At 45.3% G+C, this 57671-nt stretch carries 57 protein-coding genes (2 of these 57 running past the window's edge); 24 read left to right on the forward strand and 33 right to left on the reverse strand.

Annotated elements, in window-relative coordinates:
- The 8 genes from K7R10_RS08120 to K7R10_RS08155 form a co-directional block, all read right to left on the reverse strand.
- Positions 1-802: the beginning of a BatD family protein gene (locus K7R10_RS08120; RefSeq protein ID WP_224484181.1), read on the reverse strand. The gene continues 980 nt to the left of window position 1, outside the view; the window shows 802 of its 1782 coding nt (coding positions 1-802); it begins with the start codon at positions 800-802; its stop codon lies off the left edge, out of view.
- Positions 803-815: 13 nt separating this feature from the next.
- Positions 816-1715 (reverse strand): tetratricopeptide repeat protein, encoded by a 900-nt coding sequence (locus tag K7R10_RS08125; protein ID WP_224484182.1) that lies wholly within the window; start codon positions 1713-1715, stop codon positions 816-818.
- Entirely contained in the window at positions 1696-2739 is a 1044-nt protein-coding gene (locus K7R10_RS08130) for a vWA domain-containing protein (protein ID WP_224484183.1), read from the reverse strand. The genes K7R10_RS08125 and K7R10_RS08130 overlap by 20 nt, the downstream gene beginning before the upstream one ends.
- A gap of 1 nt (position 2740) precedes the next feature.
- Positions 2741-3742, reverse strand: a complete 1002-nt coding sequence (locus K7R10_RS08135; RefSeq protein WP_224484184.1) for a vWA domain-containing protein — start codon at positions 3740-3742, stop codon at positions 2741-2743.
- Entirely contained in the window at positions 3735-5351 is a 1617-nt protein-coding gene (locus K7R10_RS08140) for a hypothetical protein (protein ID WP_224484185.1), read from the reverse strand. Before K7R10_RS08140 ends, K7R10_RS08135 begins: the two co-directional genes overlap by 8 nt.
- 37 nt (positions 5352-5388) lie before the next feature.
- Positions 5389-6255, reverse strand: a complete 867-nt coding sequence (locus K7R10_RS08145; RefSeq protein ID WP_224484186.1) for a DUF58 domain-containing protein — start codon at positions 6253-6255, stop codon at positions 5389-5391.
- 56 nt (positions 6256-6311) lie between these two features.
- Positions 6312-7313, reverse strand: a complete 1002-nt coding sequence (locus K7R10_RS08150; RefSeq protein ID WP_224484187.1) for an AAA family ATPase — start codon at positions 7311-7313, stop codon at positions 6312-6314.
- A 152-nt stretch (positions 7314-7465) separates the two neighbouring features.
- Positions 7466-8551: a DUF4382 domain-containing protein gene (locus K7R10_RS08155; RefSeq protein ID WP_224484188.1), complete on the reverse strand. Its 1086-nt coding sequence runs from the start codon at positions 8549-8551 to the stop codon at positions 7466-7468.
- A gap of 283 nt (positions 8552-8834) precedes the next feature.
- On the opposite strand from K7R10_RS08155, the gene K7R10_RS08160 reads away from it, so the two are divergent.
- Genes K7R10_RS08160 through K7R10_RS08170 form a run of 3 tightly spaced genes read left to right on the forward strand, consistent with a single transcriptional unit; the run spans position 8835 to position 11668 of the window.
- Complete coding sequence (locus K7R10_RS08160) at positions 8835-9698, forward strand: aldo/keto reductase (RefSeq protein ID WP_224484189.1); 864 nt, start codon at positions 8835-8837, stop codon at positions 9696-9698.
- A 13-nt stretch (positions 9699-9711) separates the two neighbouring features.
- On the forward strand, positions 9712-10473 hold the full coding sequence (locus K7R10_RS08165) for an SDR family NAD(P)-dependent oxidoreductase (RefSeq protein ID WP_224484190.1): 762 nt from the start codon (positions 9712-9714) through the stop codon (positions 10471-10473).
- Positions 10474-10531: 58 nt separating this feature from the next.
- Positions 10532-11668 carry an ATP-binding protein gene (locus K7R10_RS08170; protein ID WP_224484191.1) on the forward strand — a complete coding sequence of 379 codons (1137 nt, stop codon included), beginning with the start codon at positions 10532-10534 and terminating at the stop codon, positions 11666-11668.
- Here K7R10_RS08170 and K7R10_RS08175 read toward each other — a convergent pair.
- Positions 11665-12612, reverse strand: a complete 948-nt coding sequence (locus tag K7R10_RS08175; protein WP_224484192.1) for a carbohydrate kinase family protein — start codon at positions 12610-12612, stop codon at positions 11665-11667. The genes K7R10_RS08170 and K7R10_RS08175 overlap by 4 nt on opposite strands.
- Before the next feature lie 86 nt (positions 12613-12698).
- Between K7R10_RS08175 and K7R10_RS08180 the strand changes: the two genes are divergently transcribed.
- Positions 12699-13442, forward strand: coding sequence for a metallophosphoesterase (locus K7R10_RS08180; protein WP_224484193.1), 744 nt, complete (start codon positions 12699-12701; stop codon positions 13440-13442).
- Between the two features lie 52 nt (positions 13443-13494).
- Here the strand turns inward: K7R10_RS08180 and K7R10_RS08185 are convergent, their stop codons facing one another.
- From K7R10_RS08185 to K7R10_RS08205, 5 genes are all read right to left on the reverse strand, one after another.
- Positions 13495-14019 carry a helix-hairpin-helix domain-containing protein gene (locus K7R10_RS08185; protein ID WP_224484194.1) on the reverse strand — a complete coding sequence of 175 codons (525 nt, stop codon included), beginning with the start codon at positions 14017-14019 and terminating at the stop codon, positions 13495-13497.
- Between the two features lie 12 nt (positions 14020-14031).
- Positions 14032-14934 carry an OmpA family protein gene (locus K7R10_RS08190; protein ID WP_224484195.1) on the reverse strand — a complete coding sequence of 301 codons (903 nt, stop codon included), beginning with the start codon at positions 14932-14934 and terminating at the stop codon, positions 14032-14034.
- A gap of 208 nt (positions 14935-15142) precedes the next feature.
- Positions 15143-16696: an L-piperidine-6-carboxylate dehydrogenase gene (amaB, locus tag K7R10_RS08195; protein ID WP_224484196.1), complete on the reverse strand. Its 1554-nt coding sequence runs from the start codon at positions 16694-16696 to the stop codon at positions 15143-15145.
- Between the two features lie 94 nt (positions 16697-16790).
- Entirely contained in the window at positions 16791-17333 is a 543-nt protein-coding gene (locus K7R10_RS08200; RefSeq protein ID WP_224484197.1) for a 3-hydroxyanthranilate 3,4-dioxygenase, read from the reverse strand.
- 117 nt (positions 17334-17450) lie between these two features.
- Positions 17451-17912: a CAP domain-containing protein gene (locus K7R10_RS08205; RefSeq protein WP_224484198.1), complete on the reverse strand. Its 462-nt coding sequence runs from the start codon at positions 17910-17912 to the stop codon at positions 17451-17453.
- A 186-nt stretch (positions 17913-18098) separates the two neighbouring features.
- Between K7R10_RS08205 and K7R10_RS08210 the strand changes: the two genes are divergently transcribed.
- From K7R10_RS08210 to K7R10_RS08220, 3 genes are all read left to right on the forward strand, one after another.
- Positions 18099-19172, forward strand: coding sequence for an isoaspartyl peptidase/L-asparaginase family protein (locus K7R10_RS08210; protein WP_224484199.1), 1074 nt, complete (start codon positions 18099-18101; stop codon positions 19170-19172).
- Between the two features lie 119 nt (positions 19173-19291).
- The gene (glpK, locus tag K7R10_RS08215; RefSeq protein WP_224484200.1) at positions 19292-20779 is read left to right on the forward strand and encodes a glycerol kinase GlpK; all 1488 of its coding nucleotides are present in this window, start codon (positions 19292-19294) and stop codon (positions 20777-20779) included.
- 9 nt (positions 20780-20788) lie between these two features.
- Positions 20789-22453: a glycerol-3-phosphate dehydrogenase/oxidase gene (locus K7R10_RS08220; protein WP_224484201.1), complete on the forward strand. Its 1665-nt coding sequence runs from the start codon at positions 20789-20791 to the stop codon at positions 22451-22453.
- A 2-nt stretch (positions 22454-22455) separates the two neighbouring features.
- Here the strand turns inward: K7R10_RS08220 and K7R10_RS08225 are convergent, their stop codons facing one another.
- Entirely contained in the window at positions 22456-23457 is a 1002-nt protein-coding gene (locus K7R10_RS08225) for an NAD(P)H-dependent glycerol-3-phosphate dehydrogenase (protein WP_224484202.1), read from the reverse strand.
- Between the two features lie 506 nt (positions 23458-23963).
- On the opposite strand from K7R10_RS08225, the gene lysM reads away from it, so the two are divergent.
- Entirely contained in the window at positions 23964-24452 is a 489-nt protein-coding gene (gene lysM, locus K7R10_RS08230) for a peptidoglycan-binding protein LysM (RefSeq protein WP_224484203.1), read from the forward strand.
- Positions 24453-24474: 22 nt separating this feature from the next.
- On the opposite strand, the gene nadD is transcribed toward lysM, so the two are convergent.
- The 4 genes from nadD to K7R10_RS08250 form a co-directional block, all read right to left on the reverse strand.
- Positions 24475-25062: a nicotinate (nicotinamide) nucleotide adenylyltransferase gene (gene nadD, locus K7R10_RS08235; protein ID WP_224484204.1), complete on the reverse strand. Its 588-nt coding sequence runs from the start codon at positions 25060-25062 to the stop codon at positions 24475-24477.
- Complete coding sequence (gmk, locus tag K7R10_RS08240) at positions 25059-25676, reverse strand: guanylate kinase (RefSeq protein ID WP_224484205.1); 618 nt, start codon at positions 25674-25676, stop codon at positions 25059-25061. The genes nadD and gmk overlap by 4 nt, the downstream gene beginning before the upstream one ends.
- Positions 25677-25681: 5 nt before the next feature.
- Complete coding sequence (locus K7R10_RS08245; protein WP_224484206.1) at positions 25682-26554, reverse strand: YicC/YloC family endoribonuclease; 873 nt, start codon at positions 26552-26554, stop codon at positions 25682-25684.
- A gap of 101 nt (positions 26555-26655) precedes the next feature.
- A complete protein-coding gene (locus K7R10_RS08250) occupies positions 26656-27015 on the reverse strand; it encodes a toxin-antitoxin system YwqK family antitoxin (protein ID WP_224484207.1) in 360 nt (119 codons plus the stop codon).
- A 319-nt stretch (positions 27016-27334) separates the two neighbouring features.
- On the opposite strand from K7R10_RS08250, the gene aspS reads away from it, so the two are divergent.
- The 4 genes from aspS to K7R10_RS08270 all read left to right on the forward strand — a co-directional run bounded on the left by aspS (position 27335) and on the right by K7R10_RS08270 (position 31523).
- Entirely contained in the window at positions 27335-29098 is a 1764-nt protein-coding gene (gene aspS / locus K7R10_RS08255) for an aspartate--tRNA ligase (RefSeq protein ID WP_224484208.1), read from the forward strand.
- Between the two features lie 81 nt (positions 29099-29179).
- Positions 29180-30976 carry a chloride channel protein gene (locus K7R10_RS08260; RefSeq protein WP_224484209.1) on the forward strand — a complete coding sequence of 599 codons (1797 nt, stop codon included), beginning with the start codon at positions 29180-29182 and terminating at the stop codon, positions 30974-30976.
- Between the two features lie 3 nt (positions 30977-30979).
- Positions 30980-31225 (forward strand): hypothetical protein, encoded by a 246-nt coding sequence (locus tag K7R10_RS08265; protein WP_224484210.1) that lies wholly within the window; start codon positions 30980-30982, stop codon positions 31223-31225.
- A 103-nt stretch (positions 31226-31328) separates the two neighbouring features.
- Positions 31329-31523 carry a cold-shock protein gene (locus K7R10_RS08270; protein ID WP_224484211.1) on the forward strand — a complete coding sequence of 65 codons (195 nt, stop codon included), beginning with the start codon at positions 31329-31331 and terminating at the stop codon, positions 31521-31523.
- Between the two features lie 54 nt (positions 31524-31577).
- Here the strand turns inward: K7R10_RS08270 and K7R10_RS08275 are convergent, their stop codons facing one another.
- On the reverse strand, positions 31578-32027 hold the full coding sequence (locus tag K7R10_RS08275; protein ID WP_224484212.1) for a nucleoside deaminase: 450 nt from the start codon (positions 32025-32027) through the stop codon (positions 31578-31580).
- An 86-nt stretch (positions 32028-32113) separates the two neighbouring features.
- Between K7R10_RS08275 and K7R10_RS08280 the strand changes: the two genes are divergently transcribed.
- Together K7R10_RS08280 and K7R10_RS08285 are read left to right on the forward strand one after the other, a co-directional pair.
- Complete coding sequence (locus K7R10_RS08280) at positions 32114-33892, forward strand: 1-deoxy-D-xylulose-5-phosphate synthase (protein WP_224484213.1); 1779 nt, start codon at positions 32114-32116, stop codon at positions 33890-33892.
- Positions 33893-33930: 38 nt separating this feature from the next.
- Entirely contained in the window at positions 33931-34953 is a 1023-nt protein-coding gene (locus K7R10_RS08285) for a DUF3078 domain-containing protein (protein ID WP_224484214.1), read from the forward strand.
- On the opposite strand, the gene K7R10_RS08290 is transcribed toward K7R10_RS08285, so the two are convergent.
- Positions 34950-36293: a deoxyguanosinetriphosphate triphosphohydrolase gene (locus K7R10_RS08290; protein WP_224484215.1), complete on the reverse strand. Its 1344-nt coding sequence runs from the start codon at positions 36291-36293 to the stop codon at positions 34950-34952. The two genes, K7R10_RS08285 and K7R10_RS08290, sit on opposite strands and share 4 nt — an antisense overlap.
- Positions 36294-36646: 353 nt before the next feature.
- On the opposite strand from K7R10_RS08290, the gene K7R10_RS08295 reads away from it, so the two are divergent.
- From K7R10_RS08295 to K7R10_RS08305, 3 genes are read left to right on the forward strand one after another with little or no spacing between them, the layout of a single operon-like run.
- Positions 36647-37846: a porin gene (locus tag K7R10_RS08295; protein ID WP_224484216.1), complete on the forward strand. Its 1200-nt coding sequence runs from the start codon at positions 36647-36649 to the stop codon at positions 37844-37846.
- A gap of 54 nt (positions 37847-37900) precedes the next feature.
- Positions 37901-40174, forward strand: coding sequence for an inorganic phosphate transporter (locus K7R10_RS08300; RefSeq protein WP_224484217.1), 2274 nt, complete (start codon positions 37901-37903; stop codon positions 40172-40174).
- Between the two features lie 54 nt (positions 40175-40228).
- Entirely contained in the window at positions 40229-40945 is a 717-nt protein-coding gene (locus tag K7R10_RS08305) for a DUF6503 family protein (RefSeq protein ID WP_224484218.1), read from the forward strand.
- A 54-nt stretch (positions 40946-40999) separates the two neighbouring features.
- Here K7R10_RS08305 and K7R10_RS08310 read toward each other — a convergent pair whose 3' ends face one another.
- From K7R10_RS08310 to K7R10_RS08320, 3 genes are all read right to left on the reverse strand, one after another.
- The gene (locus tag K7R10_RS08310) at positions 41000-43426 is read right to left on the reverse strand and encodes a ribonucleoside-diphosphate reductase subunit alpha (RefSeq protein ID WP_224484219.1); all 2427 of its coding nucleotides are present in this window, start codon (positions 43424-43426) and stop codon (positions 41000-41002) included.
- Positions 43427-43517: 91 nt separating this feature from the next.
- A complete protein-coding gene (locus K7R10_RS08315) occupies positions 43518-44498 on the reverse strand; it encodes a ribonucleotide-diphosphate reductase subunit beta (RefSeq protein WP_224484220.1) in 981 nt (326 codons plus the stop codon).
- 362 nt (positions 44499-44860) lie between these two features.
- Positions 44861-45439, reverse strand: coding sequence for a DUF3109 family protein (locus K7R10_RS08320; protein ID WP_224484221.1), 579 nt, complete (start codon positions 45437-45439; stop codon positions 44861-44863).
- A gap of 125 nt (positions 45440-45564) precedes the next feature.
- Here K7R10_RS08320 and K7R10_RS08325 point away from each other — a divergent pair, with 125 nt between their 5' ends.
- The 3 genes from K7R10_RS08325 to K7R10_RS08335 all read left to right on the forward strand — a co-directional run bounded on the left by K7R10_RS08325 (position 45565) and on the right by K7R10_RS08335 (position 47012).
- Positions 45565-46137, forward strand: a complete 573-nt coding sequence (locus K7R10_RS08325; protein WP_224484222.1) for a MarC family protein — start codon at positions 45565-45567, stop codon at positions 46135-46137.
- A gap of 69 nt (positions 46138-46206) precedes the next feature.
- Positions 46207-46410, forward strand: a complete 204-nt coding sequence (locus K7R10_RS08330) for a hypothetical protein (protein WP_224484223.1) — start codon at positions 46207-46209, stop codon at positions 46408-46410.
- On the forward strand, positions 46407-47012 hold the full coding sequence (locus K7R10_RS08335) for an FAD-dependent oxidoreductase (protein ID WP_224484224.1): 606 nt from the start codon (positions 46407-46409) through the stop codon (positions 47010-47012). The genes K7R10_RS08330 and K7R10_RS08335 overlap by 4 nt, the downstream gene beginning before the upstream one ends.
- Before the next feature lie 27 nt (positions 47013-47039).
- Here the strand turns inward: K7R10_RS08335 and K7R10_RS08340 are convergent, their stop codons facing one another.
- The 4 genes from K7R10_RS08340 to K7R10_RS08355 form a co-directional block, all read right to left on the reverse strand.
- Positions 47040-48644: a S41 family peptidase gene (locus tag K7R10_RS08340; RefSeq protein ID WP_224484225.1), complete on the reverse strand. Its 1605-nt coding sequence runs from the start codon at positions 48642-48644 to the stop codon at positions 47040-47042.
- Positions 48645-48650: 6 nt separating this feature from the next.
- A complete protein-coding gene (locus tag K7R10_RS08345) occupies positions 48651-49082 on the reverse strand; it encodes a deoxycytidylate deaminase (RefSeq protein WP_224484226.1) in 432 nt (143 codons plus the stop codon).
- A 93-nt stretch (positions 49083-49175) separates the two neighbouring features.
- Positions 49176-49763, reverse strand: coding sequence for a HupE/UreJ family protein (locus K7R10_RS08350; RefSeq protein WP_224484227.1), 588 nt, complete (start codon positions 49761-49763; stop codon positions 49176-49178).
- A gap of 91 nt (positions 49764-49854) precedes the next feature.
- Complete coding sequence (locus K7R10_RS08355; RefSeq protein ID WP_224484228.1) at positions 49855-50583, reverse strand: TerB family tellurite resistance protein; 729 nt, start codon at positions 50581-50583, stop codon at positions 49855-49857.
- A gap of 205 nt (positions 50584-50788) precedes the next feature.
- Here K7R10_RS08355 and K7R10_RS08360 point away from each other — a divergent pair, with 205 nt between their 5' ends.
- The 4 genes from K7R10_RS08360 to K7R10_RS08375 all read left to right on the forward strand — a co-directional run bounded on the left by K7R10_RS08360 (position 50789) and on the right by K7R10_RS08375 (position 53132).
- Complete coding sequence (locus tag K7R10_RS08360; protein WP_224484229.1) at positions 50789-51199, forward strand: BrxA/BrxB family bacilliredoxin; 411 nt, start codon at positions 50789-50791, stop codon at positions 51197-51199.
- Between the two features lie 79 nt (positions 51200-51278).
- Positions 51279-51710, forward strand: coding sequence for an arsenate reductase/protein-tyrosine-phosphatase family protein (locus tag K7R10_RS08365; RefSeq protein ID WP_224484230.1), 432 nt, complete (start codon positions 51279-51281; stop codon positions 51708-51710).
- A gap of 19 nt (positions 51711-51729) precedes the next feature.
- Positions 51730-52479: a lysophospholipid acyltransferase family protein gene (locus tag K7R10_RS08370; RefSeq protein ID WP_224484231.1), complete on the forward strand. Its 750-nt coding sequence runs from the start codon at positions 51730-51732 to the stop codon at positions 52477-52479.
- Positions 52476-53132, forward strand: a complete 657-nt coding sequence (locus K7R10_RS08375; protein ID WP_224484232.1) for an HD domain-containing protein — start codon at positions 52476-52478, stop codon at positions 53130-53132. The genes K7R10_RS08370 and K7R10_RS08375 overlap by 4 nt, the downstream gene beginning before the upstream one ends.
- 1 nt (position 53133) lies before the next feature.
- Here K7R10_RS08375 and K7R10_RS08380 read toward each other — a convergent pair whose 3' ends face one another.
- From K7R10_RS08380 to K7R10_RS08400, 5 genes are all read right to left on the reverse strand, one after another.
- On the reverse strand, positions 53134-53670 hold the full coding sequence (locus tag K7R10_RS08380; protein WP_224484233.1) for a DUF4269 domain-containing protein: 537 nt from the start codon (positions 53668-53670) through the stop codon (positions 53134-53136).
- Between the two features lie 5 nt (positions 53671-53675).
- The gene (locus tag K7R10_RS08385) at positions 53676-54452 is read right to left on the reverse strand and encodes an enoyl-CoA hydratase/isomerase family protein (RefSeq protein ID WP_224484234.1); all 777 of its coding nucleotides are present in this window, start codon (positions 54450-54452) and stop codon (positions 53676-53678) included.
- 22 nt (positions 54453-54474) lie between these two features.
- The gene (locus tag K7R10_RS08390; protein WP_224484323.1) at positions 54475-55893 is read right to left on the reverse strand and encodes a sensor histidine kinase; all 1419 of its coding nucleotides are present in this window, start codon (positions 55891-55893) and stop codon (positions 54475-54477) included.
- A gap of 98 nt (positions 55894-55991) precedes the next feature.
- Positions 55992-56543 carry a CopD family protein gene (locus K7R10_RS08395; RefSeq protein WP_224484235.1) on the reverse strand — a complete coding sequence of 184 codons (552 nt, stop codon included), beginning with the start codon at positions 56541-56543 and terminating at the stop codon, positions 55992-55994.
- Positions 56543-57671, reverse strand: the end of a protein-coding gene (locus K7R10_RS08400) for a VPS10 domain-containing protein (RefSeq protein ID WP_370631307.1). The gene runs 1988 nt beyond the window's last position; 1129 of the gene's 3117 nt are visible here — the last part of the coding sequence; its start codon lies beyond the right edge, outside the window — the gene reads right to left on this strand; it ends in the stop codon at positions 56543-56545. Before K7R10_RS08400 ends, K7R10_RS08395 begins: the two co-directional genes overlap by 1 nt.

A 57671-nucleotide genomic window follows, 5' to 3' on the forward strand; every position in this document is an offset into this window, starting at 1 on the left:
TACCCGCTGCAATGGTTTTGTGAACCGGTTTGGTCACACGGTTTCCGAAAAAGCCCGGGCGATTGGTAGGCACCTCAACGGTAACATCAAGTGTGAGCGGCTCTATGGTAAGTTCGCCCGTCTTCTGCGGGTACAGCACCACTTTTTTGAGCACCACATAGCGATATTGTTCGCCTTTGTACAATCCTGTCTGGGCGTGCCACCTCTTCACCTCAATATCCTGAGACCAGAAGTTATTATATCTCGGATTATCAATGGGAATAAAGTTTGAAACACTGATGTCCGGACTCACATACAGCTTATATACCACGCTGATGGCTTCGTTGAGATAAGGGTTGGCATTTGAAACCTCTGCAACAAGGTGAAGGCTTTCTTCCGCCACATCATCTGCCGTACGGTCAACATTAGGATCATCTACCGCCGCGGTCACCTCGATCTGTACCGGTGTGGTCTTATAGGTTTCGCCATCTATCTCAATCTCTGCCTGCTTGATGGTAAAAGACCCCCTGGAGAGCGGACTAAGAATATAGGTATAGGTTTTGGAAAAGCTTTTCTTACCATTGACCCATGAACGGCTTACGGCCTGGTTCGGCCCCATCAAAACTCTGAAACCATCAAAGTCGGGGGGCACGAAATTATCGCCGTCTTTGTTCATATTGAAATCAACCCGAAGACGTTCGTTCACTCCCAGCCGGTCTTTACTTACTTTGGCTGTAAACACCACCGCTTCATCATCCTGTGCCAGCACAGAAAGCGAAGTAAACAAAAATAATATGGTTACAGTTAAAAAGCGCATCATCATATAATCCGGTAAATTACCAGTCTTTTTCCTTTTTTACGGGTTTGCCTTTAATTTTTTTCGCATTGATCTTCTCCTGGACCTTCTTTTCCTCATTGTTCATAGCCTCCAGTATATTTCTGATCTGCTGAGGCGACAACTCGCTTTTGCGTTCCTGAGAACCCTCCTGAGGCTGAGGCTGCTTATCTTTATTTTGCTGCTGCTGATTCTTTTTTTGTTCAGACTGATCACCCTGCTGTTCTTCCTGATCGCCTTCCTGGTTATCTTCCTGCTTGTCTCCCTGCTGATCCTGGTTCTTGTCTTTCTGATCCTGCTGATCATCATTTTGATCCTGCTGGTCTTTGTTATGGTCGTCCTTCTGATCCTGATCTTTGTTGTTCTGTTGCTGATCATTCTCGAGCATTTTCTTCGCCAGGGCAAGATTGTAACGGGTCTCCTCATCTTCGGGATTGTTGCGTAGAGCCTCCTTGTAGGCTTCCACTGCTTTGGCATATTCCTCATTTTTCATGAAGACATTCCCAAGATTATGGTAGGCTTTATGTCGACCGCTTTTATCTTCAAAAGATTCACCCGCTTCTTTAAAGCGCATAAACGCTTCAGACATGCTGCTGTTATTATAATAAGCGTTACCCATATTATACCGGGCTTCGGCATTCTCACCATATTTATCTATGGCTTTTCGATAAGCCATCTCTGCCTCCGTAAAATCTCCCTCCTGTAATTCCTTATTCCCTTCCCAGGTAAAATTACGGGAAGCACGAACAGCAGATCGTTCGATGGTTTCGATCTTTTCTTCAGAAGCCTCCTGTGAAAACAGGGGCCCAACCGGGGCGAAAAGCAAGAAAAGAATCGCTCCGGTCAATAAACGCCCGTAAACTGTCTGTAAATAAGTATTTTCAGCTCTCTTCCTTTTCATTGAATAAGTTTAGTTTTTTCAACCATGCTGTACGCCGCTCCAGCAGGAATATGTCTATAATAAGCAAAAGCAATGCCAGAGCGATAAACCACTGGAACTGATCTTTAAAATCTGCGAATTGCTTCGATTCGAATTCCTTCTTGTCAAGACCTGCCAATATTTCAGTCACGGTCTCTTTAACGGTTTCCGTATTGTCTCCGTCGATATAAACCCCGTTACCATTAGCCGCGATGGCCTTGAGGGTTTCTTCATCAAGTCTGGTGATCACCACGTCTCCCTTATTATCTTTCTTGTACGATTCGATCACTCCGTTTCGCCTCAGGGGAATTCTACCGCCCTTGCCGGTACCTACCCCTATTGTAAATATTTTGATTCCGTCTTCAACGGCAGCCTCCACGGCCTCCACAGCCCTCTGCGAATGATCTTCGCCGTCTGAAATCAGAAACAGCACCCGGTTGGTCTGATCCTGATCATCATAAAAGGTCTGGGCCAGTTCAATGGCCTGGTCGATCGCTGTACCCTGAGACGACATCATGTCGGTATTCATTCCCTGCAGAAACATCTTGGCCGCCGAGTAATCGGTTGTGATGGGCAGCTGCGGATATGCCTGTCCGGCATAGGCAATAATACCCACCCTGTCGCTGGCCAGGCTGTTAATTATTTCTGAAACGATACGCTTTGCCTTTTCCAGTCTGTTTGGAGCGATGTCTTCTGCGAGCATGCTTTTAGACACATCAATGGCAAAGACCACATCGACACCCTCGCGCTTCACCGTTTCCATTTTGGTGCCGACCTTTGGGTTGGCCAGACCTACTACAAGGCTGGCCAAAGCCAGGCATACGATCAAAAGCTTCAGCACCGGTTTGAAAAGTGATCTCTCCGGGCTGAGTTTGTTCAACAGCTCTGCACTGGCGAACTGCTTTTGCCTTCTCCTCTTCCAAAACTGGTAAATGAGAAAAAGCAGAACAACCGCCGGTATCACCAGCAGTCCGTAAAAATATATGTCATTATCGATCTGATACATCTTATACAAAGCTTCGGAAGAGTGTATAGCGCAAAGTAACTTCCAGCAACAGGAATATCCCGGCTAAAAGCGCCAGAGGTCTGAACTTTTCTTCCACATTATAGTACTTAAACTCTTCTATTTCTGTTTTCTCCAGTTTATTGATCTCATCATAGATCTGTGACAGCTTTTCATTATTGGTCGCTCTGAAGTATTTCCCTCCGGTTTGATCGGCAATGGTTTGCAAGAGCTCCTCATCGATCTCCACTTCGCGGTAATCGTAAATGAAACTCCCATCGAGATCATAAGCTACAGGAGTTTCGGCCTTTCCATTGGTCCCAATACCGATGGTATAGGTTTTTATTCCGAATTCTATGGCCAGTTCGGCTGCTGTCAACGGTTCTATGAACCCACTGTTATTCACCCCGTCTGTAAGCAGGATTATCACCTTGCTTTTGGCCTTGCTTTCCTTAAGGCGATTCACGGCGGTAGCGAGCCCCATTCCAATAGCGGTACCATCTTCCAGCTGACCGTAGCGAACATCTTCCAACGAACGCAGCACGATACTTTTATCGCTGGTTATCGGCGTCTTGGTAAAACTTTCGCCTGAATAAACCACCAATCCTATACGATCATTGACCCGTTCCTTAATGAATTGCGCCGCCACTTCTTTCAGGGCGCTCAACCGGTTTGGTTTGAGATCTTTGGCCAGCATACTGGATGAAACATCGATGGCCATTACTATATCGATACCCCTGGTGGTTTTGGTACGCGTTGATACATCCTCTGTCTGAGGCCTGGCAAGGGCCATCACCAGTGCCGCCACGGCAAGCAGGCGTAGTGCAAAGAGCAGCGGCCTGATCTTTCCAAGCCAGTTCGCTCCTCCTTTAAATCCTTTCAATCCGGGCATGCGAAGGGTTGCCTTCTCTTTCTTCCTGGTAAAGTAATACCAAACCAGCGCCACCGGGATAAATAGCAGCAGCCAGAAAAATTCAGGATTGGCAAATTCTATATCGTTAAACATTTCCTGCTATTTTAAATTCCAGAGACCCGAGAATACGGGAAACAATTTCAGGAGCATAACGGTCATTTTCCGGATAAACCAGCAGGATCTGCTGGTATCCGCCGTGCTCCACAAAATTCAGGATCTCGTAAGCCATGTTCTTGTCGTAATCGCTGTCTTCAAGCTGAAAAACCCCAAATACCTTGGTGCTTTCAGCCCCGGAAGGAGTCGTGAATTTATCATCTTTTACGATCATATTGGTAGCTCCTGCCTCTTCGAGTAAGGCTATGGTACTTTCCACTTCCTTATTGATATCAAAAGCCTCCTTGGTATTATAGGTCGAGGAGCTCATGCGCAAATAAAAACCTTCTTCGGGAGATCCAAGAGCAAATACCTGTCGGGTATTTACCCCCTCCTTCTCACCTTGATCCACTTTTGTATCAACGCGTCTGAGCACTTCAGGAGTTTCAGCATAAATGGCCGGATACCCGTACTCACTGGCTACCCATTCGCTGCGTAGCATACTTTTCAGTTCATTACCAAACAGGGTATCCCTGACATTTGAAAAACCGAAAATAGCTATTGACGCTGCAAACAATACAACCACTACCCCTGCGGCTGCCAGGGCAAATCTTTTAACACGCTTGCTCTTTCTTTCCTTTTTTAATTCAGCCAGATATGCTGCATCCTGCATCATTTCTTCTTCAGTGGGTTCTGGCAGAGCTGCTTTTGTCTTTTTCACCAGGTCTTCCACCACTCCACGGTCCCGGCTTATCACCTGATTATCCGGAACCTGTTTGGCGAATTTAACCAGGTCTGCTGTTTGCAGTACCTTCTTGAATTGCTCGATGCTATCTCTGTCGAGATCCAGATTACCTCCATCCCGCAGCATCTCAAGTTTGAATATCAGCTCATCTGTGGTACTCTCCAGAGCCGATATATGCACGTCATCTTCCAGGTACGACCTTATAATATTTGTAAGGTCTGTATAGTATCCTTTATAATTCGATTGTATCAGGTAACGGGATTCATCCAGCTTTTTCAGCTCGATGAGGGCCTTCTCATAGGGAGGCAAAGCCGCGATCTGCTCTTCCTCGGTCAATAACGATTTACGGTAGAAAAACCACCATACCAGAAAAGCGATCAATGACAACAACAAAACACCTGCTATGATATATGGCCAGAGAAATGCATAATTTCTTTCCACAGGAACAAAGTCCTTGATCTCATATAACTTTTGCTTGGTGGTATCGACCGCCACGTTGTTTACGTAAATATTGAGGGAGTCAGAATACACCGGCTTCCCGTTCACCAGAATCATTTGACTTGGCAATGCATAAGTTCCAGAGTCAAACTGAGTGAGTGAGTAGGCCTTTAAAAGTTTCATCCTGTCAGATAAGACGGTGGTATCGGTTTTAAATGATTCGACCATTTCCATCGGGAGAAAGGTTTGTCCCTCCGGAAACTCAACCAGGTCGGTAGAATCGGTAAGCACCTCCAGCTCCAGGCGAACCTGCTCTCCAATACGAATGGCCGTGGTATCGATACGGGTACGTATCTCCGTTCCCTCCTGAGCATAAAGAGACTGCCAACCCAGCAGCAAGAATAGCTGCAGGCAGGTCAAAAACACAATTTTATTAGCTCGGTTAAATATGGTTACCATTGTTTTACCCTCTTCTTTTAAAATACCCCAGCAACTTCTTCACATAACTCTCATCAACACGAGTATCGATAATCCCCGCTCCACTCTTACTGAAAGACTCTTTAAAGTAATCGACCCGCTCAAGGTAGTGAGCCTTGTAGGCCCGACGCATATTTTTAGATGCTGTATTTATATACTGAACTTCACCTGTTTCTGCATCTTCCATCGGCACCAGTCCGAGACTCGGAATTTCCTCTTCACGCTGGTCATAGACCCTGATCCCTGTAATATCATGCTTATTAGCCGCAATCTTCAGGGTATGCCTGTAATCACCGGCCATAAAATCAGAAAGCATGAAAACGATAGCCTTTTTTTTGGTCACACTGGATAAAAAACGGAGGGCTTCTTCTATATCAGTACCCTTGGTGTCCGGCTCATATTCCAGTAACTCACGAATAATTCGCAGCACATGGAATCTGCCCTTTTTTGGTGGGATATACAGTTCTACTTTGGAGGCAAAAAGTACAAGACCTATCTTGTCATTGTTCTGCAAGGCTGAAAAAGCAAGGGTGGCCGCAATTTCGGTCAGCACCTCCTTTTTAAAGCCTGAAGATGTGCCAAATAATTCAGAACCACTCACATCGACCATCAGGATCATGGTGAGTTCCCGTTCTTCTTCGAATACCTTGACATGGGGCTCGTTATATCGGGCTGTTACGTTCCAGTCAATGGTACGAACATCATCACCAAACTGATATTGCCGCACTTCGCTGAAGGTCATACCTCTTCCCTTGAAAGTGGAATGGTATTCCCCTCCGAAAATATGGTCGCTCAAGCGCCTGGTCTTGATCTCAATCTTCCGTACTTTTTTGAGTAACTCCTTGGTATCCATATAACAGCCTGGTGATTTTTAGGTATTTGTGAAAGCGGATCAATCCACTTAGCCTGCTATGGAACTTCAATTTCATTAACGATCTTGTTAATCAGATCTTCTGAAGTAACGTTTTCTGCTTCTGCTTCATAGGTGATTCCGATACGGTGACGCAATACATCATGAACCACTGCCCGTACATCTTCCGGTATTACGTACCCCCTTCTTTTGATAAAGGCGTAACATTTAGCAGCGATCGCCAAGTTGATACTTCCTCTTGGGGAGGCTCCGAAACTGATCAATGGCTTGATCTCAGATAAATTAAATTTCTCCGGATATCGGGTAGCGAAGATAAGGTCAAGTATATATTTCTCGATCTTTTCATCCATATACACCTCCCTTACCGCACTCTGCGCGCGCAGGATCTGTTCCAGGCTAACCACCTGGTTCACCTGGCTGAATTCTCCCTTCAGGTTGGCCCTGATGATAAGCTGCTCCTCATCGACTTTCGGATAATCAATAACGGTTTTGAGCATGAAGCGGTCAACCTGAGCCTCCGGAAGCGGATAGGTTCCCTCCTGTTCCACCGGGTTTTGCGTTGCCATTACAAGGAATGGTTTATCAAGGATGAAGGTTTCATCACCTATGGTCACCTGCTTTTCCTGCATAGCCTCCAGCAATGCCGACTGCACCTTTGCAGGAGCTCTGTTGATCTCATCAGCCAAAACGAAGTTGGCAAAGATCGGTCCCTTTTTGATCGAGAAATCGTTCTCTTTTATATTGTAAATGAGCGTTCCTATCACATCGGCAGGAAGCAGGTCAGGAGTAAACTGTATTCTGCTGAAGCTGCCGTGAACCGCTTTTGAAAGAGTATTAATCGCAAGGGTTTTTGCCAGACCCGGCACACCTTCAAGTAAAATGTGACCCTGGCCAAGCAATCCTATCAATAATCGTTCGACCATCTTATTTTGTCCTACGATCACCTTGTTCATCTCGCGGGTGAGCGACTCAATAAAAGCACTCTCCTGGGCGATCTTCTCATTGATGGCTGAAATATCAATAGTACTTTGTTGCTCCATTTATTCTTACTTTTAGGGATGAATATACTGTGCTAGCATATAGCACGCAAATTGAAAATTAATTTTACCTGATGCTGTTAAGGTTAGGTTAAAAAAAGAAAGAGTGGCCCTTTGCAGAACCACTCTTAATAAAAGTTTATGAAGTTTTAACGTTACTCTAAAGTAATCTCCCCAACCTCAGTGAGTTGACCCTCTGTTACTGTAACATTTTCCTTGGTGGCACTTAGTCCACTTTCATCCTGCGCAGCAATTTCAAGAGTATATGTTCCTTCAGGAATATTATAGATAGTGAATACTCCGTTTTCATCGGTTTCGGCGGTATATTCCTCCTCACCAATAACGATCTTGGCCTGTGCAGCTACACCTTCGTTGGTGATGCTTCCGGTAACGTTACCTACTCCGGTAAGCATTTCCAGTTCTACCGGCTCTAACTCGGTAACAACTCCGTTTTCAACGACAACACCTTCAACCACAGCCTCAGCATAACCTGAAGATGCCTCAGGGGTGAGGGTTACATCATAGGTGCCGGCAGGAACACCGTTAAGAACGAACACACCGTTCTCATCTGCATATGAAGCTATCGCTACGCCTTCACCTTCAATACTCGCCAAAACCTGGAAGTCAAAAGGAGTTACAGACCCCTGGATCTTCCCTGAAGTAGCAACTGAACTGGCATGGATCACAGGATTTAAAAGAATATTTCCTGAGCTTCCGGCTTCCACTATGATCGACTTATCCACATCAAGGTCGAGTATGATGTCATAGGTGAAACCTGCTTCCAGCGTTTCGTTAACATTGATCTTTAATCCCGATTGCTGGGAAGAAGGAGTTTTTAAAGGAAAAGTCTCCCCGTCCATTACAACCGTGTTATTCTCTCCGAGCAACAACCTGATCTGACCCAGCTCCCCTGTTGGAACTTCATTATCGGCCAAAACCGCAGAAACGCCACCGGTAAGCTTCAGCAGATCATAAACCCCGCTGTTGATCTCACCAATGCTTTGCCATCCGCTGTCTTCGCTGTCTTCTTCTCCTTCGGCTTCATCATCACCGTAATTGATCAAAACGTCAATCACTTCGATATTTACCGCGTCATAATCACCGGGTGCATCTACAAGACTTACCCTGAGATTGGCAGTACCGCCCATCCCGTTGTCGTTATCATCACTACAGCCGATTGCCAGAAAGGCGAACACTGCAGCCACAAAAAATTGGATTTTTGAATTTTTGAATACTTTCATAAGTAGTTTTTTAAGATTTGTAAGCACTTTAATTTACGTGAGAAAAACCTCTATGGACGTTAAGAAATGTTAAAATCGACGAATAACATGTTCAACGACCGCTAACTGACGCGAAGAGGTTTTTGCATTGCTGATCAAACGATCTATCCCCGTATATATTGTATCAGAGCAGGCAAATTGGCTTACCATAGGTATATACAACGGTACTGAAAAGGATAATAAAGCGAAAGCCTGATTATTCGAATCAGATTGGTTAATTTTAACTGAGAAAACAAAGCACGAGATGAATTTATCAAAAGTAATTGCGGGAACAATGACCTGGGGGAGCTGGGGCAAAGACCTAGACACCGGGCAAATGACAGAACTGATGGAGCATTGTTACGACCGGGGAATAACAACCTTCGACCACGCGGATATCTACGGCGGGTATACCACAGAGGCTGCGTTTGGAAAAGCGTTCAAAGAAAGTTCTCTGCAACGGGAACACCTGCAGCTCATTACCAAATGCGGGATTCAGTATATGTCTGAAAACAGAGATAATACGATAAAACATTATAATCTTTCGAAAGAGTATATACTCTGGTCTGTTGATGAGTCGCTAAAGAATCTTCAAACCGACTATCTTGATGTATTGCTGCTTCATCGCCCAAGTCCGCTTATGCGTGGTGAAGAAATAGCAGAAGCTATTGAGCAATTAAAACTAAACGGAAAGATCAAGTCTTTCGGCTTGTCTAATTTTACTCCTTCTCAAACCGACCTGATCAAACGGCATATTTCTGTAGAAGCGAACCAGATTCAATTTTCAATCACACATTATGATCCTATCTGGGACGGATCACTTGATCATATGAGACTGAATTACATTCAGCCGATGGCATGGAGTCCGTTGGGTGCTGTTTTCAGGGAAGAGACCCCACAGACGACACGTATAAAGAAACTGCTCTTCGAATTGATAGAAAAATACCGTGCCACAGCCGACCAATTACTCCTGGCATGGATACATCAGCATCCGGCCGGGATCATTCCAGTAATAGGCACCACTAATAAAGATCGCATCGATCATTCTGTAAAATCACTGGAGATCAAACTGGAAAGAGAAGACTGGTTCGCACTACTGGTAGCGAGCCAGGGACATAAAGTAGCATAAAAAATGAGCAATTATGGGTTCTAAGACCGCGTTAATTACCGGAGCAACCAGCGGAATTGGCAAAGCCACCGCACAAATCTTCGCAGAAAATGGCATCAACCTTATTCTGTGTGGAAGAAGAAAGGAAAGACTGGAAAAACTCTCCGGAGAACTGGCAAAAAAAACAAAGGTCTGCTTTCTGTCATTTGACGTCAGAGACCGTGAAAAGGTTTCAGAAAGCATTAACAGCCTGGATGAAACCTTCAGAGATATCGATATTTTAATCAATAATGCAGGGAATGCCCACGGACTTGATCCGGTTGATAAAGGAAGCATTGAAGACTGGGACGCCATGATAGACATTAACGTCAAAGGATTGCTCTATGTGAGTCGTGCCATCATCCCTCAAATGGTAAAGCGAAAGAGCGGTCATATCATCAACATCGGGTCTCTGGCCGGCAAGGAAGTTTATCCGCGGGGAAATGTTTATTGCGCCAGCAAACACGCCGTAGATGCCATCAATCAGGGAATGCGAATGGACCTCTATGAACACGGCATCAAAGTCGGAGCTATCAACCCGGGATTGGTGGAAACCGAATTCAGCGAAGTAAGATTCAAAGGCGACAGCGAACGCGCCCAAACCGTTTATCAGGGTTATGAACCGCTAAAACCCGAAGATATCGCCGAGATCATATATTTTACGGTAAGTCGCCCGAGACACGTGAATATAGCGGATCTCCTGGTGCTCCCCACAGATCAGGCGAGCTCATCACTTATCAGCAAGAACTTTAAGTAACCGGGACCTCCCGATCAAGGTTACTGTTATGTGGGTACCTTTATAAAATATCACCGAAATGATTAACAAACGCCTACTTGTAAAAAACCTCCTCGCTCATAGTGATGAGAACAGTTTTTATGATAAAAAGCGTTTTATCAACATCGGTGATAAAGAGGGTAAGGCAAAATTTTTAAAACACGTATGTGCCCTGGCCAATTCGAACCCTAAAAATAACTCCTATATCGTAGTCGGCGTCGAAGATGAGGACAATAAAATTCTGGGAGTTGACTTTTTTGATGACAGTAAGATCCAGAATCTGGTAAACGCCTATCTGGAAAATGCTCCCATCATCGCATATGAGAACATACAGTTCCCCCATCTACCCGAAGGAAAAGTAGTTGGTCTGGTCACGATCAGGGCCAGTGGAAAATTGTGCTCGCTGCGCAAGAACATCTGGAAATACTGGGGTGGCACGGTCTTTTTTAGGGAAGGAAGTATGAGCATGCCCAAAGTGTTCGATATCGAAATAAAAGATACGAATTCGAAAGTGGTGGCCGAAATAGAGAATCATGCCAAAAACAATATCGAACTCACGCTCGACGGGGTTTTTGACTTTATGAACAACAGGCATGCCGACCTTGAATCACATTATAAGGTTTTTAAAGAGCAATTTGTTGTCTGTTGGGCCGGCACCACCAAAAAGGTCAAAAATAAAACCTATTACTCCCGGGTCGATATCGAGCTTATCAATGAACAGGTAAAGCTCTTTTATTCTACCCTTGATGAAGTGGAGATCAATTATACAGAAGATGTGTTTACCACAACAGAATACGTCAAACTTGGTCTGAGCGAACAAAAAAAGTTCTATCCCCTGGAAAGGGTTCTGATCAAGTTTGCCAACAACGGTACTTATTCGATGGAAAGCAACCTGATCTTCGAGCCTCCCCAGTACAACCGAAAAATGTTATACCATATTTTTAATACCAATAATACCATCCTGGAAAAACTTAAAAAAGGTGTTTCACTGACCGATGCAGACAAAAAAGACCTTAAGAATCTTCCGGACACTCACCTGATCTGCTACCTGAACGGATTTGAGGGTGCCAAGCAAATGCTGGAAGATTACCGGCTCTACGTCAAATCATATGACGAGGACATCTATCAAACCATAAAAGAATCACTACGGGTACTGCGAAAAGTTCGTTATAATTAATAACCAATATCCTTCCTGTAGGGTAAGGAAGGAATAGCACCATAGCCCATAGTGGTCAGAGCTCCTGCCTTATTGGCAATCATGACCATCTCTTTCATGGCAGGATGGTCTTGAAGCAGTGCAAGAGGCTTATCAGATTCTGCCAACTGCGAAAGAAGACATCCGATAAATGCATCTCCGGCTCCTGTGGTGTCGACCGCATTAACTGCAATACTACCCACAACGCTGTGCTTACCCCCGCAGGCCAGATAGGTCCCTTCTTTGCCTAATGTAATCGTACAACATTGCAGTCCGCTATCAAGAAGTTTCTCCGCAGCCAGAGCTGTATCCTGCTCCCCTGAAAGCAACCGGGCTTCTTCAATACTGAATTTTGCCAGGTGAGCCTTTCCCAGAAAATCCTTGCTTTTATCGATGAACTCCCCTTGATTGTGCTTCCAGAGATCTCCCCTGAAATTCGGATCAAAACTGATCAGCGTTCCATCGGTGTTCGATAGAGATTCTAAATATCGGTGGTAAGTCGCTGCGAGGGTTCCTTCGAGAAATCCCGTGGCAGAACCGAAATGCACAACTGAGCCCTTCATTTTCCCGGCCAGCTCATCGTCATATGCAAGGTCGGCGTCTGCCCCTCTGTTAAAGACGAAATCCCTCTCTCCATCCTGATCGAGGGAAACAAATGCCAGAGTGGTAAATTCTCCCGACCTTTGAAGGTTATCGGTATTCACCCCATTCTCTGAAAGAGTTGCCTTAAGGAAATCGCCAAAGGCATCCTTTCCGACTGCTCCTACAAAATATGCCTTTCCCCCAAGGCGTGAAACTGCTGCCGCTACATTGGCCGGAGCTCCACCCGCCTTTTTTAAAAACGCAGCAGCCTCCGCTATTCCACCTTTGTGACCTTCACCTACAAAATCTATAAGCAGCTCCCCTATACAATAGACGTTTTTCATTACCGATGTTATATTGTAAATTCGAGATAAGATATAACAAAAAACAGCCTGGCCCAAGTGAGTAGAAAATCAAAATCGTGAGAAAGATGAATGAGAAGAACAGAAACACATTTGTGATAGGCGATATTCACGGGGCACTGAAAGCCCTGGAGCAGGTTTTAGAACGCGCTCCTGTTAAGGAAGGTGATAAACTGATCTTTCTGGGTGATTATGTTGATGGCTGGAGCGATGCCCCGGGAGTGATCGACAAGCTAATCGAGCTTCGGCCTGACTATGATTGCATTTTTATAAGAGGAAACCACGATCAGCTCTTTTATGACTGGCTGACCACCAAAAAAGATAACGAGCTCTGGCTATACCATGGCGGGGAATCAACGGTCAAAGCCTACGAAGAGATCGATCGGGAAAAGACCGGTATGCATACCGAGTTTCTGGCAGGGCTTGACAATTATCACATTGACGAAGAGAACCGCTTATTCGTTCATGCCGGGTTCACCAATCTCCACGGGGTCACCAGGGAATATTTTCCTGAAATGCTTTTCTGGGACCGATCTCTTTGGGAACTGGCTTTGGCAATGGACAAGGACCTGCGCCCGGAAGATGAAAATTTCCCGGAACGACTCAAGCATTATTCAGAGATCTATATCGGGCATACTCCAACCATCAGGCTGGGAGCCACCGAACCGCTGAACATAGCCAGCATATGGAATCTTGACACCGGGGCGGCCTACCGTAGCCCGCTCACTATCATGAACGTTGACACTAAGGAGTTCTGGCAAAGCGACAATGCAGATCAGCTCTACCCACATGAAAAAGGACGAAACCGATAAAAAAAGCCTCCCGTTACCGGGAGGCCACTAAAACCACGTTACACAGAGAAGGTCATAGACGTCCTCCGTCTAATTTTCCCTGCCACTCAAATAATTTCTTCCATTTCCCCTCATCGGCCAAACGTGCCTGTTCGGGCCATGTTTCAGGATCATGAATCTCAAAACGTTTGCCGCCTTTATCGAGTATCTCCTGACACTTACCTACAGAAGCAGCTGCCAGTTCTGCCCAGGTATTGATACCATTTCTGTGGAGCAGGTTTTCTATCTGAGGGCCGATTCCCTCAATGATCTTCAGATCGTCTTTTTTGACCTCCCGACCGAATACCGAACGCGCCAGTTCAGAATTAAAGGCATGTACTGATGCTGCGGCCACCGAAGCAGAAGCAGCCGCATTACTCCTGGCAGCAGATAATGCTGTTTTTAGTTTTTCATTCTCCTTTTCCAATTCTGCATTCTTATGCTTCAGAGTTTCATACTGCCGGCTAACAGCTCCTGATCTGATCACTCTTCCTAAAAAGTACCCGATGATGGCTGCGGTAATTCCCGTCAGCAGAGGTATAAGTAAGCAAGGGTTCATAATGGCATGTGTTTATTCTGTTATACTTATGGTAATTACGGTCCTTCTGTTTTTAGCCCTTCCCGCCCTGGTATTATTATCGGCTATGGGTTGGGTTTCACCCTCAGAAGCGATGGTGATACGATCGGCAGGAATCCCGTGAGTCACAAAATAATCCCTGACGAAAGCTGCTCTTTTAAGCCCCAGCTCCAAATTGAATTTTGCGGAACTGCTGTTATCGGTATGACCGATAATATGAAATGTAGCTGTGGTATCCAGATGTATATATCTGGAAATATCGGCGACCTTTTCCCGTTGCTCTTGAGTAAGTTCAATATCGCTTTCACCATAGTCAAAGTACACCACCAGGGGATTGTCCCTGATCTGTTTTCCCAATGAATCCACACCTGATGCCTCAGGGAGATCACCCGAGAAACTGAAACCCACCGGCCCGTAGTAGACACTGTCTTTTTTAAGCAGATTTGATGACGGCTTCCCCTCGTAATCGATCTGAGAGGCCGGTACACCTCTTGCTATGAAATAGTTCTTTATATGGGTAGCTCTTGCGATTCCGAGATTGGGGAATGGAGACCTGTTCTCTTCATCCTCCCCGAAATATCCGGTAATGGAGATTACCTTTCCGGGATTGGCCTCCAGATAAGCTGCCACCTGATCCACCCCCATCGCTATGCTGTCTGACAAAGGCCTCATGATGAGGTAATCAGAGACCAGGAAGTTGAAGTTTTGATTGGTGCGATAATCAAAAGATGCCTCAGGGTCACTAAAGACCAGGGGATTGCGCAATGCCGTGTTCTCTTTTTCCATGGTAGCCGCAGCAGCGGCATTGGGGTTACCACAACAAAGCCACCAATTAAAAAAGGTACCCACGATCAGCGTTAGTACGATCCCTACCAGGTAAGTCGACCTTTGCCTCATCTTAAGATGTAGTTTATTTACTCTATTAAATTTACAGAAAATAGTCTGCCCAAGGCCCGGATCATCGGGAAATTTATAACCAGATCTTTACATTTCGATTTACGGGATGAATTCATCTTTCAAACGACTCTCTGCCTACTCCCGGGGGCAGATAAAAAAAATCACCCGCTAAGGGCGGGTGATCTTCAACTAAACTATGTTATCTTGATTACAGGTCGAACTTTATTCCCTGTGCCAGCGGAAGCTCATCTGAATAATTGATGGTATTGGTCTGCCTTCTCATGTAGATCTTCCAGGCATCCGATCCGCTTTCACGGCCACCACCGGTCTCTTTTTCTCCTCCGAAAGCACCGCCGATCTCAGCACCACTGGTTCCTATGTTTACGTTGGCAATTCCACAATCTGAACCGGCATAAGATAGGAAACGTTCAGATTCCCTCAGATTTGTGGTCATAATCGCAGAAGAAAGTCCTTGCTTAACACCGTTCTGAATATCAATGGCATTTTCAACATCTCCACTGTACTTCATCAGGTATAATATCGGAGCGAAAGTCTCTTCCTGAACAATTTCAAAATGATTTTCTGCCTCGGCTATAGCAGGCTTTACGTAACAGCCGCTTTCATAACCTTCACCTTCAAGAACACCGCCTTCAACCAGCAGCTTACCTCCTTCTTCAACTACCTTTTTGAGAGCCGCCTGGTATTTTTCAACAGCATCTTTGTCGATCAGCGGACCAACGTGATTGTTTTCATCCAGAGGATTCCCGATACGCAGTTGCTTGTAGGCATCGACCAGTGAGTTCTTCACTTCATCATATACCGATTCGTGAATGATCAGTCTTCTGGTAGAGGTACAACGCTGACCGCAGGTTCCCACAGCTCCGAAAACAGCTCCGATAACGGTCATTTTCATATCTGCATCAGGAGTTACTATAATGGCATTGTTACCTCCCAGTTCCAGCAGCGACTTCCCAAGACGGGCAGCAACTGCCTGGGCAACGATTTTACCCATTCTGATCGATCCGGTTGCTGAAACAAGCGGCACACGGCTATCATGGGTCATCATTTCACCTACTTTATAATCTCCTGTGATCAAACATGATATCCCTTCCGGCATATCGTTATCCTTGAGCACCTCTGCAATGAGATTCTGACAAGCTACCGCAGTAAGAGGAGTTTTTTCAGAAGGCTTCCAGATACATACGTCTCCGCAAACCCAGGCGAGTGCCGTATTCCATGACCAAACCGCTACCGGAAAATTAAAGGCTGAAATAATTCCAACGATCCCAAGGGGATGATACTGTTCGTACATACGGTGACCGGGTCGCTCTGAATGCATGGTAAGACCGTGCAACTGGCGCGAAAGACCCACTGCGAAATCACAGATATCGATCATCTCCTGAACCTCACCGAGACCTTCCTGGTAAGATTTACCCATTTCATAAGAGACCAGTGTTCCCAAAGCCTCCTTATTCTTCCTGAGTGATTCAGCAAATTGCCTTACGATCTCACCTCGCTGAGGAGCTGTAACCGAGCGCCATTTCTTAAAAGCCTTCTCTGCTGTTTCAACCACTTTTTCATAATCTTCCCGGGTGGTCATCTGTACCGAACCGATAGCCTCTCCGTCTACAGGAGAATAAGAGGTGATCATGTCACCTCCGGCAAACCATTGAGAACCGGTCGAAGAACCCTTATTTTCACGTTGAACCCCCAAAGACTGAAGGGCCTTTTCAATATCTTTCACCACAGTCGCTGTTGTCATATTTGTAACTTTTTAGTTCTGTTTTGTTATATTTTGACGAATGTACAAAAACTTTAGGCAGCTCCCAACTTTACCCAAAAAGGGTAAAAACGACCTACTCTTCTTTTGATACAAATCGCTGGTCTACCGGCATAACCGTCCCGCAATTATCACAGGTGCGCAACTCTTCACTGTTATAAAAATGCTCAAAATGTTTCAAAAAGTCCTTTTCGATATCATTCAGCGGAAAATATACCTCATAAAGCTTGTGATTACAATTATCACAAAACCATAAAAGCCCGTCTTTCCCTGATTCATCGAGCCGCTTCCTTTCAACGACCAGACCGATGGATCCCGGCAGCCTTTCAGGAGAATGAGGAATTTTTGCAGGATGCAGGTACATGTCACCGGGTCCCAGTTCCATGGTGCTCTTCTGACCGTTCTCCTGTATATGTACTTTTATATTACCCTCTAACTGGTAAAACAATTCCTCTGTTTCATTATAATGATAGTCTTTCCTGGCATTGGGCCCAGCCACCACCATCACGATATAATCATCAGAATCTTTATAAAGATTTCTGTTTCCTACGGGAGGTTTCAGCGATTCACGGTTTTGTTCCAGCCATTTATTAAGATTGAAAGGTTTTTTAACAGACATAATTATTCGAAGTATTAGATCATAAAATTAGCCAATCATAAAAAGAATCGGCGTTAAAAATGAGTTATAAAAAAAGCCCCGCCAATTGGCAGGGCTTTATATTGATATTTTGATGGTTTAGGGTATGTTGGCGAACATCTGCACATAATAGACTTCACCGTCGGGATTTTTTACAACAGCAACTGCTGTATGGGTGTAGTCACCGATCATGGTGGAATTGTGAGAGATACTCAGTTTCCACTGTTCCACGGTAGCCACCGGATCGTCAAAATTCCTGGAAATATTCTCGGCTACATCAGTAGCTCCCAGTTTCTCATTAAGAAACTCGGCTCTTTTTACAAATTCGTGATGTGACAGGATCTTATTTTCGGCCATGTAGTGGGCCAGTTCAAGTGCTTTCTCATAAATAACCTCATCCGGATTAAGCCCGTTCAGGGACTTTTCCACTACGCGGTAATCATTTACCAGGTCGAGGGTAGTTTCTTCCAGGGTAGCCTTAATTTCAAGTTCACTTTCTGTAAAAACCTGTTCAACTTCATTTTCGGAGGAACAGGATAAATGAAAACATACAACAGCCATAACGGCTATTGTTTTAAAAATGCTCTTCATCAATGATATACTTTTTAATGATTAAAAAGTACATGCTAAGCTTGGGGCTTCGTTAAAGAGACTAAGTCTTAAAGTTTGGGGGGCTTAATAAAATGACATTGTCTTTTCGACAATAATGGCCTAACTTAGGCATTTTAACAAAAAACCAGAAAAATAATGAGGAAAATTCTTATGGTTTTCGGTGTAATAACTCTTTTTATAGGATGTAATGCACCCCAGAAATCTGAAAAGGCATCTAATGAGGTGTCAAAGACTCCCGAAACCAATCCTGAAAACTTTGGTATCGTCATACATGGCGGTGCCGGTACGATTTTAAGAAAAAATATGACCCCCGAGATGGAAGAGGCATACAAAGCCAAACTGGAAGAGGCTGTAAGAAAGGGATATGAGATCCTCGCTGCAGGAGGATCGGGGCTTGATGCCGTAGAACAGAGTATTCAGGTCATGGAAGAATCTCCGTTGTTCAATGCCGGTAAAGGAGCTGTTTTCACCAATGAAGGTAAAAATGAGCTGGACGCTTCTATCATGCATGGTAAAACCCTTAACGCCGGAGCCGTAGCCGGAGTAACAAGCGTAAAAAGTCCGATCGCCCTGGCGCGAAAAGTGATGGAAAATTCAGAACACGTGATGTTTGCAGGAGAAGGCGCCGAAACCTTTGCGAAAGAACAAGGGCTTGAAATTGTGGATCCTTCATACTTCTATACTGAGAATCGCTGGAAAAGCCTGGAAAGAGCCAAAGAACGTGAAGAGGTCGAACTGGACCATGACGGACAAGCGAGCCTTTACGATCCGTTCATAAAAGACAGCAAATTCGGAACCGTTGGTTGTGTGGTCCTTGATAAGGAAGGCAATCTGGTAGCAGGAACTTCAACAGGCGGGATGACCAACAAGCGTTGGGGCCGTGTGGGTGATGCCCCCATAATAGGAGCAGGAACCTATGCCAATAATGCCTCTTGTGCCGTCTCATCTACCGGATGGGGAGAATTCTTTATTCGCGGGGTGATCGCACATGATATAGCGGCCATGATGCAGTACGGCGGCATATCGCTGCAGGAAGCTTCCCAAAAGGTCATTCAGGAGAAATTGCCTGAAATGGGAGGAGACGGAGGAATTATTGCCATCGATCACAACGGTAATATCGCCATGGAGTTCAATACGGCAGGTATGTACAGGGCAGCCATGAACAGCAAAGGTGAATTAACACTGGGTATATACAAGGAGTCTGAATAAACGAACTTCCTTAAAATTCAATAAAGGCCCTTTGCGGGCCTTTTTTTATGAGCTGAACCTGCCAACTTTGAATTTAAGGCACTATAAAGTATCTTTAAGGATATCGACCACAGTTCATTATGCAAAAAAAATACATCGTTTCCCTGGACCAGGGAACAACCAGTTCCAGAGCCTTACTCGTTGACCGCAACGGTCAGATCTGTGCCATGGCACAGGAGGAATTCACTCAGATCTTTCCCCATCCGGGCTGGGTGGAACATGATCCGGAAGAGATCTATTCGACCCAGATCAAAGTTTTCAGGGAACTTTTAAAGAAAAACGATGTGGATCCCGGCGAAATAGCGGCCATAGGTATCACCAACCAACGTGAGACCGCTGTGGTATGGGACCGGCATAGCGGAAAGCCGGTATACAATGCTATAGTATGGCAAGACAAAAGAACAGCCGCCTATTGTAAGGAACTTAAAAACCGGGGATTGGAAAACTATATCAGAGATAATACAGGCCTGGTGATCGACTCCTACTTTTCCGGCACCAAAATACACTGGATACTGAGTCAGGTAGAGGGTGCAAGGGAAAAAGCCGAAAAGGGAGATCTCTTGTTCGGAACCATCGACAGCTGGCTCTTGTGGAACCTGACCGAAAGAAAGGTGCATGCCACCGACTGTACCAATGCCTCCCGCACCTTGCTTTACAACATAAAGACTTTGCAATGGGATAAAAAATTACTGGAAGAACTGGAAGTTCCGGAAACCATGCTTCCTGAAGTCAAAGCTTCTTCAGACCACTTCGGCGAAATGCTCTATGAAGATTATCGAATCCCCATAACCGGTATTGCCGGCGACCAGCAGGCAGCTTTATTCGGCCAGGCATGCATCGAAAAGGGAGATGCCAAAAACACCTATGGCACGGGTTGTTTCATGCTGATGAACACCGGAGAAAAACCACAGTTTTCTGACCACGGACTTCTGACCACGATTGCCTGGGGCCTGGACGGAAAGACCTGTTACGCCCTCGAAGGAAGTATTTTTATAGCCGGAGCGGCCATTCAATGGTTGCGCGACAAGATGGAGATCATTGAAAATGCCGAGGAATCTGAAAAACTCGCCATGAGCGTAAAAGGAGACAATCCTGTAGTCATGGTTCCGGCTTTTTCAGGCCTGGGCGCCCCGTATTGGGATATGTACGCCCGGGGTGCTGTATTCGGCCTTACCCGTGATACCGACAAGGCACATATCGTAAGAGCTACTCTTGACAGTCTTGCCTACCGTACCAAAGACATACTTGATGCCATGCAGAACGACGCAGGTATCAAACTGAAGACACTTAAAGTCGATGGCGGAGCTGCAGCAAACAATTACCTGATGCAATTCCAGAGCGATATACTCGGGGTTCCCGTTGAACGCCCCGTCGATGTGGAATCAACTGCACTCGGTGCTGCATTTTTTGCCGGCATTGGTTCCGGCTTCTGGAGCCTGGCTGATATATCAGAACAGAAGAAGGTCGACCGGGTTTTCCAGCCCGGTATTGACAATACACAAAGGGAGAATCTATACAAAAAATGGAAAAAAGCCGTGGCCAGAACTGCGAACTGGCTCGACGATTAAAATATTGCTATGATGAATAATATTGAGTTTTCAAACCTTCACCGGGAAGCCCGGGTCAAAAACCTGAAAGAGACACATTTCGACCTGGTGGTTATCGGCGGTGGTATTACAGGTGCGGGTATCCTTCTTGATGCTGCTTCAAGAGGACTAAAAACAGCATTGATCGAAAAAAACGATTTTGCTTCCGGCACGAGCAGTAAGTCTACCAAACTTATTCACGGCGGACTGCGCTACCTGAAACAATTTGATTTCTGGCTGGTTAAGGAAGTCGGTTCAGAAAGGGCTATCGTTCACCAATTGGCTCCACACCTGGTAATTCCTGAAAAGATGTTATTACCCCTGATCGAAAACGGATCGTACGGAAAGTGGCTTACTTCGGTCGGACTTAAGGTTTATGACATCCTCGCCCAGGTTGAGGGAGAAGACCAGCGCCAGATGCTGGATGCTTCAAAAGCCATCGAACTGGAACCACTTCTTCCGGAAAAGATCCTGAAAGGAGCCGGGTTCTATGCAGAATACCGTACCGACGATGCCCGCCTCACCCTGGAAAACATTAAGACCGCTCTGAATTACGACGCAGTTCCAATAAATTATACTAAGGTGACCGATTTCGTTTACGATGAAGACGAGATCATCAAAGGAGTCGAGGTCGAAGACCAGGTAAGCGGAGATAACTATTTCATCAAAAGCAACTATGTGATCAACGCCGCGGGGCCCTGGGTTGACGAATTACGCAGCCTGAACAAGTCGAAGAAAGGCAAACAGCTGCATTTAACCAAAGGAGTTCACCTGGTTTTTCCTCATGAAAAATTACCCGTGAAACAATCGGTCTATTTCGATGTCCCAGACGGCAGAATGATCTTTGCCATTCCCAGAGGAAAAATCACCTACGTGGGCACCACCGACACCAATTACAACGATAATAAAGATGATGTAAAAACAGACATAGCCGATGCCATATATCTCATCTCGGCCGTAAACAATATGTTTCCTTCCATTAATTTGGAGATGGATGATATTGTTTCAAGTTGGGCGGGTCTTCGACCCCTTATTCATGAAGAAGGAAAAGCACCCTCAGAATTATCACGTAAAGATGAGATCTTCACCTCTGCCACCGGATTGCTTAGTATCGCCGGAGGAAAACTAACCGGTTACAGAAAAATGGCCGAGAGAGTGGTCAACAGGGTTGCCGAACTGATGAAAGAAGAAGGAACCGAGATCAGAGAATGCTATACCGACAAAATTCCATTATGCGGAGGGCCGTGGAAGAGCTTCAGTGAGGTAAAATCATATATCGAAGAGCTTTCATCAAAGATCGAATCAAAAGGTCTTAAACCCTATCACGCCCGTTACCTGGTCACCACCTACGGAAAGCAATCTGAAAGCATTCTTACCCTATTTGAAAAATTCGAAGGAGAGCCGGAAGAACGCATGGTACGTGCCGAATACGAATTTTGCGCCACTTATGAGTGCATACAGAACCCATTCGATTTCTTCGTAAGAAGAACGGGGAGGTTGTATTTCGACATTGATAGTGTGAGGAAATATCAGGAGATCATTTTACAGGATCACCAGGAACTATTCGCCGCTGACAGCGAGGCGATCGATGATTTGCGCAGCGACCTGAAACATGAGATAGATATGCATTCAAACTTTAGCCTTGACAGAATATAATATCAGTCCAGTTTATCGGTAAGCCGTATGAAAACCTTCTTGGGCTCGGCGCCCTCGTATAATACTTTATAAACCGCGTCGATAATCGGGGTTTTGCTCTTGCGCTTATGCTGTTTGGCTATGGCATAAGCACTTTCAGCAGCATAATAGCCTTCTGCCACCATATTCATCTCCATCATGGCACTTTTGACCGTGTATCCCTTACCGATCATGTTTCCAAACATACGGTTGCGGCTGAAAACCGAGTATCCGGTAACCAGCAGATCACCCAGGTAGGCCGAATTATTGATATTGCGTTTCATCTTATGTATACGCTTGATGAATCGTCGCATTTCCCTGATTGCATTACTCATCAATACTGCCTGGAAATTATCGCCATACCCCAAGCCGTGAGCAATCCCGGCGGCAATGGCATAGATATTCTTAAGTACGGCTGCATATTCGGTACCGATAATGTCATCACTGATCTTGGTCTTGATATAATCACTGGCCAGCAAGGAAGCCATCAACTCGGCTTTTTCCTTGTCAAAACAAGCCACAGTTAGATACGAAAGCCTCTCAAGGGCCACCTCTTCAGCATGACAGGGCCCTGCAAGCACCCCGATATTTTCATAGGGAACAGCGTATTTATCGTTAAAATAGTCGCCCACAATCTGTCCGCTTTCAGGCACTATCCCTTTAATAGCAGAGAAAATGATCTTTTTTTCAAGGGGAAGCTCCAGCTTTTTCAGCTCTTCACCCAGGAAGGCAGAGGGAATGGCAAAAATCAGGTAATCTGCCCAGGCGACCAGCTCATTGATATCGTTAGAAAGTTTCAGCTGTTCGGTATGGAACTCCACAGCACTCAGGTAGTTCGGGTTATGCTGTTGATTCAGAATGTGTTCTTTGGCATACACACTTCGCATATACCATCCCACCTGTTCACAGTTTTCACATAACATTTTGACTATCGCTGTAGCCCAGCTGCCTCCTCCGAATACCGCGATCTTTTTCGTTTTTACCATGGGTTGAATATCTATGGGGTCAAAAGTAACAAAAATGAGCGATTCAAATTTTCTCAACGCTACAACAAAACTCTAAAGTGCTGAAAGAAAGACATTAACGAAATTCACTTCAAAACTTTAACTTTTCCTTATTATGAATCTGCACAATTTAAAAGCCCTGGGACCCGTTATCCTAATAAATCACTAATGGTTAAGCAGCAATTATGGCACGGTTTATGTTTAAAAATAAACATAATTTGAGTTAGCATTCTGCTTAAAAACTTAAGTTAAGTTAGTTGATTTTTTTGGTTGGTTATTTAGTTGGAAAACCGCTTCAGGTACTACCTGAGGTGGTTTTCTTTTTTTATTAATAATCCAGGATTTCATCGATTCTGCACAATGAAAGCCCCATGGTTGTCAGTATATACTCAGAATAATATTCGAAACACAGCTTGACCTTTTTTTAGCATCTGACTGAATTTGAGTATTTTAGCGCGTACCCCCTTCGGTAAAATAAAAACAATTATATGGGACTCATCACATTCATCACAGATTCAGGAGCAAAACTATTCAGCACCGGGAACAATGAAGATGCCGAACAAAATAAAGAGAAGCAATCTAAAAGCCCTGAAAATAAAAAAGCTGCCAAACGCTTAAAGGAAACCATCGCCGACCTGAAACTCGAAGTAGATGATTTTGAGATCAGCATCGAAGGCGATACGGCCAGGGTCGAAGGCAAAACCGCCGACCATAAAACCCGTGAAAAAGTCGTACTGGTCATCGGTAACCATAAGGGTATAGCGGTGGTTGATGATCGCCTGCAGGTTAGCGGGAATTCGCAACCGGAATCGAATTTCTATAATGTCATATCAGGAGACAGCCTAAGTAAGATCGCAAAGGAATATTATGGTGATGCCATGAAATACAACCTGATCTTCGAAGCGAACAAGCCCATGCTTAAAGATCCGAATAAGATTTACCCGGGACAGGTGTTGCGCATACCTTCCGAAGATTGAACAGAACAGTAAGGGTTTTATATTACGAACGGTAAAAATTATTATGATCGATATACTCCCATACACTTTCAGGCAGTAAGGGTCTGACTTCTTTTCCTTCACCGATCGCCTTTCTGATAAAAGTTGATGAAATCTCCATCTGTGGAGCATTTACAATGGTAATACCGGCTTGCGATTCGGGTATCTCGCTATCAGGCATCTCCCCGGCATTACGCGGATAGACATATATGGGGTGGTGCTCCAGTATATATTCAAAGTTCCTCCATTTGCTCAGACTTCTCAGATTGTCTTCACCCATGATCAGGGAAAATTGATACTCAGGGTATTTTTCTTTCAGATACGCCAGAGTATTAACTGTATAATTGGGTTGATCCAAACCGAATTCTATATCGCTGGGACGAAGTTTAGGGAAGGATTCTGTGGCCCTGTACACCATTTCATACCGATGCCGGTCGTCTAACAGGGTCTTCTTTTTTTTATGCGGATTATGGGGGGTTACCACCAGCCACACCTCCTCCAGATCACTGTATTCTGCAAAGTGATTGGCAATGATCAGATGTCCGATGTGTATCGGATTAAAGGTGCCAAAGTATAAGCCGATTCGCTTCATTGACCGGTACCGGTTTTCAGGAAGTCTGCCACAAGATCATAGGCCTCCTTTTTAGCTGTGTCCAGATCATAATTTTTGATAATGGTATCAAATTGCGGAGCCGTAGCCAGCTCTACCGAAGCCTTGGCAATTCTCATGTTGATCCGGTCTTCGCTCTCAGTACTTCGTTTCTTCAGACGCCGTTTTAGTTCATCAACACTTGGCGGCTTCACAAATACGGCGAGTGTCCGGTCGGGAAATTTCTTCTTTATTCTCAGACCCCCGGCCACATCGATATCAAAGATCACGTGCTTGCCCTGTGCCCAGATACGTTCCACCTCGCTTTTCAGGGTTCCGTAGAAATTATCACGGTAGACCTCTTCCCACTCCAGGAAATCCCCGCTTTTTATATGGTCTTTAAATTCTCTTAAAGAAATAAAGTAATAATTCACTCCGTCTTTTTCGTCACCTCTGGGCTCGCGTGACGTAGCTGAAATGGAAAATTCCAGCCCCAGTTCCGGGTGTTCAAGCAAATGTTTTACGATCGTGGTTTTCCCACTTCCTGAAGGAGCAGAAAAAATGATGAGCTTTCCCTCTTTGGTGTTTTTATCAGCGCCGTTTGTGTTATCTTCCATAAATACTAAAGCACATTGAGTATTTGTTCCTTGATCTTCTCGAGATCGTCTTTCATTTGAACCACCAACTGCTGCATGGGGGCATAATTGGCTTTAGAACCAATGGTGTTGATCTCCCGACCGATCTCCTGGCTGATAAAGCCGAGTTTCTTGCCGTTCGACTCCTTTGACTCCATGGTTTCCAGAAAATATTTCAAATGGTTGGCCAGTCTGACCTTTTCCTCTGTGATATCAAATTTTTCTAGATAATAGATAAGTTCTTGTTCGAAACGGTTCTCGTCTACCTCTTCTTTTACCTCAGCCAGAGCCTTTTCCAGTCGCTCCCGTACCGCAGCGGTACGATCAGGGTCGATCTTCTCAACCTCCTCCAGGCCGGTCATAATGCTTTTGATACGCTTAACAAAATCTGCCTCGAGACTGGCACCTTCCTGTGAACGGAATTCATTGATATTTTCAAGAGCCTCCTGCAAAGCCTTCTCTATGGTCTGAAATTCACTTTCATCGATCTCTTCCTTTTCGCTTTTGAGAGCATCGGGCATTCTGATCGCCATTTTAAGCAATTCCAATCTGTCGCTCTCGCTACCGGTATCTCCGATAACATGGCTTAACTGCTGCATGTAATTTCGCACCACACCGGGATTCACAGAGGTGGGTGCCTCGTCACCGGTGATCTCGACATACAGCGAAAAATCAACCTTACCCCGCTGAAGATTATTGGCAATCAGGTTGCGCAATTCCAATTCCTTCTCTCTGTAGTTGGAAGGAATCCTCGCATTGATATCAAGGTTCTTGCTATTAAGTGATTTGATCTCTATGGTGATCTTTTTGGCCGGAAGCTGAATAACGCTTTTGCCAAATCCGGTCATGGATTGTATCATGTTCGAAGAATTATTCCTGCAAAAATACGAAAATGATGTTTGCTGCCTAAAACAAAAAACCCCGTTAAAAAACGGGGTTCTTGAATATATGGAGGAAGTTATTAATCTCGTATTACAATTGAGTTAGCGTTGTCCCAGGTAGTTACACTGGCTACCCGGCTATCAAGATAATTTACCTCCTTAAGCTCTTCTCCACACCAGAATAACCACTTACCGGTTTTTTCACCCTGCTGGTACTCTCCCATAGCGATTTTATCGCCTTCCTTATTAAAGGCTTTCCATTCACCATGTACTTTCCCGTTCAGGTAAAAACCTGTTTGGGCGATAATACCGTTATCGTGAAAATAGGTGGCTTTTATTACGTTATTTTCCAGTACCTCGTACTGAGGTTCTATTTTGTTTTCCTGAGCTACAACAACAGCAGAGAACAAAAGGGCAAGGGTAAAAATGAAATTTTTCATGAGTTTGCTGTTTTTAAAAGTTACTTCATCATAATCTTAACATAACAAATATACTTAATAATTTACTTTCAGGCAACGTTGACATAACATTAAATTAACATTGGAGGTTAAAATCCTGATATCTAATGTATTAATATTGTTTTCACCCCGGAAAACCACGCTAAAAACCGGTTTCACCCCTTTATTTGTATAAAGTATACAGTCTGCACCTTACGATCTGCAATTCATCAAACCCAAAGCCGGTAATCAAAAGAAATACATAGCGGCAGAATCGGCAGTTCTTCTTAACTTTGCCCCCTGAAAATTGAAACTGCATCATATGTACAGAAGTCATACTTGCGGCGAGTTAAGAGCCACAGATATAGATAGTGAAGTTACCCTCTCGGGATGGGTTCAAAAGGTTCGAGATAAAGGATTTATGGTTTGGGTTGATTTACGGGACCGCTATGGTCTGACCCAGCTTATATTCGATGAAGAAAGAACGCCTGCCGAGGTATTTACCCGCGCCAAGGAACTGGGCCGTGAATACGTGGTACAGGTGAAAGGGAAGGTGATCGAAAGAGAAGCCAAGAATGATCTGATGGCCACAGGAGCGATCGAGATACTCGTAGAGGATCTTCAGGTATTAAACAGTGCCAAAACTCCTCCTTTTACCATAGAAGAAAATACCGACGGAGGGGAAGATCTGCGCATGAAGTACCGCTACCTGGATATTAGACGTAACCGGGTGAAAAACAACCTGATCTTCAGGCATAAGGTATCTATAGCTGTTCGCAACTATCTTTCTGAACATGGTTTTATTGAGGTGGAAACCCCTTACCTGATCAAGTCGACTCCCGAAGGTGCCCGTGATTTTGTGGTTCCTTCCCGCATGAATCCCGGTGAATTCTATGCCCTGCCACAATCACCCCAAACCTTCAAACAGCTGTTAATGGTGGGAGGTATGGATAAGTACTTCCAGATCGTAAAATGTTTCAGAGATGAAGACCTCAGAGCTGATCGTCAGCCTGAATTCACACAGATCGACTGTGAGATGGCCTTCGTAGACCAGGAAGACATTCTCAGCACTTTTGAAGGACTGACCCGCTTTTTGCTGAAGGAGATCAAAAATGTAGATGTTGACAGTTTTCCACGCATGACCTATGATGAGGCCATGAAGAAATATGGAAATGACAAGCCGGACATACGCTTCGGAATGGAATTCGGAGAACTTAATGCCGTTGCCCAAAATAAAGACTTTAAGGTTTTTAACGAAGCTGAACTGGTTGTAGGTATCGCCGTTCCCGGTGCCGCTTCCTATACGAGAAAAGAGATCGATGCTCTCATCAACTGGGTAAAGCGACCTCAGATAGGTGCCATGGGAATGGTCTATGTAAAATGTAATGAAGACGGTAGTTTTAAATCGTCTGTAGATAAGTTTTATGACCAGGAAGACCTTGCAGCATGGGCTGAAGCCACCGGAGCAAAACCGGGTGACCTTATCTGTGTGCTTTCAGGAGAAACCCACAAAGTACGCACTCAGCTCAGTGCACTGAGAATGGAGCTCGCCGAGCAACTCGGCTTGAGAAAGGCCGATGAGTTCGCTCCACTTTGGGTGGTTGATTTCCCGCTTTTGGAATTTGATGAGGAAAGCGGACGCTACCATGCTATGCATCACCCATTCACCTCGCCTAAAAAAGAAGATATCCCGCTGCTTGAAAGCGACCCGGGTAAAGTTCGGGCCAATGCCTATGACCTGGTATTGAACGGAAACGAGATCGGCGGTGGTTCCATCAGAATTTTCGATAAAGATCTGCAGGCAACCATGTTCAGGCATTTGGGCTTCAGCAAAGAAGAAGCAGAAGAACAATTCGGCTTTCTGATGAATGCCTTCCAATATGGAGCTCCTCCTCATGGAGGTATCGCTTTCGGTTTCGATCGTCTGGTAGCTATTCTTGGCGGACAGGAAACAATCAGAGACTTCATCGCATTCCCGAAAAACAATGCCGGAAGAGACGTGATGATCGATGCCCCTGCCAGAATTGACAACGAGCAACTGGAAGAACTGCAATTAGAGATCAAGCAGCCACAGCCCGAAGCATAATAAAACCCATCCCGATCTCCGTTTTCACGGGGATCGGGAATTATCTATCTTTAAGATCAGCAAAAGCCACACCGGTATCATATGGCTACTTCGAGCGGTAAATCTTTCCTGAGACGATTCCTGATATGGAAGTATAAACATATTTCTGAACAGAACTTTATCTATCTCAGCAGTATCCTGGTAGGTTTTACATCGGGTATCGCGGCGGTCATTCTAAAAAACCTGACTCACTTTATCCAGCTCTTCCTGGAAGATGGCCTCATTCAGGATTACCACCACGCCTTGTATTTTGTATCTCCGGTTATCGGTTTTGCCCTTGTCTACCTGATCATCAGATACGTGATTCGCCATAGGGTAAATCACGGGATTCCCTCGACGCTCTTTGCCATTTCAAAACGGAAAGGAGTTATGCGAAGATTCCAGATGTTCGGTTCCCTGCTAACAGCACCTGTTACGGTCGGTTTCGGAGGGTCTGTCGGACTTGAGGGACCCACAGTGGCCACAGGTGCCGCAATCAGTTCCAATCTTTCCCGATTGTTTCATTTCAACCAGGCCACCCGTACCCTGATGATCGGTTGTGCAGCAGCCGGTGCCATGGCGTCGATCTTCAAGGCACCTATCGCAGCCATTATCTTCGCGGTGGAAGTATTCAGCCTTGATCTTACACTGGCATCCATGATCCCCCTGGTCTTTGCATCACTCTCCGGAGTGATCACTTCGTATTTTTTCTTCGGAAGTGATATCCTTCTTCCTTTTAAGATCGATGAAAAATTCATGATCGCTGACCTGCCTCTGTATCTGCTTCTGGGAATCATCTCAGGTTTCGCTTCCATCTATTTCGCCCGGGTGTATGAAGAAATGAGTTCGGTCTTCGAAAAAATCGGCTCCCCCGGCAAACGTATAGCTATAGGAGGACTGGGTATCGGAATCCTGTTGTTTTTTATCCCTCCTTTATATGGAGAGGGTTTTGATGTGATCAACAACCTGGTACAAGGAACTCCTGAGGTGGCCCTGGAGAACAATTTTTTCGATCTGGATCTGGATAATGTGTGGGTGGTCATCGCCCTGCTGTTCGGTCTGGTCATCTTTAAGATCTTTGCGACTACCCTGACCTTTGGTGCCGGAGGTGTGGGAGGGATCTTCGCTCCCACCCTGTTCATGGGAAGCATCCTGGGCAATTGTGCCGCCAAGATACTCAATAACCTGGGAGCACCGGGAATCTCGGTTTCCGAAAGCAGCTATACCCTGGTGGGAATGGCCGGGCTCATGGCCGGGGTACTGCACGCCCCGCTTACAGCCATCTTCCTGATCGCTGAGGTGACCGGTGGATATGACCTGTTCATCCCCCTGATGATCACAGCCGCCACCTCTTATACCCTGACACGTTATTTTATTCCGCATTCGGTTTATGCTATGGAACTGGGAAGAAAAGGAGAACTTATCACTCACGATAAAGACCATGCCGTACTTACTCTTATGGACATTAACAGTGTGATAGAGACCAATTTCGTGCCCGTTTATCCCGACATGACCCTTGGAGAGATCCTGACAGAAGCGGTAACCCGTTCAAAACGGAATATCTTTCCGGTGCTGAACAGAAATACCAAATATCTCGAGGGTATTATTTTACTCGACGACATCCGACCGATCATGTTTGATCAAAAACTATATGATGAGCTCACCGCTGCCCAACTTATGAACAACCCGCCTGCTGTTGTCAAACTCGATAAAGACAAGATGACCCGGGTGATGAAAAAATTCCAGGACAGCGGCGCATGGAACCTTCCCGTTACCAAAGACAATCAATATCACGGCTTCATTTCAAAATCCAAGCTACTCACAGCTTACCGCAGAAAATTGATTAATTTTACACAGTAGATCATGAAAATCTTCCTCAAAATACTATTTATCAGCATCGTAGTGGCCGGTTGTGTGGGGTACTATTTCAAGTTCCGGGAAGATCACCTTACCGGTGACCGTATCATCGGAATAGCCGTACTCGCTTTCTCGTTTTTATTAATGCCTCTTTTCATATTTCACCGATCGAAAGGGAAACAATTAAAAGACTACACCTTTACCAAAGAAAACCTCGACAGGATGAACGAGAAAAAAAATAAAAATCAGTAAATCAGGAGGTTTTAATAAAATTTCATCTAAAAACTATTTGTATAGAAAATTAAAACCCTACATTTGGGCCTTTAATTAATTATTTATTTTATTTATTTTTTTTATGACTGGTACAGTTAAATTTTTCAATGAATCTAAAGGTTATGGATTCATTACCAACGATGACACCGGAAGAGATATCTTCGTACACGCAACATCTCTAGACGGAGTTGAATTGAACCAAGGAGACAAAGTAGAATATGTCGAGGAAGAAGGAAGAAAAGGTATGGTAGCCGCACAAGTGCAGGTTATCGGCTAAAACATATGTTTTATTTTGTAGTAAGAAAATGCCTCCATCCGGAGGCATTTTTTATTAGTTCAAATTGCGTTTCTCAATAAAAAACCGCTTGAGAAGAACCGCAGCCTCAGCCTCCAGTATCCCTGAACTCACCGTTGTCTTTGGGTGAAGCTTCCCTCCCATAGTGAGAAAACCGCGCTGTTCATCCCTGGCAGCAAAAACAATACGATCGATCTGACTCCAATACAAGGCCCCGGCACACATCTGGCAGGGCTCCAGGGTTACATACAGGGTACAGCCCTTCAGGTATTTCCCTCCGAGATAATTAGCCGCCGCTGTAATCGCCTGCATTTCGGCATGTGCCGTAACATCATGAAGCATCTCGGTAAGATTATGAGCCCGGGCAATGATACGATTCTCTGCCACGATAAGGGCCCCTACGGGTATTTCGTTCTTTTCAAAAGCCGCCTCAGCTTCCTGAAGCGCCTTTTTCATAAAGTATGTGTCGTCGAATGGTTCTATCATATCTGCAAAAATACAATTTATAATATGCGAACTTGTTATCTTTGACCTCTGTCTTCTGTTCAGCAGAAGACCTATTGCTTTACCGTATGGACACATCATTTCTCACCAGAATCAATGACCCGGAAGATCTAAGAACTCTTGGTGAAGATCAGTTAGCGTTAGTAGCCACAGAACTCAGGGAGTTCATAATCGATATCGTTTCCACTAAAGAAGGGCACCTGGGAGCCAGTCTGGGCGTGGTAGAACTCACCCTTGCCCTTCACTATGTCTTCAACACCCCCGACGATCAGCTGGTATGGGATGTGGGCCACCAGGCATACGGACACAAGATCATCACCGGCCGTCGTGATATCTTTCATACCAACCGCCAGGCGGGTGGTATAAGCGGTTTTCCAAAAAGAAGCGAAAGCATTTATGACAGCTTTGGTACCGGTCACAGTTCCACCTCAGTCTCTGCAGCTCTCGGAATGGCCCTGGCTTCAAAACTGCAAGGTGATACCGAACGTAACCATATCGCAGTAATCGGTGACGCCTCGATTGCCAGCGGAATGGCCTTTGAAGCGCTCAACCATGCGGGGGTAAGCGATGCTAACCTGCTGATCATACTTAATGACAATGCCATAGGGATCGACCCCAGTGTGGGAGCCCTTAAAAATTATCTCACCCGGGTTAAAAAAGACCGGTCTTTTTCCCAGAGCAATATCATAAAAGCCCTCAACTTTGATTACACAGGCCCCATAGACGGGCATGATATGAGTGGGCTTATTAAAGAATTAAAACGTCTCAAAGACAAGAAGGGTCCGCGATTTCTGCATGTGGTCACCACCAAGGGAAAAGGATTAAAAAGTGCAGAATTAGACCAGGTGCGCTATCATGCCCCCGGAAAGTTCGACAAAAGAACCGGAGACCTTATCAGGGATGAAAATTCCAAACACCCGCCTAAATTCCAGGATGTTTTCGGGCTTACGCTTCTTGAACTCGCCAGAAGCAACCCAAAGATCGTTGGAATTACCCCGGCCATGCCAACAGGCAGTTCCCTGAAATATATGATGGAAGCCTTTCCCGAAAGGGCTTTTGATGTAGGTATCGCCGAACAGCATGCCGTAACCCTCGCAGCAGGTCTCGCCACCAGAGGAATGATACCTTTTTGCGCCATCTATTCCACATTTCTGCAACGTGCCTATGACCAGGTGATACATGATGTCGCCCTTCAGCAACTTCCCGTTGTACTCTGTCTCGACAGGGCGGGGCTGGTAGGAAATGACGGGGCCACACATCACGGAGTTTTTGACCTGGCCTTTCTTCGTCCCATACCGAACCTGATCATCTGTGCCCCGAGAGACCTCATTGAACTGCGCAACATGATCTTTACCGCCCAAAGCGGAAGCCTGAAAGGACCCATTGCGATTCGCTATCCCCGTGGTCGCGGACAGATATCGACCTGGGAAAAGCCTTTTTCACCTATCAGAATAGGGAAAGGTGAATGCCTCCAGCAAGGCGACACCTATGCTGTCGTAAGCATCGGGACCATAGCCGACAACGTATCAAGGGCCATAAGAATACAGGAGAACCCCGATCGTTTTGCTCATTACGATCTTCGTTTTCTGAAACCTCTCGACAAAGAATTGCTGCATGAGGTATTCGGAAATCACCAGGGTGTTATCACGGTTGAAGACGGAGTTATAAAAGGTGGTATGGGTAGTGCACTGGCAGAGTTTGCACAAGAGAATGGATATCGCGTACCCATCAGAATGATCGGAATACCCGATCGGTTTATAGACCATGGAAGTACACATGAATTACAAAAAAATACCGGGCTGGACCCCGAATCACTGGCACAAGTATTGAGAAAGCCTTTTTCATAAAGCATTTTTTTTACACCTTTGCAGCTTAATAAACTCAGATGAAGTACGGTATAGCGCTGGTAATTTTACTCCTGACCTTTACTTTACATGCCCAGAATGACAATGAGATCCTGAGACCGCCACGTATCCCTGATACGGCACTGGTAATCAAAAGAGATACCATTAACTTAAACCGGCTGATCAGGGAATATCAACCCCCTCCACCGCGCTGGACAGAAAAGAACAGGATCGGACTCGACGTGAACGAGATAGCCTTTGTCAACTGGAATGCCGGTGGTAACAACGCTATCTCAGCAAGGGCCAATGCCCTGTTTTTACGCAATTACAAGTTCAGAAACGTTCAGTGGAACAATGAAATGATCCTGAAATACGGGGTCAATGCGCAGGAAGGACAATCCATTCGAAAAACCGATGATGAAATATCGGTAAACTCGACCATGGGATATAAAATGGATCAGCTTTCAGACTGGTATTTTTCAGGAAAATTAAATTTCAACACCCAGTTCTCAAACGGTTTCAGGTATCCCGACACCGAAACACCTATCTCAACCTTTATGGCTCCTGGCTATTTATTCCTGGGTATCGGAGCAGAATATTCTCCTGAAGACAAAGACTTCAACCTTTATGTATCTCCGGTAACCCAAAAGTCAACATTTGTATTAGACCAGCGCCTGGCAGACCAGGGGGCTTTCGGAGTCAGGCCTGCCCGCTTTAATGGCTTCGGAATGAAGATCGAAGACGGGCAGCGGGTGTATACAGAGATCGGTTTCCTGCTCACCAATTCGTATCAAACCAAGATTCTGGAAAACATCTATCTTTCGAACCGTATCAATCTATACACCGATTACCTGAACAATTTTGGGAATATCGATGTAAACTGGATCGTTGATCTGGAGTTCAGGGTGAACGAACTGGTTAAAGCCACCTTTGGCTTTCACGTGATTTACGATGACGATGTGAAATTCGTCGAAGTGACCAATGCCAACGGAGAGACTTCTAAATACGGCGCCCGTATTCAGTTCAAACAATTGCTGGGTATCGGCGTGGTTTATGATTTTTAGATCAGTGCACTTCCGTTGATCCGGTTGAACAGGTTCAACGCATTACCATCGGTCAGTCCTGCCACATACTGTGAAACCCCCAACAATACATCGTATTCATTATCTCCGGTATAATAATGTTCAGGTATGAGCTTCAGAACGAGTTTATGATAGTGGTCGGCATTTCCTGTAAATCGGTGCATGGCAGCTTCAGTAAAGGTTTCCAGAAGGGTTTTCAGTATGCGAAATCCGGCGATCTCTTTTTGAACTACTTCATCGCTCTGGTAAATTCGTTCCACACTGATTTTGATAATATCAGAAACCTGTGCCTTATAAGCCGAATGATCCATAAGTGACTGATGAAAATTCCCTTCCAGAATCGCTTCTTCGTTTTCAATAAATACCCGGCAGGCATCTTCTATAAGTGCACTTATAGCCAGGGCTCTCAGGTACCCTAACCTGTCTTCACGGGTATCAAGCGCACTGTACTTTTGGGTGTTGATCTTTTTCCGAACCAGTTTGATCAGGTATTCCAGAGCGTAGTCTTCGTCGATCAGCCCCAGATTGATCCCATCTTCAAAATCAATGATGGTGTAACAGATATCATCTGCCGCTTCCACCAGGAAAGCCAAAGGATGCCTGCTGAACGAAATACTTTCTCCTGTTCCGGTCGCAACCAGCCCCAGACTTTGTGCTACGTCACTGAACTTTTCCTTTTCAGACTGAAAGAAACCGAACTTTTTATCGGCTATACGATTACTTGGCTTTTTCGGCAGCGACTCCTTAGGATATTTCATAAAGGCACCCAGGGTTGCATAACTCAACCGTATCCCGCCATCGATACCTTTTCGACTCTGAGTGAGTATCCTGAAACCATTGGCATTACCTTCAAAATCGACCAGGTCCTGGTACTCTTTATCAGACAGTACCTTGCGGTACTGCTTCCCCACACCGTTTTTAAAGAAATTCCCAATAGCCTTTTCACCGCTATGACCGAAAGGCGGATTCCCTATATCATGTGCCAGGGCAGCGGCGGCTACGATGGCACCAAAATCGTTAAACCTGTAACCATGCACCTCTTTGAGGTAAGGATATTTAGTCAACAGTTTTTTTCCGACCATACGGCCCAGGCTTCTCCCGACTACCGAGACCTCAAGACTGTGGGTTAACCGTGTATGTACAAAATCGGTCTTAGAAAGAGGAATCACCTGCGTTTTATCCTGCAGGCTTCTGAAAGCTGAGGAAAATATGATGCGATCATAGTCGACCTCGAAGCCAAGACGGGTCTCATCCTGTTCCCTTCGCAGTCTTTTATGTGTATCACCGTATCGTTTAAGCGAAAGCAGTTCTTCCCATTTCATCTGTAGTGGTTTTAAGCCGCAAGATAAAAGAGATCGCTTTATTTCTCGGCCAGTATTCGATAAGTTCCCGTGTTTTTATCAACATTACTTAATACTAATTTAATTTTAGGTTTACCTCAGAATAACGCTAAAGCATCATTTTTGTCTTCGTCTATTCAGACAAAACAAATATTTCAACCACATTAGTTTTTGTCGACCAATTTTTGAAATGTTTGAGGCCACTCACCTGAGTGGCCTTTTCATTTGTAATCCCCTAATCAGCTGACGATTTAATATTTATATCGTAATCTTCACTTAACCTTAAATTAACATAAGGTTTGGTTCTTTGCCGCCGACAAAAACTAATGATTACCATGAAATATGTATGTATGGTCACAGTGCTATTCCTGGCATTGTGGACAGCCCCTGCACAAACTGTTGAAGCCCCTAAATTTGGTAAGGGACTATTAAAGATCACCGGGAAAGACAGTACCTGGACCATGAAGTTCGCAACACGTATGCAGTTTCTCGGGATGACTAACTGGACCGAGGACGATGGCAACTTCACCAATCCCACCACCAATTTTCTGGTTCGTCGTGCCCGTTTAAAGTTTGACGGTTACGCTTTTAGTCCGAAACTGAAATATAAGCTCGAGTTGGGTCTTTCCAACCGAGATATTGGCGGAGCCTCGCCATTCACCAATAACGCGCCAAGGTATATACTGGACGCGGTTATCAAGTGGAATTTCTATGAAAATTTTGTGCTCTGGGCCGGACAGACCAAACTTCCCGGCAACATTGAGCGAGTGATCTCTTCAGGTAATATGCAATTGGTTGACCGCTCTCTTTTGAATGCCCGATTTAATATTGACCGTGACATGGGTCTGCAGTTAAGACACCATATCAACCTTAACGACGATTTTGTCATACGCGAGATTGCCGCTTTTTCTCAAGGTGAAGGTCGTAATATCACAACCGGAAATCTGGGAGGTCATCAGTACACAGGCAGGATCGAGGTGTTGCCTTTGGGTCTTTTCAAGGGAAAGAATGATTATTTGGGGAGCGACCTCATACGTGAAGAAAGCCCTAAACTTTTACTGGCGGCCACCTACGATTACAACCAAAATGCTGTGAAAACCCGAAGTAACCAGGGAAGATTCATGGCAACCGATTTCGGCTTTTATGAAACCGATATCTCCACCATTTTCGTAGACCTCATGTTCAAATACCGAGGTTTTTCGCTAATGGGTGAGTTTGCCAACAGAGACGCAGATGCTCCTGTCGCACGAAACAGTGACGGGACCCCAACGGGAGACATCGTTCAGGTGGGTCATGGGTTGAACCTGATGTCTGGTTATCTCTTTAAGAACAACTGGGAGCTAACCGGAAGATATACCACTACCGATATCGACGAGCAGATTACAGGTGTGGGGAAAGAAGACCAATATACCTTTGGTGTTTCAAAATACATCGTAGGTCACAAATTAAAAGTTCAGAGTGACGTGACCTATATCGATCTGGCCAATGCACAAAATCGCCTTATGTGGCGACTGCAAATGGACATTCATTTCTAAAAGGCCTTGTTTCCCGGCCTGAGCGGAAACATTAACAATTAGTACATTTCTATTATGGAAAACATTTATTTACTGATGATCGTAGCACTGGCCGTTCTGGCAATAGCAGACCTTGTGGTTGGTGTGAGTAATGACGCGGTTAACTTTTTAAATTCAGCGATCGGTTCCAAGGCTATTTCCTTCAGAACCATCATGATCGTGGCCAGTTTGGGAATCTTTCTGGGTGCGGTATTTTCTAGCGGAATGATGGAAGTGGCCCGTAAGGGTATCTTTGTACCCGAGCAATTCATGTTCAATGAGATCATGATCATTTTTATGGCGGTGATGATCACCGACATCCTGCTTCTGGATTTCTTTAACACCCTAGGGATGCCTACCTCTACAACGGTGTCGATTGTATTCGAATTGCTTGGTGCCGCGGTGGCCATGGCCCTGATCAAGATATCTGCATCGGAAACTGAAACCATCGCAGACCTGGCAAATTACATCAATTCCAGTAAGGCGCTGATGATCATTTCAGGAATCCTGCTTTCAGTGGTGATCGCCTTTTCAATAGGAGCCCTGGTACAATATCTCTCGCGACTCGTATTCTCGTTTCACTATGAGCGCAAGATGAAAAACTTCGGAGCCATCTTTGGTGGACTGGCACTGACTGCGATTACCTACTTCATCTTTATGAAGGGTATGAAGGGAACTCCCTACTATGATGATCTTAAGGGTCTGCTAACCGGGAATGAATTACTGATCATCGCCGGAAGTATGGTTGTATGGACCCTGTTCTCTTTTCTTTATTCAAACGTCTTTAAAAAGAACATTCTGGCGCTGGTAATCACCGTTGGAACCTTCGGTCTAGCCCTGGCATTCGCCGGAAATGACCTGGTAAACTTTATAGGGGTACCTATGGCCGCCTACCACTCATTTGAAGCATGGAGTGCCTCGGGAGTGGCAGCTGAGGCCTATTCGATGGGAGCCCTTGCCAAGAAGGTACCTACCGAGCCCATGCTGCTTTTCATAGCAGGTGGTGTGATGGTACTTACCCTTTGGTTCTCAAAGAAAGCCCGTACGGTTACAGAAACCGAACTCGGACTGGCAAGACAAGATGAAGGGCAGGAGAAGTTTCAACCCAACCTGCTTTCCCGCACAGTGGTGCGTGCTTCGACCCGTTTCAGCGAAGGCCTGGATATGATCCTGCCTAAAAGCACCCAGCAAAAGATCAATTCGAGGTTTGAAAAGCCGCAGAACAACCCTGCCATTGCGAAACACGACGCACCGGTATTCGACCAGATCAGGGCTTCGGTAAACCTGATGATCGCAGGTGTTCTTATCTCTATTGCTACTTCAATGAAGCTACCTTTGTCTACCACCTATGTAACCTTTATGGTGGCCATGGGAACATCGCTGGCAGACCGTGCCTGGGGCCGTGAGAGCGCCGTTTACCGTGTTGCCGGAGTATTTAATGTGATCGGCGGATGGTTCTTTACCGCTATCTCAGCCTTTTTCGCAGCTGCCCTGATGGCGTATATCATATACCTGGGCGGACCGGCTGCTATAGCAGTTCTTATCTTCTTTGCCATCGTTCTTTTAGTGAGAAACTACATCACCTACAAAAAACGTTCACAGGAGACCAAAGAAGAAGACCGAATCAAAAGATCTGAAAGCAGCTCTATTCAGGGAGTGATACACGAGAGTGCCGATAATATCAGCGCCGTGGCTAACCGCAGCAGAAAAATCTTCAGAGATGCTATTACCGGTCTGGCCAAGGAAGATCTGAAACAACTCAAAAAGAGTAAGAAAGGAAATGATAAGCTTACTTCTGAGGTTGAAGAACTGCGCGATAACATCTTCTACTTTATCAAAAACCTCGATGAATCAAGTGTAGGCGCGAGTGATTTTTATATCACAGCCCTGGGCTATCTTCAGGATATGGCACAATCACTTGAATACATCGGCAAGGCGAGCTACAAACATGTGAACAACAATCACAAGAAACTGAAATTTAATCAGACCCGTGACTTGCTCGAAGTTCAGGAAGAGATCGAGAAACTGCTGGATCGCATTAATGAAACCTTTAAGAACCGCGATCTGGATAATATCGATGAAATTCTTCACAGTAAACAATTGCTGCTTGAAAGACTATCAGAGAAGATCCAAAAGCAAATTACAAGAACCCGTTCTGAAGAGTCCAGCCCCAAAAACACATCGCTGTATTTCAGCCTGTTGATGGAAAGTAAAGACTTTGTCGTAGCGGTCATGAACCTGATGGAACTCTATTACAGAGAACACGACAGCAGTATTCCTGCACCGGAGATCGTATCAGAATCCAACTAAATATAAAAAGCGCCATTCGGCGCTTTTTTTTATTTTGTACGAAACTCTTCAACCATGCCGAATAAATATCTGTTACTTGGTGCCGCCTCCCTGGCGGCACTAACTTCCTGCACCAGGGAGCAAAAGCCCACTGCCCAGCAACTACTTGACAAAACCATAGCATATCACGATCCTGATAATGCCTGGGAAAAATTTGAAGGTGAACTTGAGATCGTCTTAGAAATGCCCGAGTCTAGCGACAGAATAACCCGTATCACTTTAGACCGACCCGATGACTACTTCAGGGCAGAGACCATCAAAGATAGCACTGTAACTGTAAGAACGTATGATAAAGGCCAATGTACCTTCACCCTTAATGGCCGAAGCGAACTGAGCCAGGATGAGATTGAGACACATCGTGGCAGTTGCGAGCGCACAGCTTTCATGAAAGACTATTACAGCTACCTCTACGGGCTGCCGATGAAATTGCGTGATCCAGGCACACAGCTGCAACCTGAAGTGAAGCTTGACACCTTTCAGAACAAGACCTATTATGTTTTGAAGGTCTCTTACGACCCCGAAGTGGGTAAAGACACCTGGTCGTTTTATATTAACCCTGAAACCTATGCCATGGAAGCCTACCAGTTCGTGCATAACGACAATGGCAAAGGAGAATATATCCTGCTTGAAGGCCTTGACACCATAAAGGGAATGATGATCCCAAAAGACAGGCACTGGTACACTAACGAGGGAAAATTTCTGGGCTCTGATCGTCTCAGATCGGCTGAATAAAAACAAAAAAAGGGAGCTTCTTTGCAGAGCTCCCTTTTTCTGAAAACAGTTAAACTATGAGCCACACATCAGGCAGTCATCATCTTCGTTCTCTTTGGAACGCTTCAGCATTTCCTTTAACTCCTGTGGGGTAAGTGGCTCAACTGCCACAGGAGAATTCGCAGTTGCTGTTTTCACCTCAGCTGCTTCTTTTGGAACCTCTGCCGTTTTCTTGGTATTGTCAAGGGTGAATTTAATCGCATCCACCGCAGATTTCGTTCTCAGGTAATACATACCGGTTTTCAGACCGCTCTTCCAGGCATAGAAATGCATGGATGTAAGCTTTGCGAAATTCGCTCCCTCCATAAAGAGATTCAACGACTGGCTCTGGTCGATAAAGTATCCACGGTGACGAGACATGTCGATTATATCTTTCATACTCATCTCCCAGACGGTTTTATAAAGCTCCTTGATGTCCTGAGGAATTCCATCTATATACTGTATCGAGCCATTGGCTCTCATAAGCTCCTGCTTCAGCTCTTCGGTCCATAGACCGAGATTCACCAGGTCTTCCAGCAAGTGTTTGTTCACCACGATGAATTCACCCGATAACACCCTTCTGGTATAGATGTTTGAGGTATAGGGCTCAAAACATTCGTTGTTCCCCAGTATCTGTGAGGTAGACGCTGTAGGCATGGGAGCTACCAGCAATGAATTTCGTATCCCGTGCTTTTTAACGTCTTTACGCAGTTTTGCCCAGTCCCAGTTACCGGAAAGCTCTTCGTCTTTAATCCCCCACATATTATGCTGGAACTCCCCGTTTGAAATAGGCGAACCTTTGTAGGTCTCGTATGGCCCCTCTTCCTTGGCCATTTCCATCGAAGCGGTCACCGCTGCATAATACAAGGTCTCGAAGATATCCTGGTTTAATTGCTTAGCCTCATCAGAGGTAAAGGGCAGACGCAGTCTGATAAATGTGTCTGCCAGACCCTGAACCCCAAGCCCTATCGGACGGTGTCTGAAGTTCGAATTGGCTGCTTCAGGCACAGGGTAATAATTGCGGTCGATCACACGGTTCAAATTACGGGTCACCCTTTTGGTTACCCTGAACAATTCTTTATGATCAAAGCTTCCGTTCTTTACAAACATCGGGAGTGCAATAGAGGCAAGGTTACAAACCGCCACTTCGTCAGGAGCCGTATATTCCAATATCTCAGTACAAAGATTGGAAGACTTGATGGTTCCCAGGTTTTTCTGATTCGATTTGCGGTTGGCAGCATCCTTATACAGCATGTAGGGAGTACCGGTCTCTATCTGAGATTCCAGGATCTTCTCCCAAAGCTCCCGTGCCTTCACCTTTTTTCGTCCCTTTCCTTCTTCCTCGTAACCGATATAGAGCTTTTCAAAATCATCACCGTAAGCATCTGAAAGTCCCGGACATTCATTCGGGCACATCAGTGTCCAGTAACTGTCGGCTTCTACGCGCTTCATGAAAAGGTCAGGCATCCACATGGCATAAAACAGGTCACGGGCACGCATTTCTTCTTTACCATGGTTCTTTTTCAGATCGAGAAAATCAAAGATATCGGCATGCCATGGTTCGATATAAATGGCAAAGGAACCTTTTCTTTTACCGCCTCCCTGATCGACATAACGGGCTGTATCATTAAAGACCTTCAGCATGGGAACGATCCCGTTCGAAGTACCATTGGTTCCGGCGATATAACTTCCGGTGGCGCGAACATCATGAATAGAGAGACCGATACCACCGGCAGATTGCGAAATCTTCGCTGTTTGCTTCAGGGTATCATAAATACCGTCTATACTGTCTTCTTTCATGGTCAGCAGAAAACAGGATGACATCTGTGGTTTGGGCGTACCTGAATTGAAAAGGGTGGGCGTAGCGTGTGTGAAATATTTTTTTGACATCAGTTCATAGGTCTCAATGACACTGTCGATGTCGTCGAGATGAATCCCCACGGCCACGCGCATGAGCATATGCTGCGGACGCTCAACGATCTTCCCGTTCAGTTTCAGCAGGTAGGAACGCTCCAGGGTTTTGAAACCAAAGTAATCGTAGCCGAAATCGCGGTTGTAGATAATAGTCGAATCAAGACGGTCGGCATGTTCTTTAATCACCTCGTAAACCTCATCTGAAAGCAGGGGTGCCTTCTGATTGGTGCGCGGATTGATGTACTCATAGAGATCGGTCATTGTCTCAGAGAATAACTTCTTGGTATTCTTATGGAGATTCGAAACCGATATACGCGCCGCGAGTTTAGCGTAATCAGGATGGGTGGTCGTCATGGTCGCCGCGATCTCGGCTGCCAGGTTATCGAGTTCTGAAGTCGTCACCCCGTCATAAAGCCCTTCGATTACTCTCATGGCTACTTTTACAGGGTCTACGAGTTCGTTAAGACCATAACACAGCTTTCGCACGCGGGCTGTGATTTTGTCGAACATGATCGGCTCTTTGCGCCCATCTCTTTTTACTACAAACATACGCTACTAGTTTTTTGGTTACAGATGTCCCGGCCCTCATTAAACAAAAGGACGGAAAAGGTTATTTAGTGAATTATGATTCTGTAAGAGATCAGAAATCAGCGTCAAAGCTGATCTTCTGCTCGTTGTCATCTTTGTTGAGTACCCCTGCTTTCTGATATTCTGATACACGCTTCTCAAAGAAGTTTGTTTTACCCTGAAGTGAGATCATATCCATGAAATCGAAGGGGTTCGTGGCATTATATACCTTCTCGCATTCCAGTTCGACCAGCAGGCGATCTGTTACAAACTCCAGGTATTGAGTCATCAGCTTGGCGTTCATTCCGATAAGGCTCACAGGCAGTGATTCGGTAATAAATTCTCTTTCTATATCAAGGGCATCGATAATGATCTCCTTGATTCGCTCCTTTGACACTTTATTAACCAGGTGCTTGTTATGCAGGTGAACGGCAAAATCACAGTGCATTCCCTCATCTCTTGAGATCAGCTCGTTCGAGAAGGTGAGACCCGGCATAAGACCGCGCTTTTTCAGCCAGAAGATGGAACAGAAGGCACCGGAGAAAAATATTCCCTCAACCGCAGCGAAAGCGATCAGACGCTCGGCAAAACTCGGTGACTCGATCCATCGAAGCGCCCAGTCGGCCTTTTTCTTGATGGCGGGAAAGTTTTCGATCGCCTTAAACAAACGACTCTTTTCCTTTTCTTCCTTTACATACGTATCGATCAGCAGGGAGTAGGTTTCAGAATGAATATTCTCCATCATGATCTGGAACCCGTAGAAGAACTTGGCCTCAGAATACTGTACTTCATTGACGAAATTCTCAGCCAGGTTCTCGTTCACAATCCCGTCAGAAGCTGCGAAAAAAGCCAGGATATGCTTGATAAAATAGCGCTCATCATCATTGAGCTTATGATTCCAGTCATTCAGATCCTGATGAAGATCGATCTCTTCAGCAGTCCAGAAACAGGCTTCCTGTTTTTTATACCATTCCCAGATATCGTGATGTTGGATAGGGAAAATCACGAAACGATCTTTATTCTCTTGCAAAATTGGCTCTACAGCTTCAGACATGTCATTGTTGATTTTAAGGGATTATTAATTTCTAAAAAACAGACTTGATTGGGGACTAACAAATATTTAAAAACCCCCTTGAAATTGAAAGGTTGTTTACCTGAATAATACCAAAAGTTTTTAACATCAGTTGTTGAAATGTGGAGTCAGAGTTGATGTATAAAGGCTTCCTAATGTTTTGTTAAAGCCATCACGAAAGCTACTGCGCAACCCCCTCTTAAACAAAAAGTTAGCCCTCCTTTCAAGCCTTTAAAAACAGGGTCTAATCGATGTAATGTGTAAAAATGCGGATGTATGCACTCCTCCGGACTTCCTTTCTCGAGGAGATCTTATAAATGTAAAGTAAGCAGGAAAAAAAGACCCTATTTCTTCTCATCTCTGAGGCTACGGGCAACCTCTTCGAGTTCGTCATACCAATCCTGACCGAACTTTCGAATCAAGGCTTCTTTGGTAAACTTATAAACAGGTACCTGCAGCTCTTCTCCCAGGGAACAGGCAGGATCGCAGATATACCATTTGTGGTAGTTGACAGCGGCAAAATCCTGGTATTGTTTGACGCGTACCGGATACAGGTGGCAGGACACGGGTTTTTTCCAGTCTATATCACCTGCATTATAGGCCTCCTCAATTCCGCAAAGGGCCGTTCCCTTTTTATCAAAGGTGACATAGGCACATTCACTGCCATTCACCAGGGGAGTTTCCCATTCACCGTCTTCACCCTTCACATATATGCCTTGCGACTCGATGGCTTTTATTCCTTCCTCTCTAAGGTAAGGCTTTACCTTCTGATAGACCTTTTCCAGCACTTCAAGCTCAGACTCCTCAACGGGCGCACCCGCTTCTCCGTCTACACAGCAGGCTCCCTTACAGGCAGAAAGATTACAAACAAAGTCATTTTCGATAATCTCTTCCGAGACGATGGTTTTGCCTAATTGAAACATGCCGCAAAGATAACTCAATCATAATTTCCGCCCGGTTTTAAATCGGTATTAAATTTTTGATAAGACAGCTGGAGAATCAGATTTGGTTTCATAGCTTTGCACCCATTTTCTAAAGCCTTAATAATATGAACTTTAGCTTCAGAGAGACCATTACCGCCACCATGATCCTTTTTGCCGTGATCGATATCATCGGGAGCATTCCGATTATCGTGGATCTGAGACATAAGGTAGGTCACATTCAATCTGAAAAAGCATCAGTGGTTGCTGCCGTGATCATGACGGCATTCCTGTTCATCGGGGAAGAGATTCTTAATCTGATCGGGATCGATGTAAATTCGTTCGCCGTAGCAGGGTCTTTTGTGATCTTTTTCCTTGCCATCGAGATGATACTGGGTATTTCACTATACAAAGATGATGCTCCGGAAACGGCTTCTATTGTACCCCTAGCATTTCCCCTGATAGCCGGGGCAGGAACGCTCACTTCCTTGCTTTCATTGCGGGCAGAATATCATGTGGAAAATATCATTCTGGCTATTATCATCAATATCATATTTGTCTATCTCGTACTGAAATCTTCCAACCGTATCGGCCGCTTTCTTGGGAAATCAGGACTGGCCATCATCAGGAAGATCTTCGGGGTCATCTTACTGGCAATCTCTGTAAAATTGTTCACCAGTAATCTATCCATGCTCTTTTAAAAGCATACGGGTTTTTATAAATTGAGCTATCATTAAGAATGAATATCGTTACCTCATAATTGAATCGCTATGAAAATTTTCACCATTATACTCCTTCTGTTGGCTGTTGCCCTTATCGGCTACAATGCCACCCTACTAGATTTTGACAACCTCCTTCAGGGAGATAGCATGATTGCCCTGATCGGGATCGTAGCGGCTCTATGTGCCGTATTGTTACTGATCATATTCAACCTGTCAAAGAGAATTCAACAAAAACTAAAGGATAGAAAATGAAATACGATGCCCTGATCATTGGCGGTGGTGCTGCAGGTATGCAATGTGCCCTGGTATTGGGTTCAGCGAAAAATAAAGAGTTCGCTACCGGCAAAACCGTGGGAATCATCAAACATCAGAAAGCATCTCATCTTCATTCAGCTCTTTTGAATAATGTATTCGGAATTGCGCCGGGAACCACAGGAAAAGAGGTGTTGGAATTAGCCAATGAACAACTTACTTCCCTCTACCCCCATGTCGATTGCATCGAAAAGGAAAAAGTTCTGGAGGTGAGCGGAACTCCGGGTGAATTTATTGTACGAACCAATAAAAACAGCTACCAGGCTGCCCTCGTTGTAGTCGCCCTGGGATACACCAACAATTTCGATATAGAAGGACTCAATCAATATCTCGAGCCCCATGCCATGGCTAATCCATCGAAAGAACGGGTACAGCTCAGAAATAACAACCACCTGGTAGAGAAGGGAATCTATGTTGCCGGAACTCTGGCGGGGTGGAGAAGCCAGGTTGCCATCGCTGCGGGAAGCGGTGCACAGGTCGCCACCGATATCCTTACGCTATGGAATAACGGCGAGCATACCAAGGTTCATGATAAGGTATGACCTGACTGTGGGGAGAGTAATAACAGATTAAGGATTCAACTCAGGTTTTCTTTCGCTTAATTCCACCACCTTTCTGATCATCTCATCGTCTTTCCGCAACAGCCTTTCATAGGCGTTTTTTCCATATAGCTGCTCTGCGATGGTAGCTTTCAGATGATGCCTGAGGTTCTCGTCGTACTTATCCATATCGATTTGAAAGTTCAGTTCATCTGCATAGATCGTAAAACGGTCGATCAGGTTATTATCGACATCCACGTTTTCAGCAAACTCCTCGAATGAGAGGTCTTCGTACTTCTCACGATTTTCGTCAAGGTACTCGAATATAAACCGGGAAACGAATCCTGATTCAAGAATGGCGTTCAGGAAAGATTCTTCCTTGGATTCCTGCAGCGGCACGAATATATCGGGTATGATTCCGCCCCCTCCATATACGACCTTTCCCTTGGGCGTTCTGAAGACAAGAGAGTCGGCCACTTTTATACTGTCGGGAGACCGCAGCTCCCCGTTATTGTAACGGTCATAGAACTTTTCGTAATACGCATCGGTACCATCTTCATAAGAACGTTGGATGGAACGGCCCGTGGGGGTGTAATATCGCGACACCGTAAGCCGTACAGAAGATCCGTCACCCAGCCCCATCTCTCGCTGCACAAGTCCCTTTCCGAATGATCTCCGGCCAACTATTGTACCCCTGTCATTATCTTGTAAAGCCCCTGCGACGATCTCACTGGCTGAAGCCGATTTCTCATTGATCATCACGTAGACCTCGTTGTTTTCAAAGCTGCCCTTACGGGTAGCGAAAGATCGCTCTATGGCACCGCTTTTATTTTTGGTAAAGAGAATCAGCTTATCGTCTTCGAGAAATTCATCTGCGATCTCTTCAGCAATACCGAGGTATCCTCCGGGATTATCCCTGAGGTCAAGCGCCAGCTTCTTCATTCCCTGTTTTTTGAGAGACATGAGTGCGCTTCTGAATTCTTCGTAAGTAGTCTCTGCAAACCGATTCACGCGTATGTATCCTAACTCAGGCGTTAGCATGTAAAAAGCGTCAACACTCCTGATAGGCACCCTTGAGCGATTTAGTTTCACGGTAAGGGTTTTATCTTCCGACGGACGATAAACCTTCAAAGTTACTTTTGAATCTTCCTGCCCCTTAAGTTTGCTGATAATGGTTTCATTTGAGAGTTCTCTTCCGTAGAGAGTGTCACCATCGGCCACCAGAATGCGGTCGCCGGCCTTTATACCTGCTTCTATGCTGGGCCCTCCCTCCAGGGGACGAACCACAGCCAGGGTGTCACGGTACATGCGAAAACTGATCCCTACCCCGACAAAATCACCCTTCATGTTCTCTGCGATTCTCCCGGCTTCTTGTTTGGGTATATACACAGAATGCGGATCAAGCTTATCAAGAATATTATTGACCGTCACATCGACGATACTGTCTGTATTGACCTCATCAACATATTCATAGTCGATATAATCGATCAGACGGTTTAATTTATCTTTCTTGGAATTGGTGGTAAAGAGTTTCTCGGGGGTATCGTTAAAATTCAGCTTTCCGCCTATAAAGATGCCCAGCCCTACAGAAACTGCGATAACCAGGGGTAATAAATATTTTCGTTTTTTCAACATGAACTCCTATTCTTCAATTTCCTCCATATGTATCAGCTCTACGCCTGCCCTTGCGAGGAACTCAAGACCTGAATCATCCTTGTAGGCCTTGTGATATACCACCCGGGTAATCCCGGCCTGGTGAACCAGTTTGCTGCATTCCTTACAGGGTGAAAGCGTGATATACAGAGTTGCACCTTTACAGGACTGTGTCGATCCTGCCACCTTTAAAATGGCGTTGGCCTCTGCATGAAGCACATACCATTTCGTATATCCTTCCTCGTCTTCACAATAATTCTCAAATCCTGTTGGCGTTCCGTTATAACCATCGGAGATGATCATTCTGTCTTTCACAATAATTGCGCCAACTTGTTTTCTTTTACAGTAGGATAGTTTCCCCCACTCCATGGCCATACGTATGTAGGCTTTGTCGTACTTCCTTTGTTTTTTTTCAGACATAGAACATTCAGGGTCAAAAAAAGCAACACCCGGGGTTGCTTCATAACGAAGATATAAGGTTTGAGACTGATTTACAACCTTCTACAACTATTTTTAGAGACCTGCTGCGGTATCTCTTAATATCGGAATAGCCACCCCGATAACCACTGATGAAATGACCAGTACCCAGTCCCGTTTGTTAAAGCGAAAAACGGTCTGAATCAGGAATCCGAGTATCAATACCAGCAGCACGATAATGATCTGGGCAGCTTCAACTCCCAGGGCAAATTCCAGCAGGGTGAGCAGTTTATTGTCTTTTCCGTCGACATTCATTCTGAAGAAACTGGAAAAACCCAGTCCGTGGATCAGCCCGAAGAAAAGCGTGACAAAAAAATTGATGCCCATCTTCTCCTTTCGCGCTCCCTTTCCGGCAGTGAATACATTGAACAAAGCCGTAATCAATATCGTCACGGGAATCAGAAATTCCACCCAGGCTGAATTCACAGAGATTACGCCATAGGAGGCCAACAGTAAACTAAGGGAGTGACCTATCGTAAAAACGGTCACCAGCCATAAGGTCTTTTTCCAGTCTTTGAAGGTATAAGGCACCGTAAGTGCAATCAAAAACAGGATGTGATCGTAGGCATTTATATCGAGTACGTGGGTAAGTCCGAGTTTAAAATAAAACCAGAATTCAGACATGATAAGTGGGGTTTAAACGGCAGTTTCAAACTTACGATTATTTCTTAAAATACTTTTTAAGGTTTTATTAAAAATACCGCCTCCGACAGCATCAGAAACCACGCTCGCTTTGGATCTGCTCATAAGCTTTTTGCACTTCCCTGAATTTTTCCTCTGCACCACGTTTAATTGCTTCATCTGTGGTACGCACTTTATCGGGGTGGTACTTTTTAACCATTTTCCTGTAGGCCTGCTTGACCTCTTCTTCAGAAGCCTGCTCATCGATCTCCAATATCTTGTAGGCATTGCCGGTGGCGTCAACGAACATCGCCTTTATGCTTACAAAGTCACGCTGGGCCACATTGAGATACCCGGCAATTTCCTCGATCTTTTCCGCCTCAGCCTTACTCACAGCGCCATCGGCACGTGCGATATCGAAAAGAAAGTGTAAGAGTTGCAACCGCACGGCATAACGGGTTCGCTGATTGAGAACCATACAGATGCGGTACGCAGAGATCTCCCTTTTTTTAACCACCTCATTAAAAGTTCTGAAAATGGCATTGGCTTTCTCCTTTCCGTAATGGGTCAGAAAATAACGTCTTACATAATCCAGCTCAGACTGGCTCACACTGCCATCAGCCTTGATAACAATAGAACAAAGAGAGATAAGATGCAGTTCGAAATCGGCCGGAGAAACTTCCCGCTCCTGATTACCAAATACCCGGGTAGTGCCTGAGCCATTCATCATATTTTCAAGCATACTGCCCAGCAGGAAACCTATAAGGGCCCCGGGCAGCCTGAAAAACATATAGCCGCATAAAGCGACAATCCATTTCCACATACGCAGCTAAAGATTAAAAGGTCTAAAGGTTGCAAATATAGCCAAAGCGCTATTTACCGGACAACCTTCTGAAATTATGAACTTTCTGATAGGGTTGATTGGAGAGCTGTGCATTATTCGAACTGGTCAGGTGTTGGTTTTTACGTATATTTGCGACCAAAATTGTATTACCTAAAATACAGGTTGAACGAAAATAAAAATTGATATGTATCCGGAAGAAATAGTAAAACCGATGAAAGAAGACCTGACCTCAGTCGGGTTCAATCAACTGAATACTCCTGAAGAGGTAGACGTAGCCATGGCTCAGAAGGGAACCACCCTGGTCGTGGTAAACTCTGTTTGCGGCTGTGCTGCTGCCAATGCCCGTCCTGGAGCCAAGATGAGTCTGCAGAACGCCAGGAGACCTGAAAACCTTTACACCGTGTTCGCAGGAGTTGAAAGAGAAGCCACTGATAAGGCCAGAGCTTATATGTTGCCCTTCCCTCCTTCTTCACCCAGCATCGCTTTGTTTAAAGACGGCGAACTGGTACACATGCTCGAGAGACATCACATCGAAGGAAGACCGGCAGCAATGATCGCCGACAACCTTATCGATGCCTATAACGAATATTGCTAATACAGATCTATTATCTGCAAAAAAGAACCGCGAATAGCTTCCCGGTTCTTTTTTTGTTTATATCCCCTGAGAAATCACTATGCCGAAAACAGACATCTTATTTTTGTGTACCGGAAATTACTACCGAAGCCGGTTCGCTGAAATCCTGCTGAATGAAATAGCCAAAGAGGAAAACATTCCTGCAAAAATCTCCTCCCGCGGTCTGCGTATCTCTGCAAACAACAAGGGAGCCTTATCACCGTATACCACTATCTACATGAGCAAACTGGGAATCGATCTCGGGCCTTACCTGAGAATGCCTCTTGCTTTTGAACCCGAAAAAATAGACGCTCATACGCGAATCATCGCTCTTGATGAAGAGGAACACCGGCCCATGCTGGAAAAAAACTTCGCACAGATCGCACCCCGCGTTGAATACTGGAACTTTGTCGATGAGTATATCGTGGGACCGGAAACGGTGCTTCCGGAATTGGAAAAAAAAGTACGTGATCTTGTCATTGAGCTAAAATAACAGTAATTTCATTCAAGTCATGGCCAAGCTTTTCGCATATCCGCTTACTATTATTTACTACCTGGTCTTCGGACTCACACTGCTTATTTTTCACCCGATTCAGTGGATCTGTTATAATCTCTTCGGTTACCAGGCACATAAGAAAAGTGTCGATTATCTCAATTTCTGTCTTACAGCCTGTCTTTATATTCTGGGCCACCGGGTCAGATTTGACTATAAAGCAAAACCGGCAAGGAATATCCCGTCGATCATCGTGGCGAACCATCAAAGTATGAACGACATTCCTCCCATAATCTGGCACATGCGAAAGCTGCACCCGAAATTTATCAGCAAAAAAGAACTGGGCAAAGGTATTCCCAGCGTTTCCTATAACCTGCGACACGGAGGCTCTGTACTGATCGACCGAAAAGACCCCGACCAGGCGATCGCCGAGATTCGCAACATAGCAGCCTATGCAGAGAAGAACAAGCGCGGGGTGGTTATCTTCCCGGAAGGAACCAGAAGCAGAACAGGGGCTATGAAAAAATTCAGGCGTACCGGAATCAAAACCCTCATTCGAAATATGCCGACGGCACAGATTGTTCCCGTAACCGTTAACAATTCGTGGAAAACCCTGAAATACGGCAAATTCCCTATGGGTCTTGGAGCAAAGATTACCTTCACCGTTCACGAACCCCTGCTGGTAAGCAGTGCCACCCCTAATGAACTGATCGACCTTACAGAAGAAAAAATTGTATCAGCTATTGACCCTAATATCAAGCGTTCATGAGTAATTCAGAGATCATAGAAAAAACGATAGATTTCGTAAAGGTCACCCTGAAAAATGCCGAGGGAGGGCACGACTGGTTTCATACGGAAAGGGTTTTTAAAAGCGCTCTTTTCATCGCCAAGGACTATCCGAAGGCAGACCCGCTGGTGGTAGGCCTGGGTGCCTTGCTTCATGACATCGCAGACGCGAAGTTTCATGACGGGAACGAGAATATCGGGCCTGATAAAGCCCGGGAATTTCTCCAAAGCCTGAAAGTCAGGAAAAGGGTGATCTCTCACGTCGAAAAGATCATTCGAAATATTTCATTCAAGGGAGGAAACTTTAAGCAGAAGTTCAAATCACTGGAGCTCGATATCATACAGGATGCCGATCGCCTCGATGCCCTGGGCGCTATCGGTATTGCAAGGACCTTTAACTACGGGGGGTATAAGAACAGACCTTTGTACGATCCCGAGATTCCACCGCAAATGGATATGAGCAAGGAAGAATACAAGAAATCGAAAGCTCCCACCATCAATCATTTTTACGAAAAGTTGCTGCTCCTGAAGGACCGGATGAACACTGATACCGGGAAAAAACTGGCCGAAGAACGACACCGGTTCATGGAAGAGTTTTTAGAACAGTTCTATGCCGAATGGAACGGGAAACGATAGTCTAGTCCGGATTGATCCTCAACAGTGCCTGATAAGGATCGCCTGTCAGTCCCAACTCCCTGGCAAAGGCTTCCTCTGTTGACAGCCCCTGTAACTTCAATTCCATTATCTTTTCACGGAACCTCCAATCATGCTTACGAAGCAACACCTCTTCTGCGAGCATATGCAGATAGGCCGTCTGTTGCTCCACCTTTTTGTGCTGCCCAAAAATTTCCATTTCCATACCGTGATATTCGAAACGAATAATGGTCGCAAGCAAGCCCTCTTTAAATCGCTGTTTAAGCCGGAATTTACTCAGCACCCCGTAACGGGTTACGACATGCTTCCTGAAAGACACATGATCTCTAACCTCACAGAGTATATCAAGGTCGCTAAGCGAAGTGATCAAACCTAAGGGGTAAGTTCCGGCTACTGTTGCCTGAAACGGCTTCAGATATGAAAGAAGGCCCAGCTCCCTTAGAAGAAGCCAGGCCTTTTTTTGTTGTTTACATCCATCTGCCAGCCAACGCATTCTATCGGTCGGTTCGCTCTGCCACATGGAATTTATTTTCCGGTGAATTCGGGCTTTCTTTTTTGAAGAAAGGCCGTAGTTCCTTCCTTGAAATCTTCGGTGCCAAAACTGGCTCCGAAATTTTCGATCTCCTTTTCATAGCCTTTCTTTCCAAAGCCTGCATTGACGGCGTCAATAGCTGAAGCGATGGCTTTTGGCGAATTTTTAATGATCTTAGATGCGATCTCCTTACATAGAGGTATCAATTGTTCCTGTGCCACCATATGATTGATCAGTCCGCTCAAATGTGCCTGTTCGGTACCGATCATTCCGCCTGTCATGATCATTTCCATGGCGCGGCCCTTTCCAACCAGCTGTGGTAAGCGCTGAGTACCTCCATAGCCGGGTATCACACCCAACGACACTTCAGGCAATCCCATTCTGGCATTATCGCTGGCCACTCTGAAATGACAGGCCATGGCCAGTTCAAGGCCTCCGCCGAGCGCGAATCCATTGATGGCCGCAATAACAGGCGTGCTTAAATTCTCTATAAAATCAAACAAAAGCCGCTGGCCTTTGGCTGCCAACTGCTTTCCTTCTGCTGCTGAAAAATCTGAAAACTCGGCGATATCAGCTCCTGCTACAAAAGCTTTGGTACCCGATCCGGTAATAATGATGGCGCGTACCTGCTCATCCTGATCCAGGCTTTTCAACGCCTCGTGAAGCTCTTCAATGGTTTTTCGATTGAGCGCATTGAGCTTATCGGGACGATTCACCGTTACTACGCTGATATGATCTTCGGTATCTACAATAATATTCTGATAATCCATATGCGATATTTATAGTTGCTGATTATGATTCGTTTTCACAGCGCGGGAAATTTACGGTAAAGACCGAACCCTTACCCTCGACAGTTGTAAAAGTAATGGTTCCCTTATAGGTCTCCACGATGTTCTTCACCATACCCAGGCCAAGGCCCATCCCGCTGCTCTTCGTGGTAAATTTGGGTTCAAATATCTTTTGCCGGTTGATTTCACTGATTCCATGTCCGTTATCAGCCACCGATATCAATACCCGGTCAGATTCTCCATAAACGTTTACCACAACTTTCGGCTCCCGGTCTTCGGGTATTGCCTGAACGGCATTTTTTACCAGGTTAGTCACCACCCTGATGAGCTGCGTGCGGTCAAGTTTGGCGATCAGTGGTTTTTCCGGAGGAATGTACTTGATATAATCTTCATTGAAGATATCAAGCGCCAGTTCTGTGACCATGCCCACATCAAGCGTTTCATTTTGTTGGGCAGGCATCTCTGCAAAGTTACTAAATGCTGAGGCAATACTGCTAAGCGTATCGATTTGTTGGATCATGGTATTGGCGAACTGATCGATATGATCACCAGCCTTAGGATCTTCAGGGTTGAATTTACGCTGGAAGCTTTGCAAGCTTAAACGCATTGGGGTAAGCGGGTTCTTGATCTCATGCGCCACCTGTTTGGCCATTTCGCGCCATGCCTGCTCCCTTTCGCTCTTGGCCAGTAACGCGGCACTCTCCTCCAGATCATCGATCATGGCATTATAGGCATTGACCAAAGCTCCTATCTCTTCGCTGGGGTGTTCCAGATATATCTTTTCATTCCTTTTTGTAAGCCGGGTCTGATCCAGTTTCCTGCTGATCGCCTTCAGGGATCGGGTGATATAGGTCGAGATCAGATAGGCCAGCACCAGGGCTATGATCAATATAATAAGATATACCCCACCCAGGCGCCAGAGGAACTCGCGCAGTTCATAATTACTCAGGGAATCGTCTTCAAAATAGGGAATATTGAGAATTCCGATCGGTTTAAAGCGCTGGTCGAGTATGAAGGTGTAAGATGACTGATAGCGGTTACCGGCCGCGATCTTCTTCTGAACATACCGCTTGTCCTGACTGGAATTGAGCTTCTGTAAGATCTCTTCAGGAATATCGGCCACCACTGCCTCGTTCTGCAGGAAGGGCCGGGAACTTTTGATAAGTTTCCCATCGAGGTCAAAAATATTGAAGCTCAGACTCTGAACATCGGCGATCTCATAGATCAGGTCTTTAAAAATATACTGAAGGTTCTCGGTCGTTACTTCGTAAGTGGTGTTACGCAGTATATAGTCGATCTGATTCTTGATCTGCCGTTCCTTTCGTTCCAGACGCTCACGGTGGTAGTCAACGGCCTGCTCCTTATACTGGTAAATAGTCACCCCGGCTATAAGCACCGAAGCGATGACCACCAACAGGATCATGGTAATGAATATACGCGATCGTAAGGATAGCTTTCTGTACACCGTGGTTTATTTTTTGTCAATCGCCCGCAAGAACCAAGCCAAAGACCGTTATTTTATCAGGCCTCAGGATTCTTATCCCGGATCTTTTTATACAACCGAATTCCCAGCATCAGGAATACCAGTAATCCCAGTAATCCGAAAAGACCGAACATCCAGTCGATGGCACTCTTCAGAATGACCAGAAAGACCACGGCAAAAAGAATGATGGTCGCCCCTTCATTCCAGATTCGCATAAACGAAGAAGAGTAACGGTATTTATCCTGTTGCAGTTCCCTGAACATCAGGTGGCATTTCCAGTGGTATGCGAAGAGCAACAGCACGAAAAACAACTTCACATGCATCCAGCCCTGTTGCAACCATCCCGGAGAGATCCATAACAACAACACAGCCGTAAGGGTTGTAAGTACTGCAGAGGGCCATGTGATAATAAACCAAAGACGCCTGGTCATCAGCTTTAGCTGTTCGGTCAGGATTTCACGATCGGGCTGCGGTTTTTCACTGGCCTCGATCTGATAGATGAACAACCTGGGGATATAAAACAACCCGGCGAACCAGGTTGTTACAAATATCAGATGCAGTGCCTTTATGTAATTATAATATTCAATCATTATTCACCTACAAACAGGTAGTTGAGATTCTTTTGATTAAAGGCCTCGTTGAACCTGGCAACTTCTTCATCGAGCACCGAATTCAACTGATTCAATTCTTCTTCGATCTCGGTGGTGAGCTGGTTCTTAACCGCTATATCCTGTTCGGTGGGAGCAAAGTCTCCAAGGGTCACCAAACTGTTCAGATGCGCAAGCTTGTTGGTAAGCCTGATCGGAAAGTTCAACGGATCCTGTCGGCTACGGTTCTGGGTCTGGTAAAGAGCTTCTTCAACCTCGGTCAGTTTTTCCTCCATGGCTTTTGCCTGTTCGACCAGGTCAGAAACCGAATCATTCCCGGCATATTGAGTCGAAAATGCCTTTAACTGATCTTTTACCTTTCTGATCCTTTTGATCGCTTTATGCGCCTCATCAACGGTCTCATTCACGTCTGCCACAAAATCGAACTGTTGCTGCATTTCTTCAACGGTAGACTCTGCACGGGGATCAGGTACGATGGTGAAATCCTGTGACTGGTCATTGCCATTCACATTCAGTCTCACCTCATAGGTTCCCGGAACTGCCTTAGCTCCCTCCAGACTCGCCCACCAGAGAATCATTCCTTCAAAGTCGGTGGCGCCATCATAACGCGTATCCCACACAAAGGTATTACCCCCTTTGACAAGGTCAGGCAGTTTGTTCTCTTTGCTGTGATTCGAATACGACTTGATCGTATCACCTGCCTTATCCAGATAGGTCAGGGCTATGGTATCGTTTTCCTTATCAAACTCCTTCAGATAAAAATGAGTGATCACTCCGTTAGGGTGATTGGTACCGGCCGAATTCGACTTGATACCTCCACGGCCGCCCATTCGGTAGGTATCGGCCGGTTTAAACAAAATGGCATCCTTTTCCCGGCTGCTATCATCGAGCTGATGCAAAACACCCAGGTCATCGATGATCCAAAGGCTGCGCCCCTGAGTCGCCACGATCAGGTCATTGTCTTTTATGGCCAGGTCAGTAACAGGAACAACAGGAAGGTTCAGCTGGAAGGGTTTCCAATTCTTACCATCGTCGAATGAGATATACATTCCTGTCTCGGTACCGGCATAAAGCAAGCCCTCACGATTCGGATCGGCTCTCAGAACGCGG

The sequence above is a fragment of the Robertkochia aurantiaca genome (assembly GCF_020166495.1).
In the GTDB taxonomy this organism is placed as follows: domain Bacteria; phylum Bacteroidota; class Bacteroidia; order Flavobacteriales; family Flavobacteriaceae; genus Robertkochia; species Robertkochia aurantiaca.

Excerpts from the sequence above, each read along its gene's own strand:
- glpK (WP_224484200.1), top strand. The coding sequence starts at position 19,292 with ATGCAAAAAAAATACATCGTTTCCCTGGACCAGGGAACAACCAGTTCC.
- lysM (WP_224484203.1), top strand. The coding sequence starts at position 23,964 with ATGGGACTCATCACATTCATCACAGATTCAGGAGCAAAACTATTCAGC.
- K7R10_RS08175 (WP_224484192.1), bottom strand. The coding sequence starts at position 12,612 with ATGAAAAACGTCTATTGTATAGGGGAGCTGCTTATAGATTTTGTAGGT.
- K7R10_RS08160 (WP_224484189.1), top strand. The coding sequence starts at position 8,835 with ATGAATTTATCAAAAGTAATTGCGGGAACAATGACCTGGGGGAGCTGG.
- K7R10_RS08390 (WP_224484323.1), bottom strand. The coding sequence starts at position 55,893 with ATGATCCTGTTGGTGGTCATCGCTTCGGTGCTTATAGCCGGGGTGACT.
- K7R10_RS08310 (WP_224484219.1), bottom strand. The coding sequence starts at position 43,426 with ATGTTTGTAGTAAAAAGAGATGGGCGCAAAGAGCCGATCATGTTCGAC.
- K7R10_RS08200 (WP_224484197.1), bottom strand. The coding sequence starts at position 17,333 with ATGTCTGTTAAAAAACCTTTCAATCTTAATAAATGGCTGGAACAAAAC.
- K7R10_RS08305 (WP_224484218.1), top strand. The coding sequence starts at position 40,229 with ATGCCGAATAAATATCTGTTACTTGGTGCCGCCTCCCTGGCGGCACTA.
- K7R10_RS08375 (WP_224484232.1), top strand. The coding sequence starts at position 52,476 with ATGAGTAATTCAGAGATCATAGAAAAAACGATAGATTTCGTAAAGGTC.
- K7R10_RS08135 (WP_224484184.1), bottom strand. The coding sequence starts at position 3,742 with ATGTTTAACGATATAGAATTTGCCAATCCTGAATTTTTCTGGCTGCTG.
- K7R10_RS08265 (WP_224484210.1), top strand. The coding sequence starts at position 30,980 with ATGAAAATCTTCCTCAAAATACTATTTATCAGCATCGTAGTGGCCGGT.
- K7R10_RS08155 (WP_224484188.1), bottom strand. The coding sequence starts at position 8,551 with ATGAAAGTATTCAAAAATTCAAAAATCCAATTTTTTGTGGCTGCAGTG.
- K7R10_RS08220 (WP_224484201.1), top strand. The coding sequence starts at position 20,789 with ATGATGAATAATATTGAGTTTTCAAACCTTCACCGGGAAGCCCGGGTC.
- K7R10_RS08325 (WP_224484222.1), top strand. The coding sequence starts at position 45,565 with ATGAACTTTAGCTTCAGAGAGACCATTACCGCCACCATGATCCTTTTT.
- K7R10_RS08250 (WP_224484207.1), bottom strand. The coding sequence starts at position 27,015 with ATGAAAAATTTCATTTTTACCCTTGCCCTTTTGTTCTCTGCTGTTGTT.
- K7R10_RS08295 (WP_224484216.1), top strand. The coding sequence starts at position 36,647 with ATGAAATATGTATGTATGGTCACAGTGCTATTCCTGGCATTGTGGACA.
- K7R10_RS08355 (WP_224484228.1), bottom strand. The coding sequence starts at position 50,583 with ATGTGGAAATGGATTGTCGCTTTATGCGGCTATATGTTTTTCAGGCTG.
- K7R10_RS08245 (WP_224484206.1), bottom strand. The coding sequence starts at position 26,554 with ATGATACAATCCATGACCGGATTTGGCAAAAGCGTTATTCAGCTTCCG.
- K7R10_RS08260 (WP_224484209.1), top strand. The coding sequence starts at position 29,180 with ATGGCTACTTCGAGCGGTAAATCTTTCCTGAGACGATTCCTGATATGG.
- K7R10_RS08185 (WP_224484194.1), bottom strand. The coding sequence starts at position 14,019 with ATGAACCCTTGCTTACTTATACCTCTGCTGACGGGAATTACCGCAGCC.
- gmk (WP_224484205.1), bottom strand. The coding sequence starts at position 25,676 with ATGGAAGATAACACAAACGGCGCTGATAAAAACACCAAAGAGGGAAAG.
- K7R10_RS08335 (WP_224484224.1), top strand. The coding sequence starts at position 46,407 with ATGAAATACGATGCCCTGATCATTGGCGGTGGTGCTGCAGGTATGCAA.
- K7R10_RS08225 (WP_224484202.1), bottom strand. The coding sequence starts at position 23,457 with ATGGTAAAAACGAAAAAGATCGCGGTATTCGGAGGAGGCAGCTGGGCT.
- K7R10_RS08350 (WP_224484227.1), bottom strand. The coding sequence starts at position 49,763 with ATGTCTGAATTCTGGTTTTATTTTAAACTCGGACTTACCCACGTACTC.
- K7R10_RS08145 (WP_224484186.1), bottom strand. The coding sequence starts at position 6,255 with ATGGATACCAAGGAGTTACTCAAAAAAGTACGGAAGATTGAGATCAAG.
- K7R10_RS08300 (WP_224484217.1), top strand. The coding sequence starts at position 37,901 with ATGGAAAACATTTATTTACTGATGATCGTAGCACTGGCCGTTCTGGCA.
- K7R10_RS08275 (WP_224484212.1), bottom strand. The coding sequence starts at position 32,027 with ATGATAGAACCATTCGACGACACATACTTTATGAAAAAGGCGCTTCAG.
- K7R10_RS08340 (WP_224484225.1), bottom strand. The coding sequence starts at position 48,644 with ATGTTGAAAAAACGAAAATATTTATTACCCCTGGTTATCGCAGTTTCT.
- K7R10_RS08125 (WP_224484182.1), bottom strand. The coding sequence starts at position 1,715 with ATGAAAAGGAAGAGAGCTGAAAATACTTATTTACAGACAGTTTACGGG.
- K7R10_RS08280 (WP_224484213.1), top strand. The coding sequence starts at position 32,114 with ATGGACACATCATTTCTCACCAGAATCAATGACCCGGAAGATCTAAGA.
- K7R10_RS08130 (WP_224484183.1), bottom strand. The coding sequence starts at position 2,739 with ATGTATCAGATCGATAATGACATATATTTTTACGGACTGCTGGTGATA.
- K7R10_RS08205 (WP_224484198.1), bottom strand. The coding sequence starts at position 17,912 with ATGGCTGTTGTATGTTTTCATTTATCCTGTTCCTCCGAAAATGAAGTT.
- K7R10_RS08190 (WP_224484195.1), bottom strand. The coding sequence starts at position 14,934 with ATGAGGCAAAGGTCGACTTACCTGGTAGGGATCGTACTAACGCTGATC.
- K7R10_RS08315 (WP_224484220.1), bottom strand. The coding sequence starts at position 44,498 with ATGTCTGAAGCTGTAGAGCCAATTTTGCAAGAGAATAAAGATCGTTTC.
- K7R10_RS08150 (WP_224484187.1), bottom strand. The coding sequence starts at position 7,313 with ATGGAGCAACAAAGTACTATTGATATTTCAGCCATCAATGAGAAGATC.
- K7R10_RS08270 (WP_224484211.1), top strand. The coding sequence starts at position 31,329 with ATGACTGGTACAGTTAAATTTTTCAATGAATCTAAAGGTTATGGATTC.
- K7R10_RS08385 (WP_224484234.1), bottom strand. The coding sequence starts at position 54,452 with ATGGATTATCAGAATATTATTGTAGATACCGAAGATCATATCAGCGTA.
- nadD (WP_224484204.1), bottom strand. The coding sequence starts at position 25,062 with ATGAAGCGAATCGGCTTATACTTTGGCACCTTTAATCCGATACACATC.
- K7R10_RS08360 (WP_224484229.1), top strand. The coding sequence starts at position 50,789 with ATGTATCCGGAAGAAATAGTAAAACCGATGAAAGAAGACCTGACCTCA.
- K7R10_RS08320 (WP_224484221.1), bottom strand. The coding sequence starts at position 45,439 with ATGTTTCAATTAGGCAAAACCATCGTCTCGGAAGAGATTATCGAAAAT.
- K7R10_RS08370 (WP_224484231.1), top strand. The coding sequence starts at position 51,730 with ATGGCCAAGCTTTTCGCATATCCGCTTACTATTATTTACTACCTGGTC.
- K7R10_RS08165 (WP_224484190.1), top strand. The coding sequence starts at position 9,712 with ATGGGTTCTAAGACCGCGTTAATTACCGGAGCAACCAGCGGAATTGGC.
- K7R10_RS08180 (WP_224484193.1), top strand. The coding sequence starts at position 12,699 with ATGAATGAGAAGAACAGAAACACATTTGTGATAGGCGATATTCACGGG.
- K7R10_RS08365 (WP_224484230.1), top strand. The coding sequence starts at position 51,279 with ATGCCGAAAACAGACATCTTATTTTTGTGTACCGGAAATTACTACCGA.
- aspS (WP_224484208.1), top strand. The coding sequence starts at position 27,335 with ATGTACAGAAGTCATACTTGCGGCGAGTTAAGAGCCACAGATATAGAT.
- K7R10_RS08345 (WP_224484226.1), bottom strand. The coding sequence starts at position 49,082 with ATGTCTGAAAAAAAACAAAGGAAGTACGACAAAGCCTACATACGTATG.
- K7R10_RS08395 (WP_224484235.1), bottom strand. The coding sequence starts at position 56,543 with ATGATTGAATATTATAATTACATAAAGGCACTGCATCTGATATTTGTA.
- amaB (WP_224484196.1), bottom strand. The coding sequence starts at position 16,696 with ATGACAACAGCGACTGTGGTGAAAGATATTGAAAAGGCCCTTCAGTCT.
- K7R10_RS08380 (WP_224484233.1), bottom strand. The coding sequence starts at position 53,670 with ATGTGGCAGAGCGAACCGACCGATAGAATGCGTTGGCTGGCAGATGGA.
- K7R10_RS08285 (WP_224484214.1), top strand. The coding sequence starts at position 33,931 with ATGAAGTACGGTATAGCGCTGGTAATTTTACTCCTGACCTTTACTTTA.
- K7R10_RS08210 (WP_224484199.1), top strand. The coding sequence starts at position 18,099 with ATGAGGAAAATTCTTATGGTTTTCGGTGTAATAACTCTTTTTATAGGA.
- K7R10_RS08170 (WP_224484191.1), top strand. The coding sequence starts at position 10,532 with ATGATTAACAAACGCCTACTTGTAAAAAACCTCCTCGCTCATAGTGAT.
- K7R10_RS08330 (WP_224484223.1), top strand. The coding sequence starts at position 46,207 with ATGAAAATTTTCACCATTATACTCCTTCTGTTGGCTGTTGCCCTTATC.
- K7R10_RS08290 (WP_224484215.1), bottom strand. The coding sequence starts at position 36,293 with ATGAAATGGGAAGAACTGCTTTCGCTTAAACGATACGGTGATACACAT.